Source organism: Pseudoalteromonas sp. MMG012, assembly GCF_018100875.1.
GTDB classification, from domain to species: Bacteria; Pseudomonadota; Gammaproteobacteria; order Enterobacterales; family Alteromonadaceae; genus Pseudoalteromonas; species Pseudoalteromonas aurantia.
This window is the reverse complement of sequence record NZ_JAGJEF010000044.1, coordinates 1-40,404: the sequence shown is the minus strand read 5'-3', so window position 1 is coordinate 40,404 and position 40,404 is coordinate 1. Positions and strand designations below refer to the sequence as shown.

Sequence of the window (40,404 nt, the reverse complement as noted above, 5' to 3'; positions counted from 1 at the left end):
AATATCAATCACATACTATAAAAGAGAAAGCTAATGAAAATTCTATTAATTGGTGGTACAGGCCTAATTGGTAAATCTGTAGCCAAATATCTTGAAACCAGTAATGAACTGATAGCAGCAGGTATACAGATGGCGATGTAAGAGTAGACTTTGGTAGTAAGGTTTCAATTCAGAGTATGTTTAAACATGTTGGCAACGTCGATGCTGTTGTTTGTACCGCTGGTGTTGCAAATTTTGGAGCTTTTGATCAACTACCAGATGACGAATATGAACTTGCACTTAGTAACAAACTGATGGGTCAGGTGAATTTAGTACGATTTGGCCGGAATTATATTAATGATGGCGGCTCAGTCACGTTGACGTCAGGTATATTATCACGTGAACCCATGCGCGGCAGTGTTGCTGTGAGTATGGTTAATGGCGCATTAGAGAGTTTTGTGAAAGCAGCTGCATTAGAGCTAGAAGAGATACGACTGAATATTGTATCGCCAATTTTTGTTAAAGAAACGATGGCGATGATGGGAATGGACACTGATGCAGGGCTATCGGCAAGTGATACTGCCAAAGCTTACGTGTCAGCAGTAGAGGGTTCAATGCATGGAACTACGTTGAATACTCCCGATTATATTTAGATAACTAAGCTCATAGGAAGAACATAATGACAAGACTAATTACGACTTTAATCACCTTAATACTCATAATGCCAAATGTATTAGCGAGTACTATAGAAACACGATCATTAGATGAGCTATATGCAGAAGCGGTTAAGGAGGGCGGTCAACTGATACTTCGAGCTGGGGGGGATAAGGATGATCAAGCAGATTATTATCTAGATATGTTCAAAAAGCGTTTTCCCAAGATGAAATTGACGCACAGTGTTGACTTAAGTTTTTACCATGCATCTCGCTATGATAATGCACTAGAAAGCTCAGCAGATATAAATATCCCTGATGTAATACAGCTTCAAACATTACATGATTTTGACTATTACAGCGAGCGGGGATTACTTGAATCATATAAACCCAAAAATTGGGAGAAAATATATCCCGACTATAAAGATCCTCATGGACATTGGGTTGGCTTATTCGGTGTAGCATTTACCAATGTATTCAACAACAAAATTATTGCAGAAGATAAAGCTCCTCGTGATGCTTTGGATTATTTAAATCCCGCATTAAAAGGAAAGGTCATTTTAACCTATCCACATACTGATGATGCTGTGCTATATCAATTTTGGAATCTAAAAGAGCAGTATGGATGGGAGTATTTAGAAAAGCTGGTTGCAACAAACCCGACTTGGGTACGTGGAACTTCTATGCCGTATGTCGCGATCAATAATGGTTGGTACGGTGCCAGCTTTACAACATCTTGGGCGTTTGTACCTTGGCCAAAATAGTAAGAAGCCATAAATAATATGAATGGTGTATCCCATAAAAATGTCCGATACTGTCTAGTATTGGACATTTAATACGTAAATCATTCGCTTAATAAAAATCAAAATACCAGTATATTATAATAATAGTTAACATCCTATAATTTATATTATGTTAAATAATGTGAATCGCTGTAAGTGTAAGTGTAAGGGGTCGTTCATTTCTAGATTTAATTGTAAGGGGTCGTTCATTTCTAGATTTAATGAGGAACTGATATTTTAGATTTGATTGCTCTGAAGCCCCTATTAACTAAGGACTTCGCCTAGACTAACTCTAAAATCATTACAAATCAAATTACGTTTGTTTTTAGACAAAACCCGCTCATTTTGACTCATTCCACGATCATTCCTGCTCATTATACGTTTAGAATTAGATCACAATCGTTCACTTTAAAACGTGTTTAAAGCGAGTTTAAATAACGTTTAAACCCAGTTTTAACACCCTTTAAAGTTTCTCTACGGCAACCACACGATTAAAATCAGCCATCACTTGAATTGTGATCAGCGCACTGTCAGTTGTTAGCTTTAATACACTTTGATTATAGGCCGCTGAACTTGCTTGCTGAATTAACTGCATTAAGTTCGCTGTTTGTTCAAATCCAATTGCCGCCAACGACACACTTATCATCGCGTCATCGATGACCACCAAGGTACTGTGATCTAAAGCTGACTTGGCAATAACTTTATCAACCGCGTTGTTATTCAAGTGCCCGACTATCAATTTTGCACCATCATCTAACTGTCGTCCTAAAGCTTGTTTAGCAGCTGTTGTTGCTATGTGCTTTTTAAAATGTGACTCACCAGTATTCACCGCATCATTAAACTTTGGGATCAACACATCTCTAATGTGTTTGTCTTGCTTATAGAGTGTTTTGCCTGCAGATATGTCACCACCAAGCCATGCTTTGCCTGGATTATAGTCCCAACCCAAATCAATGCCTGGCAAACGTTGTAATTCTTCACCTGTGTTAGCGTCAACTTCTGTGAAGTACTTAGTGTGTTCTTTTAATGCGTTTTCAGGTGTGACCGTTAAACCTTGGCGATTTATCTCGGCTTCACTCAGGTTTACAACCTTGCACCGGCACAGCCAGCCATTTGGCGGATAATGGGTATGCCAGAAATTATGTTCAATTGGCAATAAAATGTAATTCCACTTGCCATGTTGCGGCCTTACGCGTTGATCACCCGCTGTTAAATATAATAAATATGGCCGACGCGCTTTTACCCGTTGTTGTTGTTCCCAACGGCCAGCTGCTCGTGCCGTATTTTTGTTATTACGATAAATCGTTTTAGTTCGCCAGCCTCGTTTGCCATTGTATGACCAACCATGCTTAGCAACTATGTCATCAAAGCGTTTTCTAAATGCTGCTAGTGTTTCTCCATCTTCTATGGCATGCGTCACAGCTTTATGTAAATCACCAAGTAATTCAGTATTTGTTGCGCCTGCAACGGTAAATGCGCGCGCATGAATATGGCCCCGTAAATCTTTGTATGACTCGGTGGGTATTTGGATCTTCTGCTTAAAGTGGGAAATGGCCTCGTCAAACTGAATGAGTTGGCCATACTTGGGAGAAATTGGCATAAGCGCCCTACTTAAATTTGCTTAATAAGCTGTTGGTTTTATGCTTTGACCCTTGGCTTGACCCATAGAAAAAGTTAAACATGCCACCCAGTGCCGTCGCTAAAATAAAGCCCAGTGCAGTATCTGCAAATCGTTCTGATCCTGCAGGTATTTCTATAAACGTTACCGCTGCTATATATAAAGACGAACTGACCGCCCAAAACCACGAAAATTTATAGATAAAGCGCTTTGACTCGTTATCATCTTGTTCAAGTGCCGCTTTTTGCATATCACGAGCACTGTTTACATTCTTAAAAGCGATTTCTTCTAAATGCTGTTCTTTATTAAGCAGCGCTGTACGAAATTGATATTGCAGCTCGGTGCTTTTACTCATTTTATCAATCACGGTTTCGGTATCTTGAACACCAGTGAGCGTTTGCGCCATATCAACCAATTTTGTGGCCACATCACCACCGTTATCGCCATCAATCCAACGGCCAATTTTATCGTCTAAGCCTGTAAGTTTTGCTATTCCAATAGCTATGGTTAATGGGTCCATTATCACCTCACAGTTTTGCAATGTCTAAAGAAATAGCAACGTCGTTCCCTTGAGTATCTTGCTTATAAAAACGAATGAATCGACAACTATCTATCGTGGTCACAGACTCAGCAATAATATCCATAGCTTGTAGCCATTTACCTGATTCATCGCTTATTTCTAATTTACGTAAACTTAGAATACGTTGAGGATTAAGCGTTCCTTGTTTATCTGTAGAAAAAACCTTATTCACAATTGCTTTAATGTTTTCGTTACCATCTTTCGTCCACTCAGCGATGCATTGATCAATAAGTTCTTTAGCAAGTTGTAGCTCTGGGCCAAGCTCAATACGTTCTTGGTTTTGGATTTTGACTGCCAATGTATTGTCAAAAGTTCTTAAATTCACATTGCCTTTTTTACCCCCCAAATTAACATCATAATCTTGAGCCAATAGCTCTATAAAATTATCTGCTTCTTCCATCTGCATGCGCTTGAAGTTCGTTAGTTCAGCCTGCTGTTTCTCAGCGAGCGCTATCGCTTTTTTCACAAACTCATCTTTAATTAAATCAGTTTGCTTTATATTTACTATGGCAACTAAATTGCCTTTGCCATCTTTCATGTAACCATCTGGGGTATCGTTCATTTCGTCATTCCTCTAATTTCACTTCATTCATCCCTTGCAAAAACTCAAGCTCAAACGCTGAAGCTGCAACTTCAGCGAGTGCGTTATTGGTTATGCCAGGGAATGTGTTTTTAATGCTGTTCTGTAACTCTGTGAGCGATTCGGCTTGCTGTGCAAACTGCCAAATCTGTTCGATTTGGTCGCTTGTTGCTTGGTCGAACTCATCAAATGTAGACACGTCTGTATCGGTATTATCGTTAGCCGCAAAATCTTGTTTTGCAGCGCTGGCAATACCTGCGCCATCGTCCTGTACTTCTAATATTTTCTGGCCGTCTTGGGGCTTGGGAATACCCAGCGTGTTATAAGCGTGATCCTCTGTGACAGGCACAAGCTTTGCGCTTTCACGAACAACGCTTACCGCATCTAAATTGATGTCTTTTTTGTCACGCCAAATGTATTTAGGGGGCTCGCCACCTTCAAAGTTTATTTGGTGAATGGCTTCTAATATTTGGTTTCTATACCCAGATACAAGCGCCCTATCTGCTCGTTGATTTTCACCTGCGCGTTTAGCATGGGTTTCACTGGCAGCCCTTGCCCCGCCTTGCTTTTGTTCTGTTGCTAAGGTTTGGCTAGTGAGCGCTTTGCTCATTTCTGAATTACATAAATTAATAAGCTGTAGCTGTACGGGCTCACCGCTCATTTTGCTTTCTAATATTTCCATTGAGGTGTCGTCAGGTATAACCGCCACACCGTCACTAATGAGCTTAACGAGCCCACTCATGAGCTCTTCTATTTGCCCATCAGGGGTTCCAACGGGGTGTTTACCTATAGGAAAAGGCACCCCAAAACGCTCACACAACTGCACAAAAAACTTAAAGCCACCGTGTTTAAACGTCCATGGCCAAAAGCAACTGCTTAATAGTGGAATACCATACGGGTTTTTGCTGCTGGGCATATGTCGAACACAGGTCCAACGGGCATGTTCAGTGCGTTCGCCTTGTGGGTTTTCTTTGGTTTTAACCAGTAGTTCGTGGTCACTGTTAAACACAAAACGACTGGCAGGCCAGCTGTCGATGCTCGATGGCAACCATTGGTTATTGGCCTTTTCATACTTGCCCAAATGCGTAACCGAATAACCGTGCAAAATGGCGCTGTAGTTGTGCCAATCTAGGTCTAGCCACTGGGTATTTACACGGGGCCTGCGGGCAAAAAGCTGCTGTGCTAACTCATAACTTTTTTGGCTTGCCGCATCATCGCCGCCTGGTACCAGCTCTGCATTGAATGCAAACATACCTGAGCGCAGTGAACGTAGCTCACCAATAACATGGGGGTCGCGCGTTATCTCATCATAAATCAGCGCGCTTTTACCTGCTTTGCGTAGTACTGGATCAGGGTTGGGCAACTCTGTCATCATCGCAAGCATGTTCGGGTCTGTTGCGCTCATGTTGAACAGCTTTTGCAGCTTTCTATAGTTCTTGTAGCTTAAATGTGGCTTAGACATGGTAGCCCTCAATATTCTTGATTACTTTGGTACTGCGAGGCTTGGGTAAACCACCCGCACCGGTGCTTGAAATCATCCACAAAATAGAAAGTGCGCAGCTCAAATCGTAATGGTGCATGCTTTGTTTATCGGGCCAGTTTTCTAACTCGTCTTGAAGTAATCGGCATTTAGTGTGCAGTGCAATTTGCGCTGGGGTATTGGTTACAAAAGGCTCAAGAGCTTCTATTCGTTCTTCTTGTGCCACGGTGGCTGTCACGCCTCTAAGAGGTAATGCAACATTCTGCTCAAGGCCGCGTTTTATATAGTCTTGGCGCATGTATTCAAACGCGGTGTTGTTCTCAAACCCCCACACTAAGCAGTTAAACTCACGCTGCATGCGTATCAAATCATTCAGTAACTTACTGGCTCCACGTACTTTGCGGCTTTCATGCTCTACGTGCAGCTTTTGCAGTTCTCTGCAGTAAAAGCCAACTAGCAAAGCACTGGGGTCGGCACTGGCTGTTTTACCCATGCTTGGGTCGCATGCGCCATACGGTACCCAAAGGCTTAAGCGGTTTACCCAAAATTCAAATTGAAAAAATATTTGCTCTTCATCGCTTTTAGCTATGCCCTGCATTTCTCGGTTGAATTCGCGCTTGTTTGCGGCCCACATACACATCAAATCGTACAGGGTTCGCACGCTCGGCCAGCTGGTTGTTGAGCCTTTGCTCATTTGCTTTTTGTTTTTTAACCAAAACTTAAAACTGGGTTTATCATGGGTGGCAACGGCATTGCCTTTTTTAGCTTCGCGCTTTTCAAAGTCTTTGTCTTTATGCAGCATCAGCTCACGGCATTGCTCCCATAAATCCATGCGTTCAGGGAATTGTGCAATGGCTTTAAACTTATGCACGATATGACCAGGTGCAGACTCAGCCCGTGAGATTGGGTCGTCATTGTTGAGTACGGTGTTAACGCCTAAGAATTTCACAGAGCCATCAGGTGGCCCAAGGTATTGCACGCCCGCCTCTAAAAAGCGCCAGCGTGTGTCTCGTTCGGTGGCCGATTTGGCCTCTTTGTCTGTTAAAATATCATCAGATAAAAGCAGTTTTGGCCTGCTTGCGCCATGGAATGCGCCCCTAACCGCTTGGTCTGCGCCACGCCCTTCAAATCTAACCCCTTGTGCTGTTACAAACTCGCCAATTTTCCACGTGCTGGACGCTGCACACACTTCAGGAAAGTCTAGCGACAAGTTGTTATTGTTAAGCAGCTCGGTTTTAACCACTTCCAAAGTTTTTGCAGGCATCTTGGTTTCAGCACCAAACAAAATCACAAAGTCGATAAAGAGATCAGGCTTTTTAATTCCAAGTTCTGCACATACTTCATCGTCTTGTAATAGGGCCAATACAGCGAGATAAAGCGGAGCTATTTTTACCGCGAGGGTGCTTTTACCCTCACCTCGTGGGGCCACAAACCAGTTTTTCCAGCCATTGGGTAACGCTATGGCATTGGGGAACCACTTCATAAAGTAATCTTGAAACTCACTTGCCTTTTGGTCGTCATCCAACCACATATGGTGGGGAAAATACGTATAAACAAAAAATGTAAAGTCGCCGTTTAGCACCCGTTTTCTGTGCGCTGAAATTGCCTCGGGGCTTGGGTCAATATTACGCTCTTTGGCTTCTATATCACGGCGCAAAGTAGCTGCTATGTCGTCGAGTTCTTTTAAAAACTCTTTTGAATTCATATCGGCCATTAGTCGTCTAGCTCTTTGTCTAAACGTGGGCCAAATGCTTGTAAAATAACAATCAGTGCAGGGGTAAAGTCGGGGTTATGCGTCGATACAAACTTTGCCAGTTTCTTAAGCACATCTGCAGCAATTGCGCGCTTTTCTAGGCGCTTATTACCGCCACTGACTTTCATGACTTTGCTCATCATGTCAGTGAGTGAGTTCAGTGTTTTGGTACGCTGCTCAAGCGTAAGCTCATCGCTTTGTTGTTTAAGTAAAGTGAATGTCTCGTTGACTTGTATTGTGAACTCTTCGATGAAATCTTGGGTAAATTCGCCTGCGGGCCCTTCTGATTTACGTGATGCTGCGCGGGCTAAATCCCAGTCGTCGCCATCCGCTTTGGCTTCTGCTTTCCAGCGCCGTGCTGTGCCTTCAGACACGTTATTTTTTATTGCCGCGACAGTCAGCGCTAACAGCTCGTTTACGTAGCTATCACGTACCGCATGTTTTATATCGGGTGAATGGGCCATACTTACTACCCTCCGCCTGTTTTTAACAGTTCTACCGCCATGGCAACAAGTAGCCCTGCGCCACCGCCAAAGCCCGCTATTTTTATGCGATTATTTGTTACATGGGTTTCAACCTTTTCAACACGGGCTTCTAAACCATCTACGCGTTTAGTTAGGTCTGTTTTAATGTCGGTCACTTCTTTTAAAATCGCGGTTTGTGTCGCTTGTATTTGGCCGATACTCAGAAAAAGTTGGTTTTCTTGCTCTGGGGTCATAGCTGCCACTCCCCGCTTGCCATTTGCTCGGCCAGTTCGTCAGCACGAGCACCTACCTGTGAGGCCCAGCGGCTATTGAGCATTTCAACTGCGGCGGTTTCCCATTTACCCGCTTCAACTGCTGCGATGGTTTTTTTGAAATTAAGAAGCCCAGCAATACCAAGGTTAAACGCCATGTTTATGAGTACGGCTTTGCGAGCGGGGTTACACTTTGATGTGTCGATATTGCTTTTTACTTGCTCTGTAAACGCGGTTATGTCATTGCGCAGTAAATACAGAGCTTCGTCTTCGGTTATGCCTCTGTCTTCTAAGTTGCGGCCATAGCCAATGGTTTGTTTATTCTGCGAGCAAAGATAAACCGTGGTCACACACCCTTCGTGCTGTTTTAATTGTTGTTCTAGTTTTTCCATCATTCAGACCTGTGCTTTAGTTTGTTTTTAACTTGCACAAAGCAATCAGGCACAGTTTTGGGTGGTTTCTCAGCACGCTTTTTGGCTAATAGCGCTTTCACACTATTACGTAGCAACTGTAAATATCGTGGCTCACACAATGCCGCAATCGCTTGTTTTTCTTCTCGCGTATTTGCAGCAACAATGTATTCAGCCAACACCCACACAGGCAATGATTTTGCTTTGCTCATGGGGCTATTTTGGCGTGCTAACTATATGAGGGGTATATGTAAACTAGTTTGCAAAGGTGGGAGTGAATTCACTAAAATAGGCTAAATTAAAAATAGCTTGGATGCAAGAACTGGTGATTGGAACGAGAACATCACAAAGAACTTCAATGGCAGTTATGAATGAGAAACAGTCGTTCGTAAGCATTCAGTTTATTTTTTTAGCCGCATGATTTAATATGCTTATCAATTATTTAAAGTGAAATCGTTTTTATAAACCTCTACCTTTTAAGGTAGGCTCCCGCTAATCTGCTTTTCAAGGAAGCTCATGAGCAAAGTCAAAATTAAGTTAGTAACTATTGGGCATATGCCTTTAAATTTCAGCACTGCGAAAATAAAAAAGTGGAAATCTTCTACCTTTGAAATTGTAGAAGATTTTGATAGTTTTACTCTTAACTGTGATTCTGACGGTTATAACTGGGAGTTTTCTGATCAGCTTGTAAAAGAACAATTACCTGTGAAATTTAATGGGGACTTCATGATCGCTATTGTTAATGTGCCAATTGAAAATAATTGGTACTCTCGAAGATTAGGTAATAATCAAGTTGTATTTACTTTTCATGAAATCAAAGAAATTCTAGAGCACTCAAATATCCCTTTAGAAAACGTAATTTACCGTATTCTTTATGCTTACACCTTATTGTATCGTCGTGCCGGAGATAAGATTCCAGATTTTTGTGACGTAACTGGGTATACACACGACGAAACTCGTGGTTGTTTATTTGACATGAATGGCATAAAAACAGATCTTATTGCTTCGTGCCATAAACCAATTATTTGCAATGAATGCCAAGTAAAATTAAGTAATGAAAGAGTGTCAAAATCATATATAGACTCTTCAAAAAAAGAAATAAAAAGAATCAGAAAAGATCTATATTTCATAATCCTAGGATGGGTGAAAAAGCACCCGGTATTAGCTCTAGTACTTTCAAGTCTATTAGCTATTACTTTAGGTGTAACGAGCTCTTTAATTGCCTCTTGTATTCTAACCTTGTTTAAACCGTAGAATTAGTCATAATGTTGATTCTGAGTAGTACACGTTGAACAATTTAGCATCTAAAAATGTAAAATCTATCAATAATTTGGGTCAAAAAAAGACTCTGTTTTATATTTGTTAAAAAATCTGTAGTCTCGTTATGTGTAGGAGTGAGCATTGGCTTTTATATGCATTGGTTTCGTAACTTTGATTCTTACTTACCACGCTCAAATTAAAACGGGTGATAAGTGGAATAGCTTTTTAGTTTACGTATTTTCTGTTGCAACGTATTTATGCGCTTTATTTTTGAAGGACATCGAAACTGAAAGTGAGGTGTTAAGTCTTATTTATAGTATTTTCGCGATTTTTTTTATGGCTTCAACGCTATTCGTTACTTTGGCAATAAAGCCAGATAAGTTTAGATGAATAATCATAGCAAGAGAATAAAACCCAATTAACATCAATCAGGTTTAATTCTCTTAGCCTCTTCAAGCTCTTTCTCTAGTTCAAAGAGCGGTAATCCAAGGCGTTTACGTTGTTTGATATGGTTGCTCAACATGTTAATACCTGCTTTGAGCATCCACGGTTTTGGCTTGCTGCCACCGCTTAACTGTAAAGCGGTGAGCAGCACAAAGTTGTTTTTATCCATTTGGTTTGGCTGGGGCGATAGACTCGCCGCCATTTCTACCGATAGCTGTGTCTATACAACGTGGTTCGATAGCTTGTTTAGGCGAGCAACTAACATGGCCCAGTACATAGCCAAGTGTGACTAACCCAATAACAACCAGTTGTTTCATTGCTAAATTCATAACTTAAACTCCATTTGCTGTTCACGGTAAACTTCGCTTGCTTCATACGCGTTGTACTCGTGTAGAATTTTGTTTATCCATTGTCGAGTGATCTTAAAGCGCTTTACCAGCTATTGAATGGTTGTGCCTTTAGCTACTTCATCCACAATGGTTTGATTACGTACTTGAGCGAGTACTTTGTTGAGCATGGGCACTTGATATTGCTGCTCTGCATAGCGTGATAATGCCATGCACATATCCATACCAAACACTTTTATGAGTTCACAGTTTTGCGTGGGGTGCTTGGGTATATAAAACATTGAATTTAATTTAAAAAAATTTAATCATAGGGTCTAAAAATAATTGGCTGATGTCAGACTCATGATTCGTTTGATTTCACTCATATAAAATTTGGATTGCTTTGTTATATTATGAACATTAAATATATTTTTATTAGCATCATATCAGTACTTTCTTTGTCGATATGCTCTCACTTTTTTGCTATTGGCCAAAACTTAACTTGGATTGGATTCACCCAGCCGCAGGAGTTTATTTTATTATTGTTAAGGTTACTGTTTTTATCACTCATCGTTGAGCGTATTGTCGAATTGTATGTCATAGCTTACCGACAACCTGGAAAAATTAAACTCGTAAATAGAATTGATAATGGCAATAAAGATGAACGGATTGAAGCGACAGAATTATTAGCTAGCTACCGGGCAGAAACAACAAAACAAGCTGGCATTGTAGGGTTTTTAATAGGTTTAACCATGGGGCTAGTTGGAATACGTATTTTTTCAGATGTATTTTCTTTTTCGGGGATCCCTACACTACAGCTCATTTTGTTCAATGCATTTGAATTATTTACGATGGGTGCGCTAATGGCCGGTGGGTCAAAAGGAATTAATAAAATAGTTAGTGGTATTGAAGCTTTTGCAAGTATAGGAAAACGCAAGTCAGCGCATTCTGATTGAGCATTACCAGTTCTTTTGTGATGAAATATATGGTCATTTACATTATGTTAAAATGACCATGAACTTTAATTGGCAACGCTAAGGGTGAAATTACTTTCCAATTTTTTTAAATTTTAGTGGGCCTTTTTTTCCATCTGAGCTGTAATAGCCAACTAACTGCGTACCATCATTTGAAAGTGCCAAAGTATGAGTGCCTTCTGTAGTCCAACCTGGAATAGCTTGAGTCACCTTAACCTTATATTCTATCGTATTTCCTGAGCGACTTCCGATACCATACTCAACTAGGGGAAGACCTTTAAACTCTACGTAATGGGTTATATATAGCGTCTTTATCTTGGGATACAATCATGTGTCCATTTTTAAAATGTTCATTATTTACATCCTCCCAAAGACCATTAATATTTTTTGTCTGTGCTGCAGAAACAGAAAACACAGCTAGAAAAGTACTCACAAATAACAAGGTTAATGAATTGTATTTTTTCATCGCTAACTCCATAGCATAAGTATTCCAATAGATTGTGAGACAATGTAGCGTTTAATGAGCTTTATTTCAATTGAGAACGATTACAATATATTTAAAACACTTGCGGTCTTTGTTTATAACTGGATAGTTTCTGAAAGCATTGAAAATAAAAAACGAAATTTGTGATTAATAATATATAAAAATTATTATCGTAGCTATTAATTCAATATTTAAAAACCATAGATATAAAAATCCCCACAACTGTGGGGATTTAATGAGAATCGGTCACTATTGAAAGCGTGACAAAGTAGGTCTTAGCTCATTGCCATCATCATTTTGGCAGGATTTTCTAAGTAAGCTTTCCATAAGTTATTAAAGCGTGCGATTGTACCACCATCTATTACACGGTGATCGCCAGACCAGCTAACTTGCATTATTGAGCGTGATACGACATTACCTTGCTCATCGAAGCGCGGCAAATGTTGTAATTTACCCAGTGCAACAATGGCGACTTCCGGTTTATTAATGATAGGCGTTGCGATTGTGCCCCCAATTGCACCAATGTTTGAAATTGAAATCGTGCCACCTTTTAAATCATTTGGTGAGACTCGCCCTTCTCTTGCAGCATTGGTTAAACGAGTTACTTCTTGAGCAACATCAACAATTGATTTATTTTGGCACTGTTTAATGTTCGGGACTAATAAGCCAAGTTTAGAATCAACCGCCATGCCAATATTATGATCATCAAAATATGTTAGTTCAGTACAAGCATCATTCACTTGTGAGTTAACAATTGGAAACGCTTTAATTGCTAAAGACAATGCCTTAATGAAAAATGGCATCATGGTTAGCTTTATACCGTCTTTTGCATATTGCTCTTTCAAATCTTTCCGTAGAGCGATTATGTCAGTTAAATCAATTTCATCACTAAATGTAAAGTGCGGGATCGTTGAAACGGATGCGACCATTTGTTTCGCCATAGCCGCTTTCATGCCTCGAATTGGTTCAACGCGTGTGCTGTTTCCTATGATTTCAACTGATTTATTTACAATGTCAGTTTGGGTGTCGACCTTGTGATCCGATGTATTTACTGGTGCTTGCTCAGTATTACCTGATACAAAGCGAGCTATATCTTCTTTATAAACCCGTCCATTTTTACCCGAGCCTGGCACTAGGTTAATATCTAGGTCTCTTTCTTTTGCTAACCTTCTTACCGCAGGAGATGCAATCGCTTTGCCATTTGCAGCGAGTTGTGTTTTTACTGGTTCAGCAGCAGTTTTTATGTTTTCTGTTGGGGTCTGTGAAGTGACACTTTGACTTGAAGTTCCACCACTGTCACCTGCTAAACGCATTTGAAATAACGGGCTATGTACCTGTGCAATCTCACCTTTTTGGTAATAGAGCTTTTCAACAACTCCATCATATTTAGCCGGTATTTGGACCAATGCTTTGTCAGTCATAACATCGCACACAGCTTGATCTTCTTTAATCTCATCCCCTTGTGCAACAAGCCATTCGACAATTTCACATTCAACAATTCCTTCACCGATATCAGGTAAAATAAAATCTTCAAAATGTGTTGCTGAATTTACATTATCTTGCGTGTTATTTGCCGGAGAATCATTGACTGACTCCACGCCAGCAACTTCCATTGCAAAAAGTGGCTCATGTACCTTAGCGATTTCACCTTTAGCATAATGTAACGTTGTTATCACGCCATCATGTACAGCAGGAATTTGAACAAGTGCTTTATCTGTCATAACATCACAAATTGGCTGATCTTCTTTCACTTCATCACCGACAGCAACAAGCCATTCGACAACTTCGCACTCCACAATACCTTCACCAATATCAGGTAGAATAAATTCTTTAGCCATGATTACTCCTTAAAACTCTACAGACTTTTTAATTGCAGCAAATACTTTAAGCGCATCTGGCACATATTCTTTTTCTAACGCTAATGGATATGGCGTGTCGAGACCACACACTCTAGCGATAGGTGATTCTAAGTGTAAAAAACATGTTTCTTGAATCGTGGCTGCTATTTCTGCACCAAAGCCATTTGTGATTGGTGCTTCATGACTAATAATGAGTCTACCCGTTTTCACAACAGACTTAGCTATTGTGTCAACATCCCACGGTAGAATGCTACGCAAGTCAATGATCTCACAACTAACCCCTGCTTCTTCTGCCTTTTGAGCTGCTTGCTCGATAATCTCCATTTGGGCTCCCCATGCTAAAAGAGTGACATCTGTACCCTCTTTTACCACTTCAGCCTTGCCGATTTCGATACTGTAGTCTTCTTCAGGTACTTCGCCAATCGACGCACGATACAAACGTTTGGGTTCAAAGAAAATAACGGGGTTATCGTCTTGAATACATGCACGCAACAAACCTTTTGCTTGGTATGGATTACGTGGCACAACCAGTTTTAATCCTGGAGTATGGGCGAAATATGCTTCAGGTGATTGTGAATGATATAACCCTCCTGCGATACCACCACCATATGGTGTACGAATGGTCAAATTACCTACATCAAATTCATTGCCACTACGGTAGCGGAACTTGGCAGATTCATTGACGATTTGGTCAAATGCAGGGAAGATGTAATCAGCAAATTGGATCTCAGCTAATGCCGGTGCACCAAAAGCGGCCAAACCATTAGCAAAACCTAAGATACCCTGTTCCGTCAGTGGTGTATTGAACACACGGTGTTTACCATACTTCTCTTGTAAACCTGATGTGGCTCTGAAAACGCCACCAAAATGACCTACATCTTCACCAAAAATACACGCTTGGTTATGTTCAGCCATTGTAATATCGAGTGCCGAGTTAATGGCGTGTAACATGTTCATTTTAGCCATTATTTAATTCTCCCTGCGGTCACTGGATATGCTTCTGGATGTTGTTTTATGTGCTCTTTAAGTTCTTCGTATTGTTTTTGCAAAGCCGGTATCGGTTGATCATATACATCTGATACTAACTCTTCGAGCGCTGGCTTTTGAATTTTTTCTGCTACTTTTAATGCTGCTAAAATATCTTCTCTGATCTTATCTTTTTCAGCTTCATCTTCTTGTTCATTTAGCCACCCTTGTTTTAATAGCCATTTCTTGTAACGTTCAATTGGACAACTATCTTTAAATTCGGCTTCTTCTTCTTTACTACGATACCCAGATGGATCATCAGATGTTGAATGGGCACCTAAACGATAAGCGATAGACTCAATTAAAATGGGTTCACCATTTTCAACAGCCATTTTTCTAGCAGCTTGCGTTGCTGCAAACACTGCTAATGCATCACCGCCGTCCACTCGAATCGTTTTTATGCCGTAACCTACGCCGCGAGAGGCAATCCCGTCGCCTTTAAACTGCTCGTCGGCTGGGGTCGAAATTGCATAACCGTTGTTTCTTGCAAAGAATAATACCGGTGCCTCATGCACTGCGGCCATATTCAAACCTGCATGAAAGTCACCTTCAGACGCGGCGCCTTCGCCAAAATAACAAATGGTCAAATTATCAATCTCAGAACTAAGTTCACCGGTTTTAGGATCAATATGTTTTAGTTTCTGTCCATAGGCATACCCTGTTGCTTGTGGGATCTGGGTACCTAAAGGCGATGAAATAGTTAGGTAGTGTAATTCATTTGAGCCGTAATGAACGGGCATTTGACGCCCTTTACCCAAGTCTTTTTCGTTAGAGAAAAGCTGGTTCATAAACTGTTCTAGAGTGAAACCTCGGTATGCCAATGCTGCTTGTTCACGATACTGGGCCATGATCATGTCTTCTGGCTTAAGCGCAGCTGCACTTGCTGTAATTGCAGCTTCTTCTCCTAAGCACTGCATATAAAAACTCACTCGCCCTTGGCGCTGTGCAGCTTGCATACGCTCATCTAATAAACGAATAAAGCGCATGGTCGAATATAGGTTTAAAGCAGTTTCTTGATCGATATCAGGGGCTGTTGCGCCTTCTAATATCTCTCCATTTTCACCAAGTATTGTCAGTGTTGGAATATTTAGGGCATGGCTATCAATAAACTTCAGCGCATGACTGATATTTAGCGATATGTTATTGGGGTTAGTCATAACCTACCTTCTCTTGTTGTCGAAACACATTTGCAAACTATGAGACACCAATTTTTGAGCTTTGGAATATCTACACATTCGCGTTATTTCTTATACGAATAATCTGTGCGACAAATGCAAATTGATTAAATTAAAGCGACCTTCACTTTACGTTAACGTAAAGGGTTATTCAACTGATAGTAGGTGAATAACCCTTAATTTGCATTATATAAGTTGGAAAGTTTTCAATACGGAAATGAAAAACCTTTTATAACAATGAATTAAATGAACTTTTCATTTATTTCCATTGGAATAACAGTTAACAGTGCACGTTGACCTAGTGCAACTTTGGCATTTGGAAAGATTATAGCCTCACCCTCGACTTCCGCAAAATACTGTGTATCACCATCTGTAGCCAATAACGCATTTTTAGAAAAACCCGTGAAATTCACTGCGCTGTCAGGGAATGGGAAAGAAAATTCATCATGAGTTCGGTTTATTGTTCGATGAACTTGAAATAACTCAAAGTCCTGCGCATTAAAATCTCGATATTTCACTTCCTCTTGGCTAATTAATGCGGTCAATGTATCTTTGGTTTTTGCAAATCTAGCCATGTCATTTTCACCGAATGGTTTTACTTGCCCAAGTTCAACGGTAAAGGCATCGGCACCAAATTGAAATGATGAAAAATAACTAAAGGTTGTTGCTGCAGAACGCATTGTTAATACCGTATTTACGCCACAAGACAGTAAAAACTGTAATTGTTGTTTTTTCCATGGTTTGCCATGCAAATATGGATAGACCGCAAACTTTTCATTTTTAGAACCACGAATTGCCGTGTGCAAATCGTAATGGCAGCGGTAACGCCCTTCTTCTACACTGGTAAAGAAGTCAGTCACATAGGTTTCTAATTTTGCTGCTCGAACGCGCTCTGGGTTTGTGATCTCTCCCTTTGCATGTTCACCATTAAAGAGTCGATTTAAGTTTTCTTCAACAAATCGGTTAGCGATATTAATTGATTTCGGGTTACCATAAATAAACAATACTCGCTGTTTTAGTATGAGTTCGCCCTTTATGATCGATTGAATTAACTGATCACATATTTCGATGGGCGCTGTTTCATTACCATGTACCGCACTTGATAGAACAATATCCTTTGAGGTGTTGCCTTGGGGAGTAAACTGAATAACGCCTGTATCAAGTACTTCCACTAATGTGCCATTATCCAGCGTGAAATTGCTAGCCGGTAAGTCGAATTCATTTTCACGTGTTAGGGTTAAAAAATCCCCAGTTTTTTTTAATGCTTCAAGGTACATACAGCCACCTGTTATAATAATGTGAGAGTAAATACCCTTAATTAACCCGACTACAATGACGTCTGTCTGCTTATTTAAGGATACAAAAAAGCCATGCATCACGCATGGCTTCAAATAAAAATAAGTTAGCTAATAACAGAATCAACTAACTCTTTTGCTTCTTGCTCAAGCTGAGCCAGATGTGCTTCTCCTTTAAATGATTCAAGGTAGATTTTATATATATCTTCGGTACCTGAGGGGCGTGCAGCAAACCAGCCAAACTCAGTCACAACCTTTAAACCACCAATTGAGGCATTATTGCCAGGTGCGCGAGTTAAAATCTGGGTGATTTTATCACCGGCCAATATGTTCGCTGTTACGTCGCTTTCACTCAGGGCTTTCAGCCTATCTTTTTGAGCTGTGTCAGCTGGTGCGTCTATCCTTTTATATAGTGGCGCGCCAAATTTGGCCTCTAACTCTTTGTATCGCTGCGAAGGGGTTTTGCCAGTCACAGCCAATATTTCCGCTGCCAATAATCCAAGGATAAACCCATCCTTGTCGGTATTCCAAACGTCACCATTCAAACGCAAGAAAGACGCCCCGGCGCTTTCTTCCCCGCCAAACGCCAACCATTGCTTATTGAGTCCCTTAACAAACCACTTAAACCCAACAGGTACTTCATATACTTCATGATTATTGGCTTGTACTACTTTATCAATCATGCCTGAAGACACTAATGTCTTACCGATTTTAACGTCGCTTGGCCAGTCTCTGTGGTTTAATAAATAATCAATGGCAACGGCTAAAAAGTGATTTGGGTTCATTAACCCATCTTTGGTTACAATGCCATGGCGGTCATAGTCTGGGTCGTTACCTATGCCAATGTCAAAATCATCTTTAATAGCGATTAAATTAGCCATTGCAAAAGGGGATGAGCAATCCATACGAATTTTACCATCTTTGTCCAGTGGCATGAATCCAAATGCTGGGTCGACAACATTATTGACTACGGTTAGATTTAGGTCATATTTTTTAGCTATAATTGGCCAAAAGTTGATGCCAGATCCCCCAAGTGGGTCAACCCCAATGGTTATGCCTGCAGCAGCAATTGCCTTTAAGTTTATAATGTTCTCTAAGTCATCAATATACGGTGTCATTAAATCTTCGTATTTAATAAAGCCAGAACGTTTTGCTTTAGCATACGGGAATAGCTCTACTTCAACGAGATCTTCAATGAGTAATTGATTTGCTCTGTCTTCAATCCATTTCGTGACATCAGTATCAGCGGGCCCCCCATTCGGTGGGTTATATTTAAAGCCACCATCTTGGGGTGGATTATGTGACGGCGTGACAACAATCCCATCGGCTAACTCATTAGGGTGAGATTTATTGTAGGTGACAATCGCGTGGCTAATCACAGGTGTAGGCGTATAATCATCGTTATCTTGTGTAATAACTTGCACTTCGTTTGCGACTAATACTTCTATAGCTGAATTGAAGGCAGCTTCAGATAGTGCATGGGTATCTTTACCTAAAAATAATGGGCCAAAAATATTATTCGCTTTACGGTAGTCACAAATAGCCTGCGTTATTGCTAAAATATGCGATTCATTGAATTTGACATTGTAAGAGCACCCTCGATGCCCTGAAGTACCAAAAGCCACACACTGTTCTGGGTTTTGCTCTAGATCGGGTTCATTCAAATAATATGCAGACATCAATTTAGGGATGTTAACTAACTCTGATTGCGCAGCTTTTTTTCCTGCACCGGGATGAATTGCCATTAAGATTTCCTTATAGGTAGTCTCGGATAGTTTCAGCTTGTGCTTCATTATAACCTAGGCCAAGTGCAACCTCGTGAAGCATCATTTTTTTACGAGTTGTGTTTGAGTTGGTCATCACCCAATATTCACTGTCCAGAATATTTTTTGGGTTCATACTACTACCACTTTCAAGCAACGCTTCTTTGCTTGTCGCAAAGTAAATTCGATCTCGGCCTTTGATATCAAGTACTTTTTTAAACGCTGTTTTATGTGTACGATGTAAGGCACATAAAATAAACAAAAACCTGCCAACAACACCTTTTTGCATAGCAAGCTCTTCTTTATTTAAAATATTGAATACGTTAGCTGAAGATTCTGACACTTTAGTGACTGTGTCTTCGACCGCCACTTCAGTCGCTACTGGTTCCGCGTCATCTTCCGTAATCGATTGAATACTATTATCAGGAGTCAAATTTAATAAACGACGTAAGATTTGCGAGGCACTCTCACCAATACTTTGAGTGTTACTGGCAATATATTGATAAAGCTCGTCATCTATTTCTATTTTTTTCATGCTTTTCCTGTCATTACTGGTATTAATGCATCTAAAAATGATTATATCCTGATTTAACAGATTACTCTACGGCTTTGCATTTATGTCTTTGACTGGCACAATTAGCACAGATACATTGGAGAAAATATGTTACTAAACTATAAGCAAACAGGAACAGGTCCTAACCTAATTTTGATGCATGGCCTGTTTGGCTCACTAGAGAACCTCAATATAATCGCAAAAGCCTTGTCTGAACACTTTACGGTGGTCAATGTTGACTTGCGTAATCACGGGCAATCATTTCATGATAACCAGATGAACTATGACGTCATGGCAAACGATGTCGTTGAATTAATGCACCACCTTGGCATAGAGAAAGCGCATGTTGTAGGCCACTCTATGGGTGGCAAGGTTGCCATGCAGTTCGCGACCCTATTTAAAGAAAAAGTCACAAAACTTGTGGTGCTCGATATTGCACCTGTAACTTATCAACCCCGCCATAACGAAATTATTAACGGCCTTAATAAAGTTTCTATACATCCACACGTCGTTAGTAGAAAACAAGCAGATGAAATTCTATCCGAGCACGTAGAAATGTCGGGGGTTCGTCAATTTTTATTGAAAAGTTTGGCCAAGAATCCAAACGGCAATTTTAGTTGGAAATTTAATTTACCTGTTATCTCTGCAAACTATCAGAGTATCATTTCTAACATAAAAGCTTATGCAGGCAATTCATGCGACGCATTGTTTATCAAGGGAAATAACTCTGATTACATTCTTGCTGAGCATCGCGAAGCAATTGTGGCCATATTTCCCAACGCAACTGCTAAAGTTATTCATGGTACTGGCCATTGGCTACATGCAGAAAAACCACTGCCTGTAAATAAATCAATTATTGATTTTCTTCAATAATTGTTCGGTTTTTGTTGTACCGCTCTTAATTTATCTTTATTGAGTATGGTATAGTAGCCGCCGTTTAAGTTTTCAGTTGGGTGCATATGGTCAGCCAGTATATTAATGAATTTGAAACCTTAGGACTGTATTTCGCTTTAGCGGGTATTTTCTTTTTTATCGGAATGGCAATTCAAGACGTTTTAAAAAAAGGTGATGTACCCAAGTTTGGTCGATATACTGTGTGGTTAGTATTGTTTCTAGGCTGCTCTGGTTTTATTGCTAAAGGGCTAATTCAAGTCTTTTGGCAAGGCGCAGGTGTTGGATAAAAATGGCCAAATCTGAAACAGACAGAACAACGATTGATTTGTTTGAAAATGAAAAGCGACCAGGAAGACCAAAAACTAACCCACTCCCCAGAGAGGTTCAGTTGAAAGTCAATAAGCGCAATCAAATAAAAAGAGATCGCGCCAGAGGTTTAAAACGTGTTGAATTTAAGGTTTCGTCAGAGCTTTACCAAGCATTGAGCGATATGGCTGATGAGCAAAACATTAGCCGCAGTGCTCTGATAGAGACCATCTTGCAAGAGAAATTAGCGAATAACAGATAGAAGGTAAGTATTTAATGGCAAGCGTAGGTATATTTTTCGGCAGTGACACCGGTAACACAGAACATGTTGCTAAAATGATTCAAAAAGAGCTAGGTAAGCAGCTCATTGACGTCAAAGACATTGCAAAAAGTAGTAAAGAAGAAATTGCTGAATTCGATTTAATTTTGTTTGGCATCCCTACTTGGTATTATGGTGAAGCACAATGTGACTGGGATGATTTCTTTCCAGAACTTGAAGAAGTCGACTTTGAAGGTAAACTAGTCGCGATTTTCGGTTGTGGTGATCAAGAAGATTACGCTGAGTACTTCTTAGATGCTATGGGTATGATCAACGACATTGTGACCGAGCGTGGCGCGATTGTTGTTGGACATTGGGCAACTGAGGGTTACCAATTTGAAGCATCTAAGGCCATGGCTGATGACAATCACTTTGTTGGCTTAGGGATTGATGAAGATCGTCAACCAGAATTGACAGAACAACGTGTAAAAGCATGGTGTAAGCAAGTATATGACGAAATGTGTCTTTCAGAGCTTGAAGACTAAATAAAAGACTACTTTGCACTTCACGCTTTAGCGCGTTATTCTTAAGTCAAAGCAGTGTCGTGCGAATGACTTAAGACAAAACTATAATTAATTGAGACAGAGTGAATGACTGATCACAACTTAGAGTTAAAAAAAGCAGGTTTAAAAGTAACATTACCAAGAATAAAAATTCTTGAAATATTACAATCACCTGACAACCAACACATCAGTGCTGAAGATGTGTACAAGATTTTACTCGATAAAGGTGAAGAAATTGGTTTAGCAACAGTATACCGTGTACTAAACCAATTTGATGATGCTGGCATTGTTACACGTCACCATTTTGAAGGTGGAAAGTCTGTTTTTGAATTATCAGGTAGCACTCATCATGACCACTTGGTATGTTTAAAATGTGGTAAAGTTGTTGAGTTTGAGGATGAGATGATTGAATCTCGTCAAATACAAATTGCTAACGAAAATGGCATACGTTTGACTAATCACTCGTTGTATTTATATGGTGAATGTGAAGACACGGAAGCGTGCAAAAAGTATGCGGATGAAAACGGCAACTAATATTGTGCATTTTTAAAACCGGCTACCTAGCCGGTTTTTTCATGCATTTTTTCGCTTTCCTGTTGGCTCTTTAAGTTATACATGCCACTTGCTTCAAACTACTCAAAGTAATCAACGATTTAACTTTCACTCTTTCCTCCCCTTTTATTGCTAAGCCAGATTAAACACGACTACTCACTGGATATTTAAACAGTCTAAGTTACAATACCTACCTTAGTCATAAAGGATAATTGCAATGTACAAGCTTTTTGAGCGTTTCACTGACCCATTTCCTCAATCCAATGTAGCTCAGCCGCCAAAGTCACTTTTTTCATTTTGTCGTTTTTATACCAAGGGTATGGAGTGGCCGCTAGGTATTATGTCTTTGAGTGCAGCTTTGTTAGCAATACTCGAAGTGGCTTTGTTTGGCTTTATGGGAGACTTAGTTGACTGGCTATCACATTACTCACCAGATACGCTCTTTATTGAAAAAAAGTCAGAGCTCGTTTTCATGGCCATCGTTACGGTTATTGCCTTGCCTCTCATTACTTTTTTTCACTCAGCAATTATCCATCAAAGCTTGTTGGGCAATTACCCTATGTCTATTCGCTGGCAAGCTCACCGATATTTGTTACAGCAAAGTATGGCTTTTTATCAAGATGAATTCGCTGGTCGAATTTCAACGAAAGTAATGCAGACTGCCTTAGCCGTGAGGGAAACTGTAATGAAGTTACTTGATGTTCTGGTTTATATTCTTGTTTATTTCACCGCGATGCTCACCCTTGTAGCGAGTTCTGATCCTCGACTGATGGTTCCTTTAGTACTGTGGTTATTTTTGTACATTGCGGTTCAGTTGTACTTTATTCCTAGGTTGAAGAATATTTCAACTGAGCAAGCCAACGCGCGTTCAGAAATGACAGGTCGTATCGTCGACAGCTATACTAATATTTCTACTGTTAAGTTGTTTTCTTATACACAACGGGAAGAACAGTATGCAAAAGAAAGTATGGAAGTATTTATTGAACCGGTATACAAACAAATGCGCCTTGTAACCAGTTTGAATGTCTGTGTTCAAACTGTTAACTATTTATTGGTATTTACCGTTGCCGCCGTCGCAATCTATTTATGGTCATATAGTGCAATAACCGCAGGCGCTATTGCGATTACAATTGGTTTAGCATTGCGGTTAAATGGGATGGCTCAATGGATAATGTGGGAAATAAGTGGTTTATTTGAAAACATTGGTACCGTTGCCGACGGGATATCCAGCCTTTCTCAAGAGCTCGATGTCACAGATAAACCAAACGCATCTCAACTGGAATATCAGGCTGGAAAAATAACCTTCAACAATATCCAGTTTGCCTATAAACGCAAAGATAAATCCAAAGAACATAGTGTTATAAATAACCTCAACTTAACAATTCAACCAGGTGAGAAAATTGGCGTAGTTGGCCGCTCAGGGGCCGGAAAGTCAACACTTGTCAATTTACTGCTGAGGTTTTATGACCTAAACAGTGGCGCAATAACGATAGACGACCAAAATATTTCAGATGTGAAACAAGAGAGTTTACGCCAGCTTATTGCAATGGTTACGCAAGATACGTCTTTATTGCACCGCAGCATCGCAGATAATATCTTATATGGTAAACCGACAGCAAGCGAAGAAGAATTAATCACCGCCACAAAAAAAGCACAGGCATTTGACTTTATAAAAGATTTAGAAGATAGCCACGGTAACACAGGCTTTAATGCACAAGTTGGTGAACGCGGGATCAAGTTATCTGGGGGGCAGCGTCAGCGCATCGCCATCGCAAGAGTGTTACTAAAGAATGCGCCAATCCTTATTTTAGACGAGGCTACGTCTGCCCTTGATTCAGAGGTTGAGTCTGCAATTCAAGATAGTTTAGATGACTTAATGACCAATAAAACGGTTATCGCTATCGCTCACCGGCTATCAACTATTGCACAAATGGATCGCCTCATTGTAATGGAACAAGGAGAAATTATTGAACAAGGATCACACGAGGTACTATTAAAACAAAATGGTGTTTACGCCAAATTATGGGCTCATCAAACTGGGGGCTTTATTGGGTTGGAGTGACCCCATAACAAAAGATCCGGCATGCTTGGTCAACTAATTCATCAAGCGCTGCTTCATTAAGTGGCGCTTTCCAACTAATTGTTTGCTCCCAGTAGCTCAACTTTTTAAGTCCTCCCCAAAAAAAACCTGCCGCAAATTCTGGACTAAATTCACCTAAACACTGGGTATCTGCCGCATCTTGAAACCATTGCAACATTGATTTCTCACAATTTAAAAAGCGCCCTTTCAAACTTTCAGCGCGCTCTTTTGAGCGCATAGATTCAATCATGACGATTCTCGACAAAGTAAGGTAATCTTCATCATTCAATAGCGCTAGAGCACTAATTGCCAAATGTTTTAACTGTGATTCAAATTGGTAGTTCGGAATAAATTGAATCGCAGCCAATGGTGTGATCCGCTCAATCAATTGCGAAACTACGGTGTCAAACAATGCGTCCTTAGTCGGGAAGTGTTTATATAAGGTTCGCTTTGAAACTTTTGCTTCGCTACTAATCGCTTCCATTGTCGTTGCTGATAAACCAAATTGGGCAAATTGCGCAATTGCCGCTTTTAAAATATCTTGCTGTTTGATGGAATAATCCGGCATAAGTTACAAATATAAATAATTGGTGGGCCACATTTTAATAAAAAATAGCACAAATAAATAGTACACGATACCGTTTACCTTATATAGCAAAAAGTATACACTTGTGTTTACTTGCATAAAAGTCACCCTAATTTCTTTACATTATGTCGTATTGGGTATGAAATGAACTATGCAAGGTAGTCTATTTGAGTTGTCAATCGCCCTGACCCACTATATTGCCAACTCGTGATAACACTTATGTCTATAAATTTACTTATAAACATAAAATAGGATTTGGAGTGTTTATGTATCCCCCACTTAACAGTCGTTTAAAAAAAATTTCCGTGTTAATAGCATCTTTTACGCTATTAACCGCATGTCAAGATATGCCTGAAGCACAATCAGCAGGCGGTATGCCACCCGCTCAGGTAAGTGTAGAGCCTGTATCAAGGACATCGGTACCAATCATAATTAAATTGCCTGCAACCCTCGCTGGTAACAAAGAGGTTGAGATCCGTGCTCGCGTGTCGGGTATCGTTGAATCTCGTAATTTCGAAGAAGGACAGAAAGTATCTGCGGGTCAGTCCCTATTTACCTTAGACTTAGAGCCCTTTACATTGGAAGTAGAGAAAGCTCAAGCTGAAGTCAATGTGGCGGTTGCAACCGTAAAACAAGCAAAGCGAGAACGCGACCGATTACAAAAGCTCAAAAATGAGCGTTCAGTATCAAAACGAGATTTCGATAATGCTGCATCAAACTATGATATCGCAGTGGCGAACCTCGCTTCCTCCAAGGTTGCTTTGAATGAATCAAAGTTAGACTTGGAATACGCACACGTAAAGGCGCCTGTTTCAGGCATGATCGGCCGTGAGTTAGTCTCTGAAGGAAGCTATGTATCAGGCCCTGAACTGTTGTTAACCGAGTTGACCGAAACTGACACTATGCGTGTACGATTTGGCTTTTCTGAGCGCGAACAACTTCAAATGCGTAAAGATGTTGAGAATGGCAACTTAAGCTTACCCAAAAATAATGAATTCGATACAAAATTGATTCTTCAGGACGGGTCCACTCACGAGAGTATGGGCAAAGTAAACTTTAGTGATGTTCGCGTTAATCGGTATACCGGAACAAGTGAACTCCAAGCCAAAGTTGAAAACGCCACGGGTCAACTACGACCAGGGCAATTTGTTCGTGTAGAGCTTATTGGCGCCGTGCGAAACAATGCAGTACTTTTGCCACAACGAGCCGTACTTGATAATGGCACAGGTAAGTTTGTTTATGTTGCCACGGAAAATGAACAAGGGACTATGGTCGCACTACCAGCACCTGTCGAGGTTGGAGAATGGGTACATTTAGACGATAAGAACTATTGGGTAATTCGAAGCGGATTAACCGATGGTCAGCCTGTCATCACAGAAGGGTTCGCGCGTATCTTCTTTCCTGGAATGCCTATCGCAATAGCTGATAAAGGAGAGTAACACGATGTTCTCTCGCTATTTTATAGACCGACCAATATTTGCTTTTGTGATCTCTATTGTCATTGTATTAGCTGGGCTTGCTGCAATGCGAAGTTTGCCCGTAGCACAGTACCCTGAAATCGCCCCTCCTGTTGTACAAGTGACTGCAGCGTATCCAGGCGCTTCTGCTGATGTATTAGAGCAAACGGTTGCAGCGCCAATAGAAAATGCCATCACCGGTGTTGAAGGTATGATGTACATGAGTTCGACTAGCACAAGCTCAGGAGCAACCACAATTGCTGTTACATTTGAAATCGGCACTGACGTTGACCAAGCTGCGGTAGACGTAAACAACAGAGTGAAACAGGTTGAGGCTCGATTACCAGAAGAAACCCGACGCCAAGGCGTTCAGGTAACGAAAGGTTCATCTAGCTTTTTACAAGTTCATGCGTTTTATTCACCTGACAATACTCGAACCAGTTTATGGACTTCTAACTATGTCACCATGAACATTCTTGATCGTATTAAACGGATCCCAGGCACCACCAGCGTGCAAATTTTTGGCGCCAAAGATTATGCGATGCGCGTATGGTTAAGACCCGATATTATGAGTCAGCTAGCTGTTACCGTTGAAGAGGTTGCATCCGCTATCCGAGAGCAAAACTCACAATATGCAGCTGGTAAGATAGGCGCAACCCCAACCTCAGTGCATGCTCAAGAACTTGTCTATAGTGTGACGGCACAAGGCAGGCTTTCAACACCAGAAGAGTTTGACGACATCATCATTCGTGCTAACCCAGATGGGTCAAATCTACTACTGAAAGACATTGCCCGTGTTGAGTTAGGCTCTAAAGATTATGACTTTGCCGGAACAATCAACGGAAAAGAAGCGGTGTTACTTGGGATATTTTTACAACCTGGCGCTAACGCATTAGATGTTGCGGCTCAGGTAAATAGTACAATTGAAGAGTTAAAAATACAATTCCCCATTGGGCTAGCTCATGTTACGTCATACGACACAACACGTTTTGTAGAAGTGTCTATTCGCGAAGTGATTATCACCTTAATGGAAGCCATGGTTTTGGTATTCTTAGTGGTCTATTTATTTTTGCAAAACTGGCGAGCAACACTGATTCCAACATTAGCCGTGCCGGTATCTTTACTAGGTACATTTGCAGGTATGTATATGCTTGGCTACTCAATAAACACCCTCACATTATTCGGTATGGTGTTATCTATTGGTATTGTTGTTGATGATGCGATAGTGGTACTTGAAAATGTTGAACGTATTATGCACGAACAAAAAGCCTCCGCACGTGATGCTGCAATACAGGCTATGAAAGAAGTCAGTGGCCCCGTAATCGCGATTGTACTTGTGTTATGTTCTGTGTTCGTGCCCATCGCGTTTTTGGGCGGTTTAACGGGCGAATTGTTTCGTCAGTTTGCCATTACAATTTCAATCGCGGTGAGCTTATCTGGTGTGGTCGCGTTAACAATGACCCCCGCTTTATGTGTGCTTATTTTAAAACAAGAACACAAACAAACGGCGCGATTTTTCTTGTGGTTTAATGTGTGGTTTACCCGTATTACTGGTAAATACGTCGGTGCTGTGAGCTTTATGGTCCGTCGCGGGTTACTTGGGTTCATTTTAGTTGCCGCAATGATCGCTTCAACCGCAACCCTTTGGAAGAGTACACCCGGTTCTCTAGTGCCTGATGAAGATCAAGGTTACTATGTATCTGCTATTTTCCTGCCTGATGGTTCTTCACTTGAGCGTACAGCTAAAGTTGTCGAAGAAGTTATTGCTGCAGTTCAATCTAACCCTGCCAATGAAAATGTTGTCGCCTTTACTGGATTTGACTTCATCGGCGGCGGTTATAAAAACAGCGCTGCGACCCTATTCGTCACTCAAAAACACTGGGACGAACGAGAAATTGACACAAAGTCACTTGTTGGTGAGCTTTATATGAAAACAGCGCATATTAACGAAGCGTTAGTACTCGCATTTAACCCTCCGCCAATATTCGGACTAGGCAGTACCGGTGGGTTTGAAGTGTATCTACAAAATAAAGGTGCTGGCGGCCATGAGAAGCTTAAGCAGAATATGCAACTGGTAATGGCTGAAGCACAAAAAAGCCCTGTGTTATCAAGTTTGCAAACCCTGTGGCGACCTAATGCGCCTCAGCTCAAAGTACATATGGACCGAGAACAAGCCCGTGCTATGGGTGTTAACATCAATAGTGCATTCACCGCTTTGGGAGCTAACTTAGGAACGTACTATGTAAACGACTTCAATAAATTTGGTCGCGCTTGGCAAGTGCTGCTTTCAGCCGAAGCTGAGTTTAGGATGACCCCTGAAGACGTAGGTCGTATATACGTGAAAAACAATCAAGGTGATATGGTTCCTATTTCCGCGTTTACACGTATTGAGTACAGCCGAGGACCTGAGAACCTAGAACGATACAACAACCTATCTGCAGTAAAGCTACTGGGTGAAGCCGCCCCGGGATACAGTTCAGGCCAAGCTATAGCTGAAATGGAACGTATAGCCAAAACAGTACTCCCACCCGATATGACTTACGACTGGACAGGTTCGGCCTATCAAGAAAAGCAAAGCTCTGGCACTACAGGTTTGGCGCTGGGTCTTGCTGTTATAATGGTATTTCTAATATTAGCAGCCTTGTATGAACGTTGGTCTTTGCCCTTATCGGTATTACTTGCGTTACCATTTGGTACATTTGGTGCGTTGATCTCTGTATGGATAGCGGGTTTAACCAATGATGTATACTTTCAAATTGGCCTCGTTACGTTACTTGGTTTGGCAAGTAAAAATGCTATTTTGATAGTTGAATATGCGCTTATGAAATATCAACAGGGTTGGAGTGCCAGTGCTGCTGCGCTTGAAGCTGCAAGGCTACGTTTTAGACCTATTATTATGACATCATTGGCATTTATACTTGGGGTGGTACCGCTCGTATTGAGCTCCGGTGCTGGCGCAGGTGCCCGACACAGTGTTGGTACCGGTGTTATGGGTGGCATGATTGCAGCCACATTCTTAGCTATTTTCTTTGTCCCATTATTCTTCTTTTGGTTAACAAATAGAAAGTTAACTGAGAAAAGAAGCAAACAGGAACTTGCTGAAGAAATCGCCCAGCAACATAAAAAGGAACAAGTTGACACCGAAGAAGGGCTTGCATAACCGAAACACGTTAATAAAACGCCAACTACAAAGTTGGCGTTTTTGCTTATAAGCCGTTAAGATTAAATAAAAAGTCAGTAACAGATTAATATATGAGCAGTAACCTACAAAATACTTTTGATGAATACTTTCAAGTCGAAGACAGTAATCAGGTTAACTTGTTTGTTGTCCAAAATAGCGATGTGCCACAAACACAGGCAGAATTAGAAAAGAACATCCCCGCACTATTTAAACTCGCTAATGAAATCAATGAACTAGATAGTAACGCATTAAGACCTTTACGGAATTTGGGGGATGTGGCAACGGAGCTTGCGTCATTTTTACAGGCCCAGTCTCGAAAAATCGATCTGATAATGAGCCATATACTGGCAACAGAGCAACCTGACGAAGACAATGTATATTGTGATAGCTATGGTGGTGGTGGATTGAAAGTAACCTTGGCGGAGAAGATCTCTATAGGGACTCAATTACGAACAAAACTATTTTTAAATCACGAAGCCAGTGCTATTTACTGCTATACACAGGTTATTGCTGTAGAACGGCTCTCTAGTGAAAAGCAGCAACACACGTTAGGCTTTACCCAAATCCGTGATGCTGACCAAGAGTTAGTGGTTCGCGCAAGTTTACATGCCCAGACCCGACAACTAAAAAAGCGTCAATTAGCACAGAATAAAGAACAAAATAGCTGACACCAAACATGGGAATGATAAACTAGTAGCTTAGAAATTTATTTGTGTAACATCATGAGCTTTAGACTTTTACCTGAATGGGCACCGCAAGATGCAATTATGTTGACGTGGCCTCATAAAAACACTGACTGGGTTAATATATTATCAGATGTAGAACCTGTCTATGTCACTTTATGTCAACAGATTTCCCAAGTACAGAAAATGCTGATCGTGGCCCACACACCGGTGCTAAAACAACATATCACGACGCTACTGAATAATGCGTCAATCGACTTAGGTAACATTGTTTTTGTAATCGCCCCCTGCAATGATACTTGGGCTCGTGATCATGGTCCCATTACTGTGGCCAATAAGCAAGGGAAGTTAAAGGTCAAAGATTTTACCTTCAATGGCTGGGGGAACAAGTATGAAGCGCAGCTAGACAACAAGCTCAATACTGCGATTGCGACACAAGCTATGAGTGAACACATTCAGTTTGATAGCATCAATTTCGTACTTGAAGGTGGTGGTATTGAAATAAATGAACATGGCACCTTACTGACAACCTCTGCTTGCTTATTAAACCCAAATAGAAACCCCGAATTTAGCAAAGAGCAAGTTGAATATATACTGTCACAAGAATTAGGCGCAGAGGCCTTCTTATGGGTTGAACATGGATATTTAGCCGGTGATGATACGGATAGCCATATTGATACGTTAGTACGATTTGCGCCAAATAATACGATAGTATACGTAACATGTGATGATATTAATGATGAGCATTATGTTGAATTGGCGAACATGCAGCGTCAATTGGCGTCATTTACAACCCCTTCCGGTAGTAAATATAATATAGTACCCTTGCCATGGCCAAAAGCGATATATAATGATGAGAAAGAACGCTTGCCGGCAACCTACGCCAATTACCTCATTCTAAATAATACCGTTTTAGTACCTATTTATGGCGATGACAATGACAGTTTAGCGATCTCTCAAATCCAATCAGCTTATCCCCAGCATACAGTTATAGGCATTGATTGTTTACCTATTATTCATCAATTTGGTAGCTTGCACTGCATTACAATGCAATTACCACGTGGCTTTTTACAACAGGAATAGACTATGAGTACTCACGCCTTAAACGTCGGCATTGTACAACACAGCAACAGTGATGACCTTGCACAAAACGTATTAATAACTGAACAGGGGATCAGAGATGCTGCAAAACAAGGAGCAAAACTGGTTATATTACAAGAATTACATCGCAGCTTATATTTTTGCCAGACAGAAAATACAGACTTATTTGACCTAGCAGAAACGATCCCAGGTCCGAGCACACTTTATTTCGGTAAACTAGCACAAGAGCTCAACATAGTGATTGTAACTTCTCTATTCGAAAAAAGAGCAACTGGTCTGTATCATAACACCGCGGTTGTTATTGAAAGTGACGGCTCTATTGCGGGTAAGTATCGCAAAATGCATATTCCTGATGATCCCGGTTTTTATGAAAAGTTCTATTTTACACCTGGCGATATGGGTTTCACACCGATTGATACATCCGTGGGTAAATTAGGTGTGCTAATATGCTGGGATCAATGGTTTCCTGAAGGTGCTAGGTTAATGGCCATGGCCGGTGCAGAATTACTGATTTATCCAACCGCGATTGGTTGGGACCCTCGAGATGATAAAGACGAACAAATTCGCCAGCGTGACGCTTGGATAATTTCACAACGCGCCCACGCTATTGCCAATGGTATTCCTGTGATCAGTGTAAACCGAGTTGGCCATGAACATGACCCAAGTGGGCAAAGTGATGGAATAACGTTTTGGGGTAACTCTTTTGTGGCAGGCCCCCAAGGCGAAATGTTACTGCACGCCAGTGAAGATAAAGAACAAGTATCGGTTATTAAAGTTGATCAGGCGCAAAGTGAATCCGTTAGACGCATTTGGCCGTATTTACGCGATAGACGAATTGATCACTATCAAGACCTTTGCAAGATTTATCGTGACTAAAACAATTAGAAAAACAGATTAGGAGTACTCAATGGCGTCTGCGCATTGGAGCGAATTACCTTGGATTAAAAACTCAAAGGATAAAATACACTGGGGTCAACTAAGTGGCAGCGGTTTAACTATCGCATTAAGCGAAGGAATAAGAAACAACCCAGAGTTGGTTGTTATCGTAACCCCAGATACTCCCTCAGCCTTGCGCCTTGAAACTGAGTTAGATTATTTGTTACCCGACTTACCCGTGATGGTTTTTCCTGACTGGGAAACACTTCCTTATGATCACTTTTCGCCACATCAAGATATAATATCACAACGATTAGCCACACTTAACGCCCTGAAAAAGCAGAAACAAAGCGTGCTCATTGTGCCTGTAGCCACTTTAATGTTACGTACTGCCCCACCGGCATTCATTTATGGCAATGCACTCCAATTTAAGGTCGGTGATACGGTAGATGCACAACAACTTAAAAATGCGTTAACAGAAACTGGTTATCGGCATGTTCAGCAGGTAATGGAGCATGGCGAGTTCGCGGTAAGGGGCTCGATAGTGGATCTTTTTCCTATGGGGAGCCCTACTCCGTTTAGGTTTGATTTCTTTGATGACGATATAGACAGCATACGTCTTTTCGATATAGAGACCCAACGCTCTAGCGATAAAGTAGAAAACATTGATTTACTGCCAGCGCACGAGTTTCCAACCAACGATGAAGATATCGAACGGTTTCGAGTGGGATACCGGAATGCATTTGGTGCAAGTGCCGAGCAAGACTCTATTTATATGCAAGTGACTAAAGGTAACTGGCCATCAGGCATTGAATATTATTTGCCTCTTTTTTACGATCAGTTAGCAACTATCTTTGATTATTTACCAGAGAACGCCACTATTGTTCACTTAGGTGATATTGAACATGCTGCTGATGAGTTTTGGCTTGATGTGTATAAACGTTATGAAAACCGCAAAGTGGATCCACTCAGGCCTTTGCTTGAACCAGCGATGTTGTATCAACCTGCAGAAGAGCTGTTTAAAAACTTTAACAGCCATCCTAGGATCCGTCTAAGCGAAGCAAAACTTGGTACAAAAGCAGGTCATACTAACCTCAGCGCAAAACCGATTAAAGATGTGCGTATTGACCACAAACAGACGGATCCATACGCACAGTTATTGAAGTTTGTTACTGCTCAGAAAAAACAAAAGTCACGTATTGTGTTCAGCGTTGAAACCGATGGCCGACGTGAATCATTACTCACGCTACTAAAACCGACGGGGTTAAAACTTAAAGAGTTTGATAATTTTCAAAAATTCTTATCTGCAAAAAGTGATGTTGGTCTAGTTGTAAGTCCATTAGAGCAAAGTGTTTACCTCTCTGGAGAGCCCAGCTTAAGCATCATTACAGAACAAGAGTTATTAGGCGTTAAAGTCTCACAGCGTCGTCGCCGTAAGCATAAGTACGAGCAAGGCCAAGATTCCCTTATTCGTAATTTAGCAGAGTTAAAAGAAGGTCAACCCATCGTTCACCTCGATCACGGTGTAGGCCGTTATCTCGGTTTGCAAACCATTGATGCAGCCGGTGTCGCGACAGAATTTGTGACCATTATTTATGCGAATGAAGCAAAACTCTATGTACCTGTTTCAGCGCTGCATATGCTTAGTCGATATTCCGGAGGAGAAGAAGCAAGCGCTCCACTTCATAAATTAGGCTCAGATGTCTGGGAAAAAGCCAAACGTCGAGCGGCCGAGAAAGTCCGAGATGTTGCAGCAGAGTTGCTCGATATATACGCTAAACGACAAAGTAAACCTGGTTTTTCCTTCAAAATTGATGGTGCTGCATATCGGGAATTTAGTGACAGTTTTCCTTTTGAAGAAACCGATGACCAGCGCAATGCCATTGAAGCTGTTTTGGCTGACATGCAGTCTAATCTCGCGATGGATAGATTAGTGTGTGGTGATGTCGGCTTTGGAAAAACGGAAGTCGCCATGCGCGGTGCTTTTGCGGCAGTCAATGACAATAAACAAGTGGCTGTTTTAGTACCCACTACCCTGCTCGCCCAACAGCATTTTGAGAATTTTAAAGACCGATTTGCTGACCTGCCAATAGAGGTTGGGGTTTTGTCTCGTTTCAACAGCACCAAAGATCAAAAGTCTACATTAACAAAGCTTAAAGACGGCACCATTGATATCGTTATTGGAACCCATAAGCTTATACAAGAGAGTATTAAGTTTAATGACTTAGGCTTATTGGTTGTTGATGAGGAACATCGTTTTGGTGTTAGGCAAAAAGAAAAAATTAAGCAGTTGCGTGCTGATGTCGATATTTTAACACTCACAGCCACGCCTATTCCACGGACACTTAATATGGCAATGAGTGGAATGCGAGACTTATCAATTATTGCCACCCCGCCAGCGAAACGTTTAGCTGTTAAAACATTTGTTAAAGAACGCAATGATGAGTTGATCCGAGAAGCAATTTTGCGTGAGATTAAACGCGGGGGACAAGTCTACTTCTTGCACAACAATGTTGAAACCATCGACAAAACAGCTTCGGATATTGCAGCCTTAGTACCTGAAGCAAGTATTGCCATTGCACATGGACAAATGCGCGAACGAGAGCTTGAGCAGCTTATGGGGGATTTTTATCACCAAAAGCATAACGTACTCGTCTGTACCACCATTATTGAAACAGGTATTGATATTCCTTCGGCAAATACCATTATCATGGATCGTGCCGACAAGCTTGGACTTGCGCAATTACACCAGTTACGCGGCCGTGTTGGGCGTAGTCATCATCAAGCCTATGCGTACTTATTGACGCGAAATACCCAAACATTGACTAAAGATGCTGTTAAACGTTTACAGGCAATCGAGTCGCTTGAAGTTTTGGGGGCCGGTTTTGCGCTTGCCACACATGACTTAGAGATCCGTGGCGCAGGTGAGTTATTAGGTGACGACCAAAGTGGTCAAATTCAATCCGTTGGCTTCACACTTTATATGGAAATGCTGGAACAAGCGGTACAAGCATTAAAAGATGGCAAAGAGCCAACACTTGAAAATTTACTGCAAAAACAGTCTGACGTTGATTTAAAAGTCCCGGCGTTACTGCCGGATGATTATATTCCAGATGTGAACATTCGTTTGAGTATGTACAAACGTATTGCAAGTGCAACAGACTTAGGTGAGTTAGATGAACTGCAAGTCGAACTCATTGACCGATTCAGTTTGTTACCTGATGCCGCTAAAAACCTATTCGCAATACAGGCTCTCAAGCTCAAAGCAAGTAATTTAGGGATCAGTAAGGTCGAGGCAAACATCAAAGGCGGGTACTTTGAATTTAGTACCTCGACAAAGGTTAACCCAACGTTCATTATAGGTTTGATACAAAGCAATCCCTCTATTTATAAAATGGAAGGTGCAAGTAAGTTACGTTTTGCAATCGAAGAAAAGAATGGGCAAGAAAGAATGAAGTTAATCAATGCGATGATGGATGATTTTGACAAAAAGGCGCTGGCATAAATGCACTTAGTAAAAACAATGATCATATTGTTGGCTGCCACAAGTGCTTTCGATGTTCATGCAGTACGATGGTTTGAAATCGAAATGATAGCATTTGAACAAAAAGCATCTCCTCTCTTGCGAGAAGATTTCAGTTTAGAGCATGCTGAGATCAAAGGTAACCGCAAACGAGATTTACTCACTGATGGCTACAATGCGCAAGGACAGCAACACTGCTTAAAAGGCGATAGCTTTTTTGACCCTCGGCCACTGAGTGTAAAGTTAACCAGCAAGAATACGTCATGGCTTTGTACTGACAGCGCCGATTACATGTCTAAATATGATACTTTGCCACTAACGCCTTTCGCACCGGCTCAAGAGCATATGGATAATATTTATCTACTGGCTAAAGAGCAGCTACAATTTGACAATACGGTAAGTAAGCTCAAGCGCAAAGGTTTAAAACCAATCTTGCATACTGGCTGGCGTTTTCCAGAGCAAAGTAAACGACGCGCACCTTTTATCAAGGTGTTTGCAGGCAAGCGTTTTCCGGTGCCCGTTAGCTACCATATTGCCGACACTGTCACTGAGCAAGGTTATGTGAGCCTATTACCCAAAAAACCACAAGCTATGCCCTCTGAGCACGGTGACAACTGGCAAATTGAAGGTTTAGTAAAAATACATGTCCGACACTACCTATACGTAACAACCGATTTAGATATACGTTACGAAATAGAAACTGGCGACACACAAATTGCACGTATGTCTCAGTACACACGGGTTTATAGTGGTGATATGCATTATCTGGATCACCCAAAACTTGGCATAATATTTCAAATTAGAAAATACCAACACTAATAACGGGGAAAAACATGAAACAATTTCTTATCATTGCGGGATTACTCTCGCTTGCCGGATGCTCTAAAGTTTCGCTTGAAAACTACAATAAAATAGAAGTTGGAATGGACAAAACAGAATTAGAACAAGTTTTAGGTACTGCTGATAACTGTGAAGAAAAAACACTGCATACAAATTGTACATGGGGTGACGAAACACAGTATATTAAGGTTACCTTAGTAACCGATAAAGTCACTCTTTACACAAAAAAAGGGCTTGAGTAATTTCTCCTCTAACTCGATTTCACCTACAAAGTTAGGTGAGTTCACCGGAATTTCTTTGTTTATTTAAACATACAATTTAGCACTTGGCCATGGTGATCAAATTACGCCATGGCTTTTTAAAACGGCTGCATTACTTCACTCCCTGCGTATTTCTTCAGACCTACGGCATATCAAAAGATCAATAACGCAAGAATAAGTCGTTATTTATCTACCAAAATTAATATATGTCATGCTAAGGCTTTTTGGCCAAAGTAACCGCTAATTTCTGACTCCTTTATAAAATACCGACTATTTCAGGCCATTTTTTGACCTTGTCATTTTTTACGTTAAAGTTAATAAGGTCAATGCTTTGGATCAGAGCGAATGCGCTATTTCTAGGAAATATGTAGATGGATATTCTAATTATCGATGATGATTGTGTAGATAGAAAGATTATTAAAAAATCATTGAGTGCATCAGCCTCTAACGATCATCACATAGTGGAAGCAAGCTCTGTATTACAAGGCATTAAAGCCATTAAAAACCGTAGCTTCGATGTCATCATCTTAGACTACCGAATGCCCGATGTTAATGGGCTAGAATTGCTTATCGATCTCCGTTCGAAACCCGACTTGGGCGACACAGCCATTATTATGGCGAGTGGCTCTGAAGAATCACACCTTTCACTGGCATGTATTGAAGCCGGCGCTCAAGATTTTATTTCAAAGCAAGACATCAACCGAGAAAGATTAGATAAAGCACTCCAGCAAGCTAAAACACGCTTTCAAATGGAACAAAAAAAGCATGCTAGCTACCTGCAAGTAAAAGAAATGGCAGAAAAAGATGCGTTAACAGGGCTATCAAACCGTTATCATTTCGACGAGATGATTTCTGTTTTAATCGCAAATAGCAAACGAAATAAGCAAAGTATCGCGTTGCTTAGTTTCGATTTAGACAGCTTCAAAATAATTAATGATACATTAGGCCACAGCGCAGGAGACGCAATATTAAAAGAAGTCGTTAACCGTATCTCGTCATGCTTAAGAAGTAATGAGGGGTTTGCTCGAGTTAGAAGTAATGAGGGGTTTGCTCGAGTTGGTGGTGATGAGTTCGCCATCGTTATAGGCGGTATTCAAGCCATATCAATTATCAGTGTTATCACAAATCGAATTTGTGATGTGTTTAAATCCCCATTTAAAGTAGAAAACCATGAGGTGTATTGTGGCGTAAGTATTGGCGTTGCTTTATTTCCAACAGATGCATGTAACGCCCAAGAGTTGATGAAATGTGCTGACATTGCAATGTATCGAGCAAAACAAAGCGAAGATAATAACATTTGTTATTTCAAGAGCGAATATCAACAAACGTTTCATAGGCGTTTTAGTATTCAAAATAGCATGAGCACACTGTTGGATAGCTCTAGTTTCACGCTTGTATATCAGCCTATTTTTTCTACTATCACATCAGAATTAACCAGTATAGAAGCGTTGATACGCTGGCCAAAATCCGAGACTATATACACTCCTGATGAATTTATACCGATTGCCGAAGAGTCAGGAATTATGGTTGAGCTCGGGCAATGGATAATAAAAACAGCGGTAGCACAATTATCAATATGGCACCATAAATTTAGCCAGAAGTTAGCACTCTCGATCAATATTTCCCCCTTACAACTTAGAGACGATGGGTTTACTGAATTTCTTGTAAGTACCTGTCAAAAATCAGGTATTCATAATCAATATGTGACACTGGAAATTACTGAACCGACCCTTTTCAACAAAAATGAGGTGATTACGCACACGTTAAAACACCTCTGCGAACTCGGCTTTAACTTAGCACTTGATGGTTTTGGGTTGGGGCTTACTTCCATTAATCTCCTTACAACTTCCCCTATTAGTATTGTTAAATTAGATAAAAGTATGCTGACTCTCAATCCGTGTACACATCCCAGTATGCTCAAAGCACTATCACTCATGCTCAATACTTTGGAGTATTCCATTGTCGCAAAAGGCGTAGAAACACAGCAGCAATTAGATCAATGCGCTGAGCTGAGCTTGGCCGGAGTTCAAGGCTTTTTATTTGCAAAACCAATGTCCACAGAGCATTTAGAAAAACGCTTGGAATACCTGCTCGATACAGTTTAGTGCTTGCAACCTAAATAACCCTTATTGACATAAATTTGAGAGTGCCAGTTATGATACGTTACACATGGTTAATTACCGCCTTAAGTATTTCTATTTATAGCAATGTACCCAAAGCGAAAAAAGCGCAGCTTGATGTTAAGAGTTACTATGGCCACTATGACACAAAAAATAAGGTTGCTGGAAAACCTTCTCCAAGCTTATCAAAAGCCATTATTGAAAAATGGAAGTCACCAGTTCAAGCGAACGCCCCGTACAAACTAGCAATATTGTTTCCTCATTTGAAAGACCCATTTTGGGTTGCCGTAAATTATGGGGTATTTAAACAAGCTGAAAAGTTTGGAATTGGCGCAGAGTTATTTTTAGCCGGTGGCTATCGTAACCTTGGCCGTCAAGTCATTCAGTTAGAAAACGTATTGAAACACAAAGACGCTTACGATGGTGTCATTATTGGTGCGGTACAGTTTAAGAAAAGCAAGTTAGAAGACATATACAAAAAGCTAACCGCTGCAGGCATGCCCATAGTCTCCGTGATTAACGATAGCTTTACCCCTACTATCAATGCTAAATCTCTGGTTTCATGGGAAGAGCTAGGCTTTCAAGCCGGCAAGTACCTAATAGAACATGCAAAACAAAAAAGCGTCAAAGTATTAGTGATGCCTGGACCTAAAGGTACAGGTTGGGCGCCTGACAGTTTAAATGGATTCAATAAAGCATTGACGCAAGCAAGTGATCAACACAACGCTAAAGTGCTTCCGGCAATTTGGGGCGATACAGGAGATAAAACCCAACGGCATTTACTTAACTTTATTCTAGAAAAGCATGACAAAATTGACTATTTAGTAGCTAACGCAATAGCCGTTAATGCCATGGTGACCAAGGGACCCAATGGTGAACCTGCGCCGATTGAAACGTTCAAGAATAAGCATCCTGAGATAAAAATAATTTCAACCTATATTATTCAAGATGTTTTTGATCATATCACCGCAGGAAGAGTGTTGGCATCGTCAACTGACTTAATGAAACAACAAGGTCAAATAGCAATAGACATGATGATAAAGCTATTAAACGGCGACCAGGTAGGTAGTAAAGAAAGTAATTTCCCATTTCGTGCAGGACCAATCGTCCCTATAATTTCTCAGGACAACATTCAACAGTGGCCATATGAATACTTATTTGGCGAGAGAGAATTTAAAGCAATTCATGTACTGCCAATCAATCAACCTGTTTTGTTACAGCAGCGGAGTACAAATGAAAGCTAATACAAAATGGAAAAATACGCTGGCAGCTAAATTACTAGTAAAAGTTTTTCAATATTACATTTTTATAACCGTCATTGTGACGCTCGCACATATGTCAATGGACTTTTCATTTACAAAAGATATTGTTGAAGATGATTTAAAAGTTTTTC

Annotated in this window: 39 protein-coding genes; 20 read left to right on the top strand and 19 right to left on the bottom strand. The window is 40.7% G+C overall.

Annotated features, from left to right (window positions below; all coding sequences use genetic code 11):
• The first annotated feature begins 176 nt into the window (after window positions 1-176).
• Both J8L97_RS14640 and J8L97_RS14635 read left to right on the top strand, forming a co-directional pair.
• Window positions 177-632, top strand: coding sequence for a short chain dehydrogenase (locus J8L97_RS14640; RefSeq protein WP_247688688.1), 456 nt, complete (start codon window positions 177-179; stop codon window positions 630-632).
• Window positions 633-658: 26 nt separating this feature from the next.
• Entirely contained in the window at window positions 659-1,396 is a 738-nt protein-coding gene (locus J8L97_RS14635; protein WP_211050671.1) for an ABC transporter substrate-binding protein, read from the top strand.
• 481 nt (window positions 1,397-1,877) lie between these two features.
• Here the strand turns inward: J8L97_RS14635 and J8L97_RS14630 are convergent, their stop codons facing one another.
• The 9 genes from J8L97_RS14630 to J8L97_RS14590 are packed head-to-tail and all read right to left on the bottom strand — an operon-like array spanning window position 1,878 to window position 8,783.
• A complete protein-coding gene (locus tag J8L97_RS14630; protein WP_211050668.1) occupies window positions 1,878-3,014 on the bottom strand; it encodes a phage minor head protein in 1,137 nt (378 codons plus the stop codon).
• A 7-nt stretch (window positions 3,015-3,021) separates the two neighbouring features.
• Window positions 3,022-3,552 (bottom strand): hypothetical protein, encoded by a 531-nt coding sequence (locus J8L97_RS14625; RefSeq protein WP_211050666.1) that lies wholly within the window; start codon window positions 3,550-3,552, stop codon window positions 3,022-3,024.
• 7 nt (window positions 3,553-3,559) lie between these two features.
• Window positions 3,560-4,174 (bottom strand): DUF3164 family protein, encoded by a 615-nt coding sequence (locus tag J8L97_RS14620; RefSeq protein ID WP_211050664.1) that lies wholly within the window; start codon window positions 4,172-4,174, stop codon window positions 3,560-3,562.
• 4 nt (window positions 4,175-4,178) lie between these two features.
• A complete protein-coding gene (locus J8L97_RS14615; protein ID WP_211050662.1) occupies window positions 4,179-5,654 on the bottom strand; it encodes a DUF935 family protein in 1,476 nt (491 codons plus the stop codon).
• Entirely contained in the window at window positions 5,647-7,386 is a 1,740-nt protein-coding gene (locus J8L97_RS14610; RefSeq protein ID WP_211050660.1) for a hypothetical protein, read from the bottom strand. The genes J8L97_RS14615 and J8L97_RS14610 overlap by 8 nt, the downstream gene beginning before the upstream one ends.
• Window positions 7,386-7,889 carry a DUF1804 family protein gene (locus J8L97_RS14605; protein WP_211050658.1) on the bottom strand — a complete coding sequence of 168 codons (504 nt, stop codon included), beginning with the start codon at window positions 7,887-7,889 and terminating at the stop codon, window positions 7,386-7,388. The genes J8L97_RS14610 and J8L97_RS14605 overlap by 1 nt, the downstream gene beginning before the upstream one ends.
• A 5-nt stretch (window positions 7,890-7,894) precedes the next feature.
• Window positions 7,895-8,143 (bottom strand): hypothetical protein, encoded by a 249-nt coding sequence (locus J8L97_RS14600; protein ID WP_211050656.1) that lies wholly within the window; start codon window positions 8,141-8,143, stop codon window positions 7,895-7,897.
• Entirely contained in the window at window positions 8,140-8,556 is a 417-nt protein-coding gene (locus tag J8L97_RS14595) for a glycoside hydrolase family protein (RefSeq protein WP_211050654.1), read from the bottom strand. The genes J8L97_RS14600 and J8L97_RS14595 overlap by 4 nt, the downstream gene beginning before the upstream one ends.
• A complete protein-coding gene (locus J8L97_RS14590; protein ID WP_210998268.1) occupies window positions 8,553-8,783 on the bottom strand; it encodes a hypothetical protein in 231 nt (76 codons plus the stop codon). The genes J8L97_RS14595 and J8L97_RS14590 overlap by 4 nt, the downstream gene beginning before the upstream one ends.
• A gap of 304 nt (window positions 8,784-9,087) precedes the next feature.
• On the opposite strand from J8L97_RS14590, the gene J8L97_RS14585 reads away from it, so the two are divergent.
• Entirely contained in the window at window positions 9,088-9,825 is a 738-nt protein-coding gene (locus tag J8L97_RS14585; protein WP_211050652.1) for a hypothetical protein, read from the top strand.
• A gap of 430 nt (window positions 9,826-10,255) precedes the next feature.
• On the opposite strand, the gene J8L97_RS14580 is transcribed toward J8L97_RS14585, so the two are convergent.
• Both J8L97_RS14580 and J8L97_RS14575 read right to left on the bottom strand, forming a co-directional pair.
• Window positions 10,256-10,444 (bottom strand): hypothetical protein, encoded by a 189-nt coding sequence (locus J8L97_RS14580; protein ID WP_211050650.1) that lies wholly within the window; start codon window positions 10,442-10,444, stop codon window positions 10,256-10,258.
• A complete protein-coding gene (locus J8L97_RS14575) occupies window positions 10,437-10,604 on the bottom strand; it encodes a hypothetical protein (RefSeq protein WP_211050648.1) in 168 nt (55 codons plus the stop codon). The genes J8L97_RS14580 and J8L97_RS14575 overlap by 8 nt, the downstream gene beginning before the upstream one ends.
• A gap of 410 nt (window positions 10,605-11,014) precedes the next feature.
• On the opposite strand from J8L97_RS14575, the gene J8L97_RS14570 reads away from it, so the two are divergent.
• Window positions 11,015-11,557 carry a hypothetical protein gene (locus J8L97_RS14570; protein WP_211050647.1) on the top strand — a complete coding sequence of 181 codons (543 nt, stop codon included), beginning with the start codon at window positions 11,015-11,017 and terminating at the stop codon, window positions 11,555-11,557.
• Window positions 11,558-11,852: 295 nt separating this feature from the next.
• Here J8L97_RS14570 and J8L97_RS14565 read toward each other — a convergent pair whose 3' ends face one another.
• The 7 genes from J8L97_RS14565 to seqA all read right to left on the bottom strand — a co-directional run bounded on the left by J8L97_RS14565 (window position 11,853) and on the right by seqA (window position 19,712).
• The gene (locus tag J8L97_RS14565; protein ID WP_211050646.1) at window positions 11,853-12,041 is read right to left on the bottom strand and encodes a hypothetical protein; all 189 of its coding nucleotides are present in this window, start codon (window positions 12,039-12,041) and stop codon (window positions 11,853-11,855) included.
• A gap of 293 nt (window positions 12,042-12,334) precedes the next feature.
• Entirely contained in the window at window positions 12,335-13,897 is a 1,563-nt protein-coding gene (locus tag J8L97_RS14560) for a dihydrolipoyllysine-residue acetyltransferase (protein ID WP_211050645.1), read from the bottom strand.
• A gap of 9 nt (window positions 13,898-13,906) precedes the next feature.
• The gene (locus tag J8L97_RS14555; RefSeq protein ID WP_192507574.1) at window positions 13,907-14,884 is read right to left on the bottom strand and encodes an alpha-ketoacid dehydrogenase subunit beta; all 978 of its coding nucleotides are present in this window, start codon (window positions 14,882-14,884) and stop codon (window positions 13,907-13,909) included.
• Complete coding sequence (locus J8L97_RS14550) at window positions 14,884-16,101, bottom strand: thiamine pyrophosphate-dependent dehydrogenase E1 component subunit alpha (RefSeq protein WP_192507575.1); 1,218 nt, start codon at window positions 16,099-16,101, stop codon at window positions 14,884-14,886. Before J8L97_RS14550 ends, J8L97_RS14555 begins: the two co-directional genes overlap by 1 nt.
• Window positions 16,102-16,361: 260 nt before the next feature.
• The gene (gene astE, locus J8L97_RS14545) at window positions 16,362-17,396 is read right to left on the bottom strand and encodes a succinylglutamate desuccinylase (protein WP_211050644.1); all 1,035 of its coding nucleotides are present in this window, start codon (window positions 17,394-17,396) and stop codon (window positions 16,362-16,364) included.
• A 125-nt stretch (window positions 17,397-17,521) separates the two neighbouring features.
• Window positions 17,522-19,159 (bottom strand): phosphoglucomutase (alpha-D-glucose-1,6-bisphosphate-dependent), encoded by a 1,638-nt coding sequence (gene pgm, locus J8L97_RS14540; RefSeq protein WP_211050643.1) that lies wholly within the window; start codon window positions 19,157-19,159, stop codon window positions 17,522-17,524.
• Window positions 19,160-19,169: 10 nt separating this feature from the next.
• Window positions 19,170-19,712 carry a replication initiation negative regulator SeqA gene (gene seqA / locus J8L97_RS14535; RefSeq protein ID WP_192507578.1) on the bottom strand — a complete coding sequence of 181 codons (543 nt, stop codon included), beginning with the start codon at window positions 19,710-19,712 and terminating at the stop codon, window positions 19,170-19,172.
• A gap of 126 nt (window positions 19,713-19,838) precedes the next feature.
• Here seqA and J8L97_RS14530 point away from each other — a divergent pair, with 126 nt between their 5' ends.
• The 6 genes from J8L97_RS14530 to J8L97_RS14505 all read left to right on the top strand — a co-directional run bounded on the left by J8L97_RS14530 (window position 19,839) and on the right by J8L97_RS14505 (window position 24,366).
• The gene (locus tag J8L97_RS14530) at window positions 19,839-20,603 is read left to right on the top strand and encodes an alpha/beta fold hydrolase (protein WP_211050642.1); all 765 of its coding nucleotides are present in this window, start codon (window positions 19,839-19,841) and stop codon (window positions 20,601-20,603) included.
• 86 nt (window positions 20,604-20,689) lie between these two features.
• The gene (locus J8L97_RS14525; protein ID WP_192507580.1) at window positions 20,690-20,911 is read left to right on the top strand and encodes a DUF2788 domain-containing protein; all 222 of its coding nucleotides are present in this window, start codon (window positions 20,690-20,692) and stop codon (window positions 20,909-20,911) included.
• Window positions 20,912-20,913: 2 nt separating this feature from the next.
• Window positions 20,914-21,192 carry a LexA regulated protein gene (gene ybfE / locus J8L97_RS14520; protein WP_010363446.1) on the top strand — a complete coding sequence of 93 codons (279 nt, stop codon included), beginning with the start codon at window positions 20,914-20,916 and terminating at the stop codon, window positions 21,190-21,192.
• 14 nt (window positions 21,193-21,206) lie between these two features.
• The gene (gene fldA / locus J8L97_RS14515; RefSeq protein ID WP_192507581.1) at window positions 21,207-21,734 is read left to right on the top strand and encodes a flavodoxin FldA; all 528 of its coding nucleotides are present in this window, start codon (window positions 21,207-21,209) and stop codon (window positions 21,732-21,734) included.
• Window positions 21,735-21,839: 105 nt separating this feature from the next.
• On the top strand, window positions 21,840-22,286 hold the full coding sequence (fur, locus tag J8L97_RS14510) for a ferric iron uptake transcriptional regulator (RefSeq protein WP_210998488.1): 447 nt from the start codon (window positions 21,840-21,842) through the stop codon (window positions 22,284-22,286).
• 235 nt (window positions 22,287-22,521) lie between these two features.
• A complete protein-coding gene (locus J8L97_RS14505; protein ID WP_211050641.1) occupies window positions 22,522-24,366 on the top strand; it encodes an ABC transporter ATP-binding protein in 1,845 nt (614 codons plus the stop codon).
• On the opposite strand, the gene J8L97_RS14500 is transcribed toward J8L97_RS14505, so the two are convergent.
• Entirely contained in the window at window positions 24,350-24,952 is a 603-nt protein-coding gene (locus J8L97_RS14500; RefSeq protein WP_211050639.1) for a TetR/AcrR family transcriptional regulator, read from the bottom strand. The genes J8L97_RS14505 and J8L97_RS14500 overlap by 17 nt on opposite strands.
• 284 nt (window positions 24,953-25,236) lie before the next feature.
• On the opposite strand from J8L97_RS14500, the gene J8L97_RS14495 reads away from it, so the two are divergent.
• The 10 genes from J8L97_RS14495 (at window position 25,237) to torT (ending at window position 40,255) form a co-directional block, all read left to right on the top strand.
• A complete protein-coding gene (locus J8L97_RS14495; RefSeq protein ID WP_211050637.1) occupies window positions 25,237-26,409 on the top strand; it encodes an efflux RND transporter periplasmic adaptor subunit in 1,173 nt (390 codons plus the stop codon).
• A gap of 4 nt (window positions 26,410-26,413) precedes the next feature.
• Window positions 26,414-29,587 (top strand): efflux RND transporter permease subunit, encoded by a 3,174-nt coding sequence (locus J8L97_RS14490; RefSeq protein WP_211050635.1) that lies wholly within the window; start codon window positions 26,414-26,416, stop codon window positions 29,585-29,587.
• Window positions 29,588-29,679: 92 nt separating this feature from the next.
• Window positions 29,680-30,276 carry a PilZ domain-containing protein gene (locus tag J8L97_RS14485; RefSeq protein WP_211050633.1) on the top strand — a complete coding sequence of 199 codons (597 nt, stop codon included), beginning with the start codon at window positions 29,680-29,682 and terminating at the stop codon, window positions 30,274-30,276.
• 54 nt (window positions 30,277-30,330) lie between these two features.
• The gene (locus tag J8L97_RS14480; protein ID WP_211050631.1) at window positions 30,331-31,374 is read left to right on the top strand and encodes an agmatine/peptidylarginine deiminase; all 1,044 of its coding nucleotides are present in this window, start codon (window positions 30,331-30,333) and stop codon (window positions 31,372-31,374) included.
• A 3-nt stretch (window positions 31,375-31,377) separates the two neighbouring features.
• The gene (locus J8L97_RS14475; protein WP_211050629.1) at window positions 31,378-32,268 is read left to right on the top strand and encodes a carbon-nitrogen hydrolase; all 891 of its coding nucleotides are present in this window, start codon (window positions 31,378-31,380) and stop codon (window positions 32,266-32,268) included.
• Between the two features lie 31 nt (window positions 32,269-32,299).
• Complete coding sequence (gene mfd, locus J8L97_RS14470) at window positions 32,300-35,773, top strand: transcription-repair coupling factor (protein ID WP_211050627.1); 3,474 nt, start codon at window positions 32,300-32,302, stop codon at window positions 35,771-35,773.
• Window positions 35,774-36,610 (top strand): CsiV family protein, encoded by an 837-nt coding sequence (locus J8L97_RS14465; protein WP_211050625.1) that lies wholly within the window; start codon window positions 35,774-35,776, stop codon window positions 36,608-36,610.
• Window positions 36,611-36,624: 14 nt separating this feature from the next.
• Window positions 36,625-36,873, top strand: a complete 249-nt coding sequence (locus tag J8L97_RS14460; RefSeq protein ID WP_192507592.1) for a DUF3862 domain-containing protein — start codon at window positions 36,625-36,627, stop codon at window positions 36,871-36,873.
• Between the two features lie 389 nt (window positions 36,874-37,262).
• A complete protein-coding gene (locus J8L97_RS14455) occupies window positions 37,263-38,996 on the top strand; it encodes a GGDEF domain-containing response regulator (protein WP_211050622.1) in 1,734 nt (577 codons plus the stop codon).
• A 50-nt stretch (window positions 38,997-39,046) separates the two neighbouring features.
• Window positions 39,047-40,255, top strand: a complete 1,209-nt coding sequence (gene torT, locus J8L97_RS14450) for a TMAO reductase system periplasmic protein TorT (protein ID WP_211050620.1) — start codon at window positions 39,047-39,049, stop codon at window positions 40,253-40,255.
• Window positions 40,256-40,404: the final 149 nt, after the last annotated feature.

Coding starts and splice junctions, on each gene's coding strand:
- J8L97_RS14640 (WP_247688688.1), top strand. CDS start 177: ATGTTTAAACATGTTGGCAACGTCGATGCTGTTGTTTGTACCGCTGGT.
- J8L97_RS14635 (WP_211050671.1), top strand. CDS start 659: ATGACAAGACTAATTACGACTTTAATCACCTTAATACTCATAATGCCA.
- J8L97_RS14630 (WP_211050668.1), bottom strand. CDS start 3,014: ATGCCAATTTCTCCCAAGTATGGCCAACTCATTCAGTTTGACGAGGCC.
- J8L97_RS14625 (WP_211050666.1), bottom strand. CDS start 3,552: ATGGACCCATTAACCATAGCTATTGGAATAGCAAAACTTACAGGCTTA.
- J8L97_RS14620 (WP_211050664.1), bottom strand. CDS start 4,174: ATGAACGATACCCCAGATGGTTACATGAAAGATGGCAAAGGCAATTTA.
- J8L97_RS14615 (WP_211050662.1), bottom strand. CDS start 5,654: ATGTCTAAGCCACATTTAAGCTACAAGAACTATAGAAAGCTGCAAAAG.
- J8L97_RS14610 (WP_211050660.1), bottom strand. CDS start 7,386: ATGGCCGATATGAATTCAAAAGAGTTTTTAAAAGAACTCGACGACATA.
- J8L97_RS14605 (WP_211050658.1), bottom strand. CDS start 7,889: ATGGCCCATTCACCCGATATAAAACATGCGGTACGTGATAGCTACGTA.
- J8L97_RS14600 (WP_211050656.1), bottom strand. CDS start 8,143: ATGACCCCAGAGCAAGAAAACCAACTTTTTCTGAGTATCGGCCAAATA.
- J8L97_RS14595 (WP_211050654.1), bottom strand. CDS start 8,556: ATGATGGAAAAACTAGAACAACAATTAAAACAGCACGAAGGGTGTGTG.
- J8L97_RS14590 (WP_210998268.1), bottom strand. CDS start 8,783: ATGAGCAAAGCAAAATCATTGCCTGTGTGGGTGTTGGCTGAATACATT.
- J8L97_RS14585 (WP_211050652.1), top strand. CDS start 9,088: ATGAGCAAAGTCAAAATTAAGTTAGTAACTATTGGGCATATGCCTTTA.
- J8L97_RS14580 (WP_211050650.1), bottom strand. CDS start 10,444: ATGGATAAAAACAACTTTGTGCTGCTCACCGCTTTACAGTTAAGCGGT.
- J8L97_RS14575 (WP_211050648.1), bottom strand. CDS start 10,604: ATGAATTTAGCAATGAAACAACTGGTTGTTATTGGGTTAGTCACACTT.
- J8L97_RS14570 (WP_211050647.1), top strand. CDS start 11,015: ATGAACATTAAATATATTTTTATTAGCATCATATCAGTACTTTCTTTG.
- J8L97_RS14565 (WP_211050646.1), bottom strand. CDS start 12,041: ATGAAAAAATACAATTCATTAACCTTGTTATTTGTGAGTACTTTTCTA.
- J8L97_RS14560 (WP_211050645.1), bottom strand. CDS start 13,897: ATGGCTAAAGAATTTATTCTACCTGATATTGGTGAAGGTATTGTGGAG.
- J8L97_RS14555 (WP_192507574.1), bottom strand. CDS start 14,884: ATGGCTAAAATGAACATGTTACACGCCATTAACTCGGCACTCGATATT.
- J8L97_RS14550 (WP_192507575.1), bottom strand. CDS start 16,101: ATGACTAACCCCAATAACATATCGCTAAATATCAGTCATGCGCTGAAG.
- astE (WP_211050644.1), bottom strand. CDS start 17,396: ATGTACCTTGAAGCATTAAAAAAAACTGGGGATTTTTTAACCCTAACA.
- pgm (WP_211050643.1), bottom strand. CDS start 19,159: ATGGCAATTCATCCCGGTGCAGGAAAAAAAGCTGCGCAATCAGAGTTA.
- seqA (WP_192507578.1), bottom strand. CDS start 19,712: ATGAAAAAAATAGAAATAGATGACGAGCTTTATCAATATATTGCCAGT.
- J8L97_RS14530 (WP_211050642.1), top strand. CDS start 19,839: ATGTTACTAAACTATAAGCAAACAGGAACAGGTCCTAACCTAATTTTG.
- J8L97_RS14525 (WP_192507580.1), top strand. CDS start 20,690: ATGGTCAGCCAGTATATTAATGAATTTGAAACCTTAGGACTGTATTTC.
- ybfE (WP_010363446.1), top strand. CDS start 20,914: ATGGCCAAATCTGAAACAGACAGAACAACGATTGATTTGTTTGAAAAT.
- fldA (WP_192507581.1), top strand. CDS start 21,207: ATGGCAAGCGTAGGTATATTTTTCGGCAGTGACACCGGTAACACAGAA.
- fur (WP_210998488.1), top strand. CDS start 21,840: ATGACTGATCACAACTTAGAGTTAAAAAAAGCAGGTTTAAAAGTAACA.
- J8L97_RS14505 (WP_211050641.1), top strand. CDS start 22,522: ATGTACAAGCTTTTTGAGCGTTTCACTGACCCATTTCCTCAATCCAAT.
- J8L97_RS14500 (WP_211050639.1), bottom strand. CDS start 24,952: ATGCCGGATTATTCCATCAAACAGCAAGATATTTTAAAAGCGGCAATT.
- J8L97_RS14495 (WP_211050637.1), top strand. CDS start 25,237: ATGTATCCCCCACTTAACAGTCGTTTAAAAAAAATTTCCGTGTTAATA.
- J8L97_RS14490 (WP_211050635.1), top strand. CDS start 26,414: ATGTTCTCTCGCTATTTTATAGACCGACCAATATTTGCTTTTGTGATC.
- J8L97_RS14485 (WP_211050633.1), top strand. CDS start 29,680: ATGAGCAGTAACCTACAAAATACTTTTGATGAATACTTTCAAGTCGAA.
- J8L97_RS14480 (WP_211050631.1), top strand. CDS start 30,331: ATGAGCTTTAGACTTTTACCTGAATGGGCACCGCAAGATGCAATTATG.
- J8L97_RS14475 (WP_211050629.1), top strand. CDS start 31,378: ATGAGTACTCACGCCTTAAACGTCGGCATTGTACAACACAGCAACAGT.
- mfd (WP_211050627.1), top strand. CDS start 32,300: ATGGCGTCTGCGCATTGGAGCGAATTACCTTGGATTAAAAACTCAAAG.
- J8L97_RS14465 (WP_211050625.1), top strand. CDS start 35,774: ATGCACTTAGTAAAAACAATGATCATATTGTTGGCTGCCACAAGTGCT.
- J8L97_RS14460 (WP_192507592.1), top strand. CDS start 36,625: ATGAAACAATTTCTTATCATTGCGGGATTACTCTCGCTTGCCGGATGC.
- J8L97_RS14455 (WP_211050622.1), top strand. CDS start 37,263: ATGGATATTCTAATTATCGATGATGATTGTGTAGATAGAAAGATTATT.
- torT (WP_211050620.1), top strand. CDS start 39,047: ATGATACGTTACACATGGTTAATTACCGCCTTAAGTATTTCTATTTAT.